Here is a 56560-nt window from a genome sequence, read left to right on the forward strand (position 1 = left end):
CTTTCGACCATGGAGCCCGTATTGCGCGGCGTTTTCGAGGAATTTGCCGACGGTAAGCCTGTTACGCAGGAATTCCCGCGGATCACCTATGACGACGCCATGCGTAAATATGGTTCGGACAAGCCTGACTTACGCAACCCGATCGAAATGCAGGCGGTGACCGAGCATTTCGCCGGTTCCGGCTTCAAGGTTTTCGCCAACATGATCGCCAACGATCCGAAGGTCGAGGTTTGGGCTATCCCGGCTAAAACCGGTGGTTCGCGCGCTTTCTGCGACCGGATGAATTCCTGGGCGCAAAGCGAGGGTCAGCCGGGCCTCGGCTATATCTTCTGGCGCAAGGAAGGTGAAAACCTTGAAGGGGCAGGGCCTCTTGCCAAGAATATCGGTCCGGAACGCACGGAAGCGCTGCGCGTGCAGCTCGGTCTCGATGACGGCGATGCGGCCTTCTTCGTTGCTGGCGATCCCAAGAAGTTTGTGTCCTTTGCTGGTGCCGCCCGCACACGCGCCGGCGAAGAACTGAACCTCGTCGACCGCGATCAGTTCAAGCTGTGCTGGATTATCGACTTCCCGTTCTTCGAGTGGCTCGAAGACGAGAAGAAGATTGATTTCGCCCACAATCCGTTCTCCATGCCGCAGGGTGGAATGGAGGCGCTGGAAAACCAGGACCCGCTGACGATCAAGGCTTTCCAGTACGATATGGTCTGCAACGGCTTTGAGATCGCCTCGGGCGGCATCCGCAACCATCTGCCGGAAACCATGGTCAAGGCTTTTGAGGCTGTCGGCCATTCGCGAGAGGCGGTTGAGGAACGTTTTGGCGCCCTCTACCGTGCCTTCCAGTATGGCGCGCCTCCGCACGGCGGCATGGCGGCTGGCATCGATCGTATCGTTATGCTGCTTGTCGGCGCTAAGAACCTGCGCGAGATCACGATGTTCCCGATGAACCAGCAGGCGCATGATCTGCTGATGAATGCCCCGTCGGACGTATCGCAGGCTCAGCTGCGCGATCTGAACATTCGGCTCAATCCGGTGAAGAAAGAGCTTTAAAAACCTCTTCTAACTGACTCCAGTAAAACAAAAAGCCCGGCAACGATGCCGGGCTTTTTCATTTGATTAGTTTTGATCACTGGTTTGCGTTGACCGTGACGCCGAGGGTTTTGATCAGCGATTTCGGATCGGCCATCCCGCCGGCAGCGATAATCGCAAAGGGTACCGGCTTTGCCGGAGCGGCCTTGACCTCGATGTTTTTCGGATCATCGAGATAGGCATTGACGGCAGCCGCGAGCGATTGGGCAAACTCGGCATTGCCGAGCTGCGCCGCCGCCATTGGCAAGACCATCTTGGCCTGACCTATGAGATCGCTGCGTTTGGCGTGCTGTTGCTCCGCCACGTAGTCGAGTGCCTTGTAGGTTACCGACGCGTCATCAAACCGTATGGAGGCGCCAGTAAAGCTCAGCTGCTGCATCAAGCCCAGCATTGCCATGCCCTGCGCGTCATCGGGCTTGCCCTTCATGTCCTTCGTCGCTTCCTGCATGCCCTTGATGAAATCGAGGGTATAGCCAGAAATGTCGAGCTTGATGCCAAGCGTGCCAGCATTGTCGGCGATGAAATCCATTTTCTCGATGTTCAAACGCCCATCCGATACGTTCCAGGTTCCCGCGGCATCGATCTTTCCAGCAATAGTCTCATAACCAAGAGCTTTCAGCGTGTTCTTGGTCTTTGGGTCTTGGACATCGGAAAGGTCCGCTTTGAAGCTCGCAACGTTGCTCGTGAACGCAACAGGCGACGTTTCTGTCAGCGGCGATACCGTAGCTGTCAATCCATCGGCCACAAAGACGTCCTTGCCTTTGGCGTTCACGGTCACGTGCCTGACTTCGGCCTTCTCGTATTGAAGAATCTTGGCCAACGGTTCGGTCGCGCCTTCGGCCGGAAGCGAGATGCCTTCCATCTTGATGCCCTCGACGCTGATCTTGCTGTCGGGCTCACCTTCCGGGCTGAAATTGATATCCGGCATTGTCATTGCGCCGATCTTGAATCCCCCGCCTGATACATCGGTGACATCGCTCAGCGTGATATCGCCGACTTTGAACGCATCCTTGATACCGGCGGTCGAAACTTTGGTATCCTGAAGGATCACAGTCGAGTCGTGCGTCTCGACATTGCTGTACTCCATTGTACCGCCTTGTTCGGCGTAAGCCGCCTTAAGCCGCGCGGCGACAGCGTTACCATCGACCGCATAGGCCGAACCCGCAAATAAAACGGAGAGAGCCGAGGCTGCTGCAAGAACGCGCAAACTCGACTTCACAGGATGGATTGGAGGCATGTTTTGATCCCTGTTGTTTTCAACCATAATGCATCAGGAGCGGTAAGACTGTGATGCAATTTGGGCGCTACAAAGTCAGATTTGAGGTGTGGACGCAAGCTCTCCGCAATTGAACATTGCAATGATCACCACCAGCCTGTGATCTTGGCGAATCATCGCTTGCCCGCGATTCAGTGAGTTGATAGTCCATTGACATGGGAAAAAGCCTGATTCCGCCAGACAATGGCGATGATAATGTGGAACCGGTCGATCTGAAGGCGGCGCTGGAAGAGCGCTATCTTGCCTATGCTTTATCGACGATTATGCACCGCGCCCTGCCCGATGTGCGCGACGGATTGAAGCCGGTTCACCGCCGCATCATGCATGCCATGCGCCTCTTGCGTCTTTCGCCCGATCAGTCCTATGCAAAATGCGCGCGTATTGTCGGCGAGGTCATGGGTAAATTCCATCCGCATGGCGACCAGTCGATTTATGATGCGCTGGTGCGGCTGTCGCAGGATTTTGCCGTCCGTTATCCAGTTGTCGACGGGCAGGGCAATTTCGGCAATATCGACGGCGATAATCCAGCGGCGATGCGTTACACCGAAGCGCGAATGACCGATGTCGCCATGCTGCTGCTCGAAGGCATCACCGAGGACGCAGTCGATTTCCGCCCGACTTACAACGAGGAAGACGAGGAACCGATCGTCCTTCCCGGCGCATTTCCCAATCTGCTTGCCAATGGCTCATCGGGCATTGCAGTTGGCATGGCCACCTCGATCCCGCCGCACAATGTGTCGGAGCTCTGTGCGGCAGCGCTGCACCTGATCAAGCATCCGGATGCGACGGTCGAAGAGCTGATGTCGCAGACCGAGGATGAGGACCCGCTAAAGACCAAAGTTCGCGGTCCGGATTTCCCGACCGGCGGCATTATGGTCGAGACACCGGAGGCCATTCTCGATGCCTACAAAACCGGACGCGGCGGGTTTCGCTTGCGCGCACGCTGGCAGGTCGAGGATCAGGGGCGCGGCACCTGGAATATCGTCGTCACCGAAATTCCGTATCAGGTGCAGAAATCACGGCTGATCGAGAAGATTGCCGAACTGCTCATCGCCAAAAAACTGCCGCTGCTGGACGACGTGCGTGATGAGTCCACGGAGGACGTGCGACTCGTACTGGAGCCCAAGAGCCGCGGCGTCAATCCCGAAATACTCATGGAATCCCTGTTCAAGCTCACCGAGCTTGAAACGCGCTTTCCATTGAACATGAATGTACTTTCCAACGGCAAGGTACCGAACGTCCTGTCGTTGCGCGATGTGCTGAAGCAATGGCTGGAACACCGGAAGGACGTCCTCATAAGGCGTTCCCGCCATCGTCTTGGCGAGATCGAGCGCCGGCTGGAAATCCTTGGCGGCATGCTGATCGCCTACCTCAATATCGATGAGGTCATTCGCATCATCCGCGAGGAAGATGAGCCGAAGCAGGAAATGATCCGCCGCTTCGAACTCACCGACAACCAGGCAGAAGCCATCCTCAACATGCGTTTGCGTTCGTTGCGCAAGCTTGAGGAATTCGAGATACGCAAGGAATTCGACGGCCTGACAGGTGAGAAGAAGCAGATCGAGGAACTGCTGGGATCCGACGCCAAGCAATGGCAGACGATTTCCTGGCAGATCGCCGAGATGCAGAAAAAGTACGGCGCGGATACGCCGCTTGGCAAACGCCGGACCACTTTCGCCGATGCACCGCAGCATGATTTGACAGACATGCATCACGCCATGATCGAGAAGGAGCCGGTAACGGTCGTCGTCTCCGAAAAAGGCTGGTTGCGCGCCATGAAGGGGCATCTGGCGGACTTCTCGACGCTGACCTTCAAGGAGGGTGACAAGCTCAAGCTCGCCTTCCACGCCGAGACGACAGACCGCATCCTCGTCCTGACGACCGGCGGCAAGTTCTATACCATCGGCGCGAACAGCTTGCCGGGCGGGCGGGGTCACGGTGAGCCAATCCGGATCATCGTCGACATGGAAAACGACCAGGATATCGTGACCGCCTTCGTGCACAATCCGGAGCGAAAGCTGCTCCTTTCGTCACATGTGGGCAACGGCTTCCTTGTGCCCGAGGCCGAGGTGATCGCCAATACGCGCAAGGGCAAGCAGGTAATGAACGTCAAGGCGCCCGATGAAGCGCGCCATTGCATCCCGATCAGCGGCGACAGCGTTGCGATTGTCGGCGAAAACCGCAAGATGCTGGTGTTTCCCATTACCGATATTCCGGAACTTGCACGCGGCAAGGGTGTCCGTTTGCAACGCTATAAGGATGGCGGTGTCGCTGATATCCGCGTTTTCACGATGGATCAGGGGCTGACATGGCAGGACGCGTCTGGCCGCAGTTTCACTCGCGGTAAGCTCGAATTGTTGGAGTGGGCGGGGCCCCGCGCGACTGCAGGGCGTATGGTGCCAAAGGGTTTCCCGCGCTCCGGCAAGTTTTCTTGAAGCTTTGGTCTGCTACTTAAGTTCTCTATCGTGACTGATCCGGGTTGTCTATTGTCGCGCGACATGAGACAATTCTATGATAAAATCGTTCCGTAGTCGTGCGCTGAAACGCCTGTATGAGCAGGACGATGCCAGCCGTCTACCGCAGGATATCGTGCCGCGGATTGCATCCATTCTGGCGGCACTCGATTCGGCAGGCACAACACAAGACATGGATAGGCCATCGCTGAAACTGCATTCTTTGAAGGGCAATCGCCAAGGTCGGTGGGCGGTGACTGTGAGAGCAAACTGGCGTATTACCTTCTCGATGTCCGACGGAAATGCCTTCGATGTCGACTTTGAAGACTACCATTAGGAGGTCATGATAATGGTTATGAAAAACCCGCCTCATCCCGGTGCTCTCCTTAAAGACGATATCGACGCCTTGAAACTTCCTGTCAGTGCTGTTGCGCAGGCTTTGGGTATTACCAGATCACAGCTTTACCGCGTCCTATCCGGACAAAGTGCGATATCGGCAGAAATGGCGTTGCGACTGGAATATGTCATAGGCGGTACGGCGGATCACTGGCTGAGCATGCAATCTGCCCACGATGTCGCGCAGGTGCGCAAGAAGGCCGATGAAATCACCCGAGGTCTACACCGCCTAGCATCTTCTGCCTGAAAATTTCGCCGAGAATGAAACGAGAATGATCATTCTCGTATTGATCTTTCCTTATCATCCATGTAAATGAGAGAGAACGTTCTCTCTCATTTGGTGTTTCATGGTTGATCAGGCCCTGCCAAAGCAGGCTGCAAACATTTCTGACAATGCCGCCGACGACGAACCGCGTTGCTTCGTCGCCAAGCTCTTCGGCAAGCGCGCGCGCAATCGCGAAGTGCAGGAAGAACGCATCCTCACCGCCGCTATGAATTGTTTCATCCGTTCCGGTTTTCGTGGCGCGTCCATGAACGAGATCTGCTCGGAAGCCGGCATGAGCCCCGGAGCGCTCTATCGTTATTTCCCTTCTAAGGAAGCGATCATCGAGAAGATTGCCGCGACTCATCGCCAGCAAAGTGCGGAAATTCTCGCACGGATGTCGCAGTCAAATAATATCGTTGATGCCATCACGAATGTTGGCCTCGATCACGTGCGCAAGATGTCGATGAATGACGAAGGGCCAGGGCCTCGCGATTCCAGCGCCCGTCTTTTCGTCGAGGTGCGCGCCGAATCCATGCGAAACGAAAGCGTTGCCGCCATCTGTGAACTCCACGAAGGACTGATGCGCGAAGAGCTTCTCGCAGCATTTTCCGCAGCGAAGGAACGCGGCGAGATCGATCCTGTCACCGATCTGGATCTCACTGTGGCAGCAGTGGCTGCCATGGGCGAGGGGATAATCATGCGTAATTTTCCCGCGCAAGGCGTGCCGCTTGAGGCGTTGGAGCCGGTATTCCGCGCGCTCGCCGTCGGCTTACTGCGACCGACAACGCCTCTGGCAAACAAATGAATATTGCTCTCACCCAGGGTCTTCCAATGAGCCAGAATAGCAAAAAAGTCCTGATTTCCCTGGCTCTTGCCCTGGGCCTCTCATCGTTCTTGACGACCGGCGGATTTGCCGAAGAGAAAACGGCGGCAGCAATCCACGAAGCCAAGCCGCCGGTCATCAACGTCATTCCTGCCGGCGTTAATGAAATGGTCGCAACGCTCACCGTGACCGGCACGATTGTGCCTCGTCAGGAGGTGGCAGTTGGCACCGATGTCGCGGGTTTGCTTGTTCTGGAGCTCAATGCCGATCAGGGCGACGTGGTGAAAGAGGGCGATATCCTTGCGCGCCTCGATAAATCCTCGCTCGAAATTCAGCTGGCTCAGATCGAAGCGCAACGCGCCCAGGCCGATGCATCGATTGCCCAATCCGAGGCGCAGATCGTCGACGCGGAGATTGCTGTCCGCCAGGCGCAGGAAGCACTGGAGAGGGCGCGTGCCCTGTCAATGAAGGGCATCAACTCCAAAATGGAATTGGACAACGCCACCAACGCGCATGACAGCGCCAATGCGCGTCTCAACACGGCCCGGCAGGCTCTGTCAGCCACCAAGTCGCAATTGCAGCTCGTTGCCGCGCAAAAGCGCGATGTCCTGCTGCGGCTGGAGAAAGCCGATGTGAGGGCGCCGGCAAGCGGTGTAGTGTTGAGCCGCAATGCACTTCTCGGTGGAATTGTCTCTTTCAACGCCGGCCCGCTGTTCCGCATAGCGCGTGATCGCGATTTCGAGCTGGCGGCCAATATCCCAGAGGTCGATCTGCCGCGCTTGCAAGAAAACATGCCGGTTTCCGTCCGGGTGTCCGGCCTGGACGACCCGGTCGCCGGCCGTGTCCGCCTCATATCGCCGGAGATCACCGCAAGCTCGCGTCTCGGTTCGGTCAAAATCGCGCTCGACAGGAATGCATCGATCCGGCCCGGCAACTTTGCCCGCGCGGTAATTGAGCTGACCCGCCGCGAAGGCGTCAGCGTTCCGCTTTCCGCCGTGGTCTACCATGGCACTTCAGCGCTCGTACAGGTGGTCAAGGATGGTGTCATCGACAGCCGCAAGGTTGAGCTTGGCATTCGCAATGATCGTGCTGTCGAGGTGTTGCAGGGTCTCGGCGAGGGCGAAGATGTCGTGGCGCGTGCCGGTACGTTCGTAGCCAATGGTGACCGCGTCACGCCTGTCCGGGTAACCGACGAGGCGACGGGGGCCATCAAATGAACTGGAACATTTCCGCCTGGTCCATCCGCAACCCCGTTCCGTCGATCCTGCTATTCGTCGTGCTGGTGGTGCTTGGCCTGATGGCCTTTGCCAAACTGCCTATCACACGCTTTCCCAATATCGATGTGCCTTTGATCTCGGTCTCCGTCACCGATCCGGGCGTGGCGCCAACAGAACTTGAAACGCAGATCGCCAAGCGGGTCGAAGATTCGGTGGCGAATATCACCGGCGTCAAGAACGTCACGACCAACTTGACCGAGGGCAATTCCACGACGCTCGTGGAGTTCCGGCTCGAGGTCGATACACAAAAGGCATTGAACGACGTCAAGGACGCAGTTTCGCGTATCCGCGATGACCTTCCCGCAACGATCAAGGAACCGATAATCAATTCTGTCGACGTGGAGGGTTCTGCGATCCTGACTTACGGCGTCTCGGCGCCAACCATGACGTCGGAAGAGCTTTCCTGGTTCGTCGATGACAAGATTCTCCGCGATATCCAGGGCCTGAAGGGCGTTGGGCGTGTCGAGCGCTATGGCGGTGTTACCCGCGAAATCCGTGTGGCGCTGGATCCCGATCGATTGACCGCGCTTGGTGTGACGGCTGCCGATGTCAATCGTGCGCTGAAGTCGATGAATGCCGACCTGACCGGAGGGCGCGGCGATCTCGGCACCACCCAGCAGACGATCCGCACGCTTGGCGCATCGCGCACTCTTGATGATTTACGAGCGGTGGAAATCCCTATTGCCGGCGGGCGTTCCGTGCGGCTCGATCAGCTCGGAGCGATCACCGACGCCTATGAAGAGCCAAAGTCCTTTGCGCGTGTGAACAATCAGACGGTGGTATCGCTCGGCGTATTCCGCGCCAAGGGTGCGAGCGATGCCGATGTCTATGCGCTCGTGCAAGCCCGAATGGATCAGCTGCAGCAGAAATATCCCGACGCCCGTTTCAGCATCATCGATAATTCGGTGAACTACACCTACGGCAACTATGAATCCGCCATGAGTTCATTGGTTGAAGGCGCATTGTTGTCTATCGTGGTGGTCTTCCTGTTCTTGCGTAATATCCGCGCTACCCTGATTGCAGCCATCGCCTTGCCACTGTCGGCAATCCCGACCTTCTGGGCCATCGACATGCTGGGATTTTCGCTCAATCTGATCAGCTTGCTTGGTATCACGCTGGTGACGGGTATCCTTGTCGATGATGCCATCGTCGAGATCGAGAATATCGTCCGGCACATGCGATCCGGCAAATCGCCATACCGTGCGTCGCTCGAAGCCGCTGATGAAATTGGTCTCGCCGTTATCGCCATTTCGGTGACCATTATCGCCGTCTTCGCGCCGGTCAGCTTCATGAGCGGCATCGCCGGGCAATACTTCAAGCAATTCGGCCTGACAGTTGCTGTCGCAGTGTTCTTTTCGCTGCTCGTCGCCCGTCTGATAACGCCGATGATGACGGCCTATCTTCTGCGCGATGGCAAGAGCCTGCATCACGGCGAGCAGGAGACCGGCTGGATAAAGGCCTATACCCGTTTTCTCACCGTCACTCTGCGTTATCGATGGCTGACGCTGCTCAGTGGCGTGGCCATATTTGCCATCGCCATCTGGGCCATGGGCTTTCTGCCAGCCGGCTTCGTGCCGCCGCAGGATGAAGCGCGTGTCGCGGTCAGTCTCGAACTGCCGCCAGGTGCACCCATCGATGAGACGCGCCGGGTAACCGACGAAGCCGCATCGCTGGTACGCGAAATTCCCGAAGTCCAGCAAACCTATATAACCGGCGGCGCCTCGCCGACCGGCTCTCTCGACACCCGCCGCGCAACGATGATCGTCAAGCTCAGCCACAAAAGCGAGCGTGAACGCACGCAGAAGCAGGTCGAGGTCGATATTTTCAACAAACTATCGCAAGTACCTGATTTGCGGGCGAATTTCGTCAATGATCGCGGCGAGCGGGAATTCGCTGTCGGCGTCATCGGGAGCAACGGCGACAAGGTCAACGAACAGGCTCGCTCGCTTCAGAGCGCGATGACTGCGACTGGCAACTTTCAGGCGGTCTCCTCCACGGCGGCGCTTGATCGACCGGAAATCATCGTGACGCCGCGCATGGACAAGCTGGCGGAGCTGGGCATCTCCACGACAGCACTGTCGGACGCGTTGCGTGTGGCAACGCAAGGGGATCTCGATCCGAATCTTGCCAAATACACCGTCGGCGATCGCCAGATACCGATCCGCGTTCAGCTGACCGAAGAATCCCGCCGCGATCTGTCGATTCTCAGTACGCTGACCGTGACCACACCATCGGGAGTCGTGGTCCCGCTGGAATCCATTGCCCAGATCAGTTTCGGGCAGGGACCATCCTCGATCGAGCGTTTCAATCGCGAACGCCGTATCGTTGTCGGCGCCAATATGGCGAACGGAAAGGAGATCGGCGAGGGGCTCGCCATCGTCAAGAACCTGCCGGAGGCGAAATCCATGCCGGAAGGCGTGCGTATTCAGGAAACCGGCGACGCCGAAGTCATGGGCGAGGTTTTTGCCGGGTTCCGCGATGCCATGATCATGGGCCTGATGCTGGTGTTCGTCGTGCTTATCCTGCTGTTCGGCAGTATTTTCCACGCCTTCACCATTTTGATGTCATTGCCGCTGTCGATCGCCGGTGTTGCCGTCGCGCTGCTCTTGACCAATAATTCGGTCTCCATGGCGGTCGTCATCGGTATTTTGATGCTGATGGGTATCGTCACCAAAAACGCTATCATGCTCGTCGATTTCGCCATTGAAGAGGTGAAACATGGCATACCGCGTAACGAAGCGATCATCGACGCAGGCCGCAAGCGTATCCGCCCGATTGTCATGACCACGATTGCCATGTCGGCCGGGATGCTGCCCGCAGCCATGGCTTTCGGTGATGGCGGCGAATTCCGTGCGCCGATGGCGATTGCGGTGATTGGCGGCCTCTTGATCTCGACCGTTCTGTCACTGGTGTTCGTGCCCTCTTTCTACACGATCATGGACGATGTCAGCCGCTGGACAGCGCGTGTATTCCATTGGTCGTTCCGTCCGAACAAGCCGGATGAGCCGGGGATTGTCGTTAGACCCGGCATTCACACCGTTCCGCTGCTTCCTTCGAAGCCTGCTATTGAGGCGGCAGAGTAGGTAAGATCAGATCGGATGGCGGACCAGGCCTGCCATCCGTGACCTCTTGCGCACGTGATACATCTGCCAAAGCGAATGACCTACGAGTGACGCGATGATGATGATCCCGCCCACAAGGGTCGGATCGCTTGGCCTTTCAGCAAAGACCAGCCAGACCCAGATCGGCGTCAACACGGTTTCCAGCAAATAGAACATGGCAACTTCAGGTCCCGAAAGAAACCGTGGGCCAGCGGCGAGGCAAAGGAAGGCGAGGGTCGTTACGACCGCGCCGTTGAAAATGATCCAGCCGGGTACTGCTACGGTGTAACCATTCTGCGAGACCATGAAGGCAGCGACAATCAACGGCAATATCGTGCCGATGATCGCAGCAAAGCCCATATCCTTGCCCGAAGAGCGGCTGACCGTGATCGCTGTGGAGAGAATGAAGGTGGACAGCAGCGCCACCAGATCGCCGAACACATGACCGGAGGATAGCCCCTCGCGCACAATGATTCCGACGCCGATCAGCATGAAGAACATGGCGATGAACGTGACAGTCTTCGGCCGTTCTTTCAGGAATACCCAGGACAACAACGCTGAAAACACGGTGTTGAACGCCAGGATGAAGACAAGATTAGCCGTCTTCGTATTATAGACCGCGATCATGAAGCAGATCGAGGCGAGGCCATAGAGACCTGCGACCAAAAACCCGACGCGGCCCGGAACAATCGTACGCGCCCGGCCTGTCGCAAGACTCCACACCGCCCAGATGACAAAAGCGCTGATGAATGTCGTGCCGCTGCGCAAAAGCAGCGTCGACCATGTTTCGCCTTCACCGAGCCGGAGCAGAGGAATATCGGCTGACAGGATCAATCCGCCGAGGCCAGTGATAAGCAGGCCCTTGCGGTGATCGAGATGAAGTTGAGACATGCGGCGGCGTTTCCCGTATTTTTGTTATGCCGCGTGGTCTAGCTGGAAGGACAATCTTCGTCCAGAGGCCGCCGGACCCTAAAACGAAGTTCAGCGATACAAGACGTGTTCAAACGGCCAGGATGTTTTGAGCCAGCTGGAAACCGCCTCGTACAGCGGCGTGTCGAGATAGGCGTGGTCGGCGGTGACCCAGGACCTCACGACCGTTAACGCCGGGTCTTGCTTTGAGGGATAGATGTAGACGCAGCCGATCACCTGCGAACCTTCCAGCACCGTATAGGTAAAGCCGGTGCGGTTGGTAAAATCGCGAGCGTGCTCTTCGAGATCGCCAAGATTGGCTTCGAGGCTCATGCCTTGCAGTGGCGGCCAGTCGCTGAAACCCGGCGTTGCAAGGATGTGGGGAATGCTCGAGGACCACGCCTGGTGATCCGACAGATTGTGCTGCGGCCCGAGGGGCTCGAGCCGGAAACCTTGCCCGTCAAGTCCGATTGGGGGCACAAAATTGGCTGGTACAAAGCTCATCGGGTCGATCTAATCCTGTCGTTCCCAGCCCTTTGTGCCGAGATGTTCCTGAGGCTTGTAGCGAATTTTATATTGCATCTTGCGCGAACCCTCGACCCAATAGCCGAGATAGACATGTGGCAAACCGGCAGCCGCAGCGCGCTGTATATGATCGAGGATCATGAATGTGCCGAGCGAGCGGCTCGCATGCTCAGGGTTGAAGAAGGAATAGACCATCGACAGCCCATCCCCCATCACGTCCGTCAGGGCGACGGCGATGAGTTCGCCTTCGCCCTTCTTGGTAATGAAGGAATCCGGTCCGCGCCGCCTGTATTCGATGATTTGTGTCGGCACATGCGTATCCTCGACCATCATCGCATAGTCGAGCACCGTCATCTCCGACATGCCGCCCTTGTTGTGGCGCGCATCGAGATAATGCCGGAACAGCGAATATTGTTCGGTAGACGGCTCGGCGTGGTGGATATTCCCGATCAAATCGCGGTTGCGGTTCCAGACCCGGCGCATCGACTTGTCCTGCTTGAACTCGCCCGCCAGGATACGTACCGATACGCAGGCTCTGCAGTTCTCGCAGGCCGGGCGATAGGCGATGTTCTGCGAGCGGCGGAAGCCGCCCTGCGTCAGCAGCTCATTGAGTTCTGCGGCGCGCCCGCCTACGAGATGCGTGAAGACCTTGCGCTCAAGCTGACCCTCCAGGTAAGGACAGGGCGAAGGCGCTGTCAGGAAGAACTGCGGTGATTGCTGCGGCTGATGGGTCATCCAAGGTCCTGAGACGGTCGTAACACCTATAGAATCCTATGACCGCCTGAAACGTCAATTCAATTATATTGTATTCAGATGTGTATGTCTTGGGAGAGTTAGGTTCAGTAGCTGTTATCTGACCGAACCGCCGCCGCAGCGCGCGCCATTCCATGAATGGCTGGGTGCATCATACTTGTCATTGACCGAGCCGCCCCAGCTTCCGTTGAAGCCGTCAAAATCACTGGAGAAATCGAGGTAGAGAAGCCCGGTCCCATATTTGTCAGTCCAGACTAGGGCGCGAGACGTGCCACTTCCAAGGTCCTTCTCCACCAGGCTGCCTTCGACGCGGCCGTCCGGCTCATCGAGTTCATAGGTGCCGGAGAGATGGCCATCCCTGGCGACATTCAGGGTGGTCTCCACATCACGATAATCTCCGCTGGAAATCATCTCGCCGCAAAACCGTCCTGACGGAGACGCCGCCATGCTGTTCACGGTGCAGAAACCATAGAAAAGCGCCGCAAATGCGAACGCGAAAGAGCGCAAGTTCATGATAATACAAAACCAAATGAAGAAGGGCTCCAGATCAGGAGCCCCGAGGAGTTAGTTGTATGCGCGAACGACCACTGTGCCGAGCAAAAGGTCGTGGACAGTGCGTTTGCGATCGAGAAACAGTGTTGCCAGCAGAATGAGCGGCGTCAGGACCACATTCAGCCCCCAGAACAGGACGGTATGAACGATCGCAAGCAAGCCATCGACCTTCTGCCCGTCAAGCCGTTCCAGCTTCAAGCCCATCATCTGCATGCCTTTGGTCGCCTGGCGCGATCCGCCCAGCGTCGTCGCGACGTAGGCAAGGGCGACAACAGGGAACATGATGCCATACAATATCCAGCCGAGACCAAGCGTTGCCACACCGATGATGGCAATTAGGATGGCAACGGGAATGCACAGGAAGAAAACGATCACATAATCGATCAGGAACGCGAAGATGCGGCTCGTGCGCACACCCTGATACAGCCGCCAATCATCGAGGCGGTTGGTGACAATTTCGCCATCAAGGGTCTTCGTGTTCATTTCATTTCCTGTTTCACAAGACGGACATATCGCCGTTTGCGTTGAAATTGGGAATTCGAGAACAAAATATCAAGAAGATTTCAATAACCGGCTTTCAAACGTTCCGCCACAGTCGGTGCAAAATAAGTCAGGATGCCGTCGCAGCCGGCCCGCTTGAAGGCCAGGAGCGTTTCCATCATGACCCGCTCCTCGTCGATCCAGCCATTGGCGCCAGCAGCCTTGATCATCGTATATTCACCTGACACCTGATAGGCGAAGGTCGGCACGGCGAATGTGTCTTTTAGCCGGCGGATGATATCGAGATAGGGCAGGCCAGGCTTGACCATGAGCGAATCCGCGCCCTCGGCCAGATCTTGCTCGGCCTCGCGTACCGCCTCATCGCTGTTTGCCGGATCGATATAATAGGTCTTCTTGTCGCCCTTCAAACGTCCCGACGTTCCGATCGCCTCGCGGTAAGGGCCATAGAAAGCCGAGGCGAATTTCGTGGCATAGGCCATGATCGCCACGTCCTGAAAGCCGTTCTGGTCCAGCGCATCGCGGATGGCGCCAATACGCCCGTCCATCATGTCCGACGGCGCAATGATATCGGCACCCGCTGCTGCCTGCAGCACGGCGCCTCGGGTGATCTGCTCGACGGTCTCGTCATTGACGATGATACCATCGCGCAGGATGCCATCATGGCCGTGGCTCGTGAAAGGATCGAGCGCAACGTCGGTGATCATGCCGATTTCCGGCACCGCGCTCTTGATCGCCCGCGTCGCACGGTTGATGAGATTATCGGGATCGAGAATGCCGGAACCCGCATCGTCGCGCAGGTCCGCATCGATATTGGCAAACGTGGCGATAGCGGGGATGCCGAGCTTGGCCGCGCGCTCCGCCTCTCGCACCGCCATATCGACGGAAAAACGCTGAACACCCGGCATGGCGTTGATGTCCTCGCGCCGGTTCGTGCCCTCGCACAGGAAAATCGGCCAGATCAGATCATCGACTGTCAGCTGGTTCTCCTGAACCAGACGTCGCGACCAATCGGCCTTGCGCATGCGTCGCAGGCGGCGGCCTTTCGTGATTTCATCGACTGTTCTTGCCGCACGTGTTTGAAACGTTGGATGTTTGTTCATGATTGCTCAGCCGAACGTTGGCATTTCCTCGTTGTTTGGAATCGTTTTAACAGGGAACGTCCTGTTGACCAAGATGCCCGGCCTTAGATGTGATCCATTGACGCGGTGTGCCAGAGTTTCCTAACCTCTGTTACGAAGGTTCGGAGGGGAGCATGGAGATCGATTTCGGCGGCGAGGGGGAAGTCGTATTCGAGCGCCGCGGCAAGGCTGGTCTCATTCGCCTGACGCGGCCGAAAGCCTTGAACGCGCTGACGCGCAACATGGTCGGCGCGATACATCGTGCACTTGTCGCGTGGTCGACCGATTCCGATGTCCATTGCGTCCTTGTCGAGGGCGAGGGGCGGGCCTTTTGCGCTGGCGGCGATATTCTTGCGGTCTATCACGCCGGCCGGACCGGTCGGCCCTTCTATGAATTCTTTGCCGAAGAATACCGCCTCAACGCCTATATCAGGCACTTTCCGAAACCCTATATCTCGCTGATCGATGGTATCTGCATGGGTGGCGGCGTTGGAATTTCCGTCCACGGCTCGTATCGGGTCGTCACAGAAAATATCGTGTTCGCAATGCCGGAGGTTGGCATCGGCTTTTTTCCCGACGTTGGAGGAAGTGCCTTTCTTCCGCATCTTCCGGAACATTTCGGCACTTATCTTGCGCTGACGGGCAATCGCATCCGCCAGGGTGATTGCCTTCAAAGCGGTATTGCCACCCACGCCATCAAGGCGGAAAACAAGGAGAAGCTGCGGCGCAGCCTGATCAGAACCGGCAATCCCGAAACGGCACTACGCGGCAAGACCATCAACCCGGACTATGAAACGCCCGAAAAAACCCGCGATATGATCGGCGTGCTGTTCGATTCGAAAACACTGGGCGGTTGCGTGATCCGCCTGGCTGCGGCCGGCGTAAATGGCAGCGAGGAGGCGCAAAAGCTCCTCGATCTCATCAAGACCCGTTCGCCGACGAGCCTGCATGTGACGTTCCGGCAGATCGAAGACGGCCGGGATCTCGACATGGATCAATGTATGCAGATGGAGTACCGCATTCTATGCCGCATGCTCGAGAACCATGATTTTTATGAGGGTATACGTGCGCTACTTGTGGACAAGGACAATATGCCCGTGTGGCAGCCCGCGAAAATTGACGATATAACGCCCGAAATGGTCGATGCCTATTTCGCATCACTGGGCGAGCGGGAACTACAACTGACATGAATAGACATACATGAGCGATAGGCCGACTCATCTGCCATTCGACGCGACAATGGCCCAACTCGGCTTCGTGTGGTTCCTGCGGCTTGTCTCCATTTATTGCCTCGTCGCAGGCGTCGGCTATTGGGCGCAGCTCAGCGGCTACTATGAAGGCATGCTCTGGCGCTTCGACCTGATGCCATGGCAATGGAAGGTCGCGACCGTCTCGCTTGCCATGCTCTATCCCGTGGCGTCGACCGGGTTGTGGATGATGGTCTCCTGGGGCCCGGTCATATGGTTTGTGGCCGCATTGGGCGAAACGCTGATGTTCACGGTTTTCTCCAATTACTTTTTCTACAGGCCGCAGATCGCCATCGTCCATGGCTGCGTGGCGCTACTTTATATTCTCTTCCGGATTGTGCTTTTCGTGCAGAAGCGCCAGCACGCAAAGCCCATCAGGTAAGTCTTCATTAAGATTGAAATTGATTCATTCGCGGTAACGCACTGTTAAGTCTGTGTTTTAAGTCGAATTTTATGCGTATTCGATAGTGTCTCCTCAACGGTGAGAAAAATACACCGAAACAACAGTGAGGCAGGTACTATGAACAACACACAGAGAAAGTCTGGTGAGAACCAGCGTTCAACACCTAGTGATACAGCATTGCGTACACTATATCTTGAAGCACTTCAGTTGGTCGAACGGTTACATCGTCGTCTGCTTGATGTGGTCAAGGATGAATTCGACCGCAATGGTCGCAGCGACATCAACGCCATCCAGGCATTGCTGCTTTTCAACATCGGCAATGCGGAACTGACCGCCGGCGAACTACGCAGCCGCGGTTATTATCTGGGCTCGAACGTTTCCTACAATCTGAAGAAACTCGTCGAACTCGGCTTCATCTCCCATGAACGTTCACGCACCGACCGCCGTTCGGTCCGGGTCAGCCTGACCGAAAAGGGAACCGAAGTCGCGGAACTGGTTGCGGGTCTCTACGAACGCCATGTCGCATCGATCGAGCATGTCGGTGGCATCAAGGCAGAAGAATTCCAGTCGATGAACAAGGCACTGCAGCGCCTCGACCGCTTCTGGAACGATAGCATCGCCTACCGCATGTAAGCGCATGCGGCTCCACAGCAAAAGCCCGGCTTCGTGCGGAACGAAGGCGGGCTTTGTTTGTTTTGTCTATTACCAGCGATGTCGCCGTTTGAACCACGACAAGTCGGGCGTTACTTTTGGCTTTGGTGCTACAATTTGTTGCCGCGCCATTGTGTACTCAATAGCTTGTTTTCCGTCACAAATGGCTCTCAAATTCTTGGTGAATAGGGTGACGTCTCCAAAATAATTCGGGTAGGCCTCAACCAGTCGGTCGATCTTACTCACTTCAACCAGAACGGCATTAATATTGTCGTTACCTGTTTCAACGCGCTGTTCAACTGCCCCCAACGAAGCGGAACTGGCAAGCGGGCTTGAATAACCTTCTACTCTTACCGAATGATCGGTGTTATCGTATTTAATCAGGTAAAAGTTGGGCCGATCTTCGCCGTGGACAAAATTGCTGAAATAGCTGGTAGCATTCTTCAGATCGTCAAGAAACTTGATGGCGCCAAGTTTACCATTCAAGACTCGAATCTCAGCTATGCGATGATCTCGTGACGGCAACTCCGTAATCGGATGACATCCCTCAGTAAATGCGAACTCCAAGGAAACTAATTGGAAGAGCCTTAGCCAATCCCGGTTGCCCTGTCCTGCCTTCATATCCTCATTTCTGTACAAACCGACAGCCTCTACGGCAGTCGCCCATGAGTGCTGAAGCCGAGTTCGAATTTGTAGTTCTATCCGCCGTCCAGAAAACGCAGATCTTTGGGTCCCACCGCTGAATGAGAAAACCATATGGTGACTTCGATAGCCGTCATCCTTCGGCTCGTCGATATAGGGATATTCTTTCTTAAGCTCGTGTGGAATTTCGCGGCATGCTGCTATTAGCTGCCGAACCCCATCAATGTCGTCAAGTACTGCACGGCAACCGGCAATGTCATTAATCTGTTCCAAATTCACGCTGTAGCGGCGCAATTTATTTCTTATGGAAGACATGCGTTTAGGCCGAGCGGCGGTAAATCCACCGATGTGCCCTTGTCGCATCCGTTGGACTACGGAACCGCGTACACTTCTCATTGGATAGACATGCGAATCTCGCCAGCTATTCGCTATGGCGAAAGTTTCCAGCGCTGCGTCTCGGTTTTCATCAGTCCAAAGGATGTCGCCCGCCAGCAATTCACCAGCGCGGCGAACCGCTCTCATAGGATAGGCTAGGTGTGGATATTCAGTCATTGAATCCATGAAATCGATTTCAGCGGTTTCGTCCGATATGAGCGAATCAACCACGGTGCAATTATTCATATCATGAATATCTCTTGGATCACAAAGTAAAACAGGGGATAATATTCCTACAAACCAGTTATGGCGTCAATTCAACTTTAGTCTTGCCGCGTGAGAGGATGTTTTTTGATTAAATGCTTTAGCGATGGTCGTTTGATATCCGAGCTTGCGCCTGCCCCGCAGTCATTAATCCGCCATATTGCCGTGGAAATGCCACAACACATATTCAGTGAAGTTCCATAGACAGCCGGAGAGGGCTGGTCGGCATTTGAACCATCACAATTGCGCGATCAGTGCGAATGTTGCTGTTTGTTAAGAGTGTTCCTGATAATTTTCGCGACCGGAGCTGTTTTTCTTTGTAAGCGGCGGGTTGACGGCAGATTTCCAGTTGGGTTGGACAAAATATGAAGAAATTTGGATCATCAGCACTTGATCGCCGCGCCTTTTTGACTGGTGTGGCAACTGCTGGTCTTGCCGCAGTAACAACATCGGCCTTTGCACAGCAGACGGATATTGGCGAAATTCTTGCCGCTCCGCGTCGCGGTAACTGGGATGACCAGTTTGATGCCCGCTCGACGACCCGTGCTAAAGTCGCCGGCTTCCAGCCGATCGCAAGCCGGGAGACGGTTTCCTTCACCGAGAGTGCGATCAATACATACAATCAGATTGTCAGCGGCGGCGGCTGGCCCACAGTGCAGCCGACAGTAAAGTTGCAGCTCGGCGTTGTTGATCCTTCCGTTCCTGCCATGCGCAAGCGCCTGATGATTTCCGGTGATCTTGCCGAAACAGCCGGCTTATCGAATTCTTTCGACACGTATGTCGATGCCGCAGTGAAGCGTTTTCAGTCGCGTCACGGTCTCCCGGCCGATGGCGTCATGGGGCAATACTCGCTCGCTGCAATGAATGTTCCGGCCGATATTCGCCTTGGCCAGTTGCACACCAACCTCGAACGCCTGCGCAAGCTCTCCAGCGATGATCAGGGCCCGCGTTATGTCATGGTCAACATTCCGGCTGCGCAGATCGAAGCCGTCGAGGCTGGCCGTGTCGCTCAACGCCACACAGCCATCGTCGGCAAGATCGATCGCCAGACGCCAATTCTCGACTCCAAGATTCAGGAAGTCATCCTCAATCCTTACTGGACGGCGCCAAAGTCGATTATCCAGAAGGATATCATTCCGCTGATGCGCAAGGATCCGACCTATCTGACGCGCAACAAGATCAGGCTGTTCAACGAGCAGACACGCGAGGAAATTGCGCCGGAGACTGTAGATTGGAACACTGACGATGCGGTCAAGCTGATGTTCCGCCAGGACCCGGGCAAGATCAACGCCATGTCCTCGACGAAGATCAACTTCCCGAATCAATATGCGGTTTATATGCACGACACGCCGCAACAGGGCATTTTCAACAAGCTTATGCGCTTCGACTCTTCGGGCTGCGTGCGTGTCCAGAATGTTCGCGACCTGAACGTCTGGCTGTTGCGCGACACGCCGGGCTGGGATCGCCAGACGATGGAAGCGACGATCAAGACCGGCGTCAATACGCCGATCGCAGTCACCAATCCGGTGCCTTTGCATTTTGTTTATGTGAGCGCTTGGTCGACGGGCGACGGTGTCGTCCACCTGCGTGACGACATCTACGAGATGGACGGACAGGCCGCCCTGTCGATCGGAACGAACACCTGATCGGTGCAGCCCACATGCCTGACAAACAGACCGCCTTCGGGCGGTCTTTTTGTTAGGGCGGTTTCGGGCTATTGCTTTTCGCGTACCGGCCATTGGCCTTGGGTATTTAAGTATGATAATGCGCCGCAATTACCTATGAATTCCCCACCGGCAAATGAGGGTCCTGTCACCATGTCGAATGCAGATACATTTTTCAACGCATCGCTCGAAGAAATCGATCCGGAGATTTTCAGCTCCATCCGCAAGGAACTTGGCCGTCAGCGCCATGAGATCGAGCTGATTGCATCGGAAAACATCGTGTCGCGCGCGGTGCTCGAAGCACAGGGCTCGATCATGACCAACAAATACGCCGAGGGCTATCCGGGCAAGCGCTATTATGGCGGCTGCCAGTTCGTTGACATTGCCGAGGAATTGGCGATCGAGCGTGCCAAGCAGCTGTTTGGCTGCGAATTTGCCAATGTCCAGCCCAATTCCGGCAGCCAGATGAACCAGGCGGTTTTCCTCGCCCTCCTGCAGCCGGGCGATACGTTCATGGGTCTCGATCTCAATTCAGGTGGTCACCTTACCCACGGCTCGCCCGTCAACATGTCCGGCAAATGGTTCAAGGTCGTGTCCTATGGCGTACGTCAGGACGATCACCTCCTCGACATGGATGCGATCGAGAGGCAAGCGCATGAGACCAGGCCGAAATTGATCCTTGCCGGCGGCACCGCCTATTCGCGCATCTGGGATTGGAAGCGTTTTCGCGAAATCGCAGATAGCGTCGGCGCTTATCTTATGGTCGATATGGCGCATATCGCTGGTCTCGTTGCAGCTGGCGTACACCCGTCTCCCGTCCCGCATGCGCATGTCGTCACCACGACGACACACAAGTCGTTGCGCGGTCCGCGCGGCGGCATGATCCTCAGCAATGATCCTGAAATCGCCAAGAAGATGAATTCGGCCGTTTTTCCCGGGCTTCAGGGTGGCCCGCTCATGCATGTCATCGCTGCGAAGGCCGTTGCATTCGGCGAAGCGTTGAAGCCGGAATTCAAGACCTATGCCCAGAATGTCGCCGCCAATGCGAAGACACTGGCCGAAACATTGAAGAAGAACGGCCTCGATATCGTCTCTGGCGGCACCGATAATCATTTGATGCTGGTCGATTTGCGCCCGAAGAATGCAACCGGCAAACGTGCCGAAGCAGCTCTCGGACGGGCCAACATCACCTGCAACAAAAACGGCATCCCGTTCGATCCGGAGAAGCCTTTCGTTACGTCCGGCGTCCGCCTCGGTACACCGGCCGGAACGACACGTGGCTTCGGTGCGGCAGAATTCACCGAAATCGGCAATCTGATTTCGGAAGTTCTGGACGGCCTCAAGGTGGCCAATTCCGACGAGGGGAACGCTGCCGTTGAAAAGGCGGTTCAGCAGAAGGTCGTTACGCTGACGGACCGCTTCCCGCTCTATCCATACCTTGGATAATACACTGGCAACAATCTCCCCGGCACCGGGGAGATTGTTGCCATACGTCTATTGGTTAACAGTTCGTATCGTAGGAACGCTTTAATCTCGCAGCGAAAGACCCTATCTTTGCAGCGATTTTAGAATCGCGTTCAGAGAGCTCATCGATGCGTTGTCCCTATTGCCAGTCCGAAGATACTCAGGTGAAAGATTCCCGCCCCGCGGAAGATGGTGCCGTAATCAGGCGCCGGCGCGTCTGTCCCGATTGCGGCGGACGCTTCACCACCTTCGAACGCGTGCAACTGCGTGACCTTTCCGTCGTCAAGAAAAGCGGCCGCAAGGTTGCTTTCGATCGCGACAAGCTGATGCGTTCGGTTGAAATCGCATTGCGCAAGCGGCAGGTCGATCCCGAGCGAGTGGAGCGCGCCGTATCCGGTATCGTTCGTCAGCTGGAAAGCTCTGGCGAGCCGGAGGTCAGCTCCGATGAGATTGGCCGGCTGGTGATGGACGCGCTGAAGGGCATCGACGACATTGCCTATATCCGCTTTGCTTCGGTTTATCGCAATTTCCGCGAAGCCAAGGACTTTCACGATGTCATCGATGAGATTACAGCCGGTGACATCGCAGCCGAGCCTGTCAAGGACGAATGAGCCCGATGACAGCTTCTTCGCTTGATCGCCGCTACATGGCAGCGGCCATTCGCTTGTCACGCAGCCATCAGGGGCTGACCGGAACAAATCCCTCCGTCGCGACACTGATCGTCAAGGACGGCGTGATCGTGGGACGCGGCGTTACCGCCATAGGTGGACGGCCGCATGCGGAAACACAGGCTCTGCTCGAAGCTGGCGAGAAAGCCCGCGGCGCCACGGCCTATGTGACATTGGAGCCGTGTGCCCACCACGGCAGGACTCCCCCTTGCGCCAATGCGCTGGCGACGGCTGGCGTGATCCGCGTAGTCTCGGCTGCAAGCGATCCCGATGAACGCGTGGCTGGTAAGGGCTATGCCATCCTGCGCACTGCCGGCATCGAAGTCGAGGAAAATGTGCTCCGGGCAGAAGCTGCCGACTACCTCGCCGGTTACCTGATTCGATCCTCCAAGAAACGTCCGGAAGTGACTCTAAAGCTTGCGCTTTCGAGCGACGGCTTCATCGGCAGCAAGGGGCGCGGGCAGGTTGCGATCACCGGTCCGGTATCGCGCGCGCAGGTTCATCTCATGCGCGCCGAGTCCGATGCGATCCTTGTCGGTATCGGAACGGTTCTTGCCGATGATCCTCTGCTGACCTGTCGCTTGCCGGGCCTGGAGGCCCGTTCTCCTACCCGCATCGTGCTCGATAGCCGGCTTCGTTTACCGCTTGATAGCGCCTTGGTCAGAACTGCTGGCACTGTTCCAGTTTGGATCGCCGCCAATGCAGAAGCCGATCCAGCCAAACGGCAAGCATTGGAAGCTGCTGGTTGCCGCATCCTCGCGACCGAAACCGATTGCGGTGCGACCGCACTGCCGGAGTTGCTGGACGATCTTGCGGCACAGGGCGTCGCAACGTTGATGGTTGAAGGTGGTGCAACCGTCGCCGGCTCGTTCCTGCAGGAAGATTTGGTGGATCGCCTGGCCCTGTTCGAAGGTCCGTCTGCAATTGGTAGTGAAGGCGGGGTTGTAGTGCCTGCACTGCGCTCCCATATGGCTCGTGGTTTCAACCTGTCACATGAATATCGCTTCGGTGAAGATCGCTACAGCGAATATGTCAGACCTCTCTAGGGAATCGCGGATGTTTACGGGAATTGTAACGGATGTTGGCAGGATAGGTCAGGTGAAGCCGCTCAACGAGGGCGTGCTGCTGCGTGTCGAGACCAACTACGACCCGGAAACGATCGAGATCGGTGCATCCATTTCATGCTCCGGCGTTTGCCTCACCGTAACAACCCTTCCCGAAAGAGGCTCCAATGCGCGCTGGTTTGAGGCCGAAGCCTGGGAAGAAGCGCTGCGGCTTACCACCATTTCCGGCTGGAAGACCGGAACACGCATCAATCTCGAGCGCTCGCTGAAACTCGGTGACGAGATGGGCGGCCATCTCGTATCCGGCCATATCGACGCGATGGCGGAAATCATCAAGCGTGAGGACGAGGGCGATGCGGTTCGTTTCACCCTGCATGTGCCCGGGCAACTTGCGCGGTTCATCGCACAAAAAGGTTCCGTCGCGCTTGATGGTACGTCGCTCACGGTCAACGGTGTAAATGGCAACGAGTTCGATGTTCTCCTCATTCGTCATTCGCTGGAAGTGACCACTTGGGGCGATCGCAAGGTTGGCGACAAGGTCAATATCGAAATAGATCAGATGGCGCGATACGCTGCACGGCTTGCAGAATATCCGAAATCAGCCTAGGACCTGAACCAACAACTAAAGAGACCTTTTGAAATTCACCTTGACAGGTTAGCTGATGCGGTTTTCGAGAACCGGAGCGCAGTGAACTTTTTGGGTTCATGAGCACCGGAGCGCAGACAATCGCTTCAGATGACCATCGGGGTGGATTTATTCCCTTCGGAGCTATCATGTCGAAAAAAAAGACGCACGCGCCACATCTGTTGATCGTGGAAGCGCGATTCTATGAAGATTTGTCTGATGCCTTGCTAAATGGTGCAAAATTGGCCCTCGACGAAGCCAATGCCACCTATGATGTCGTTACCGTTCCCGGCGCACTCGAGGTGCCAGCTGTCATTTCCTTTGCGCTTGATGGTGCGGAGGATGGCGGGACCGAGTATGATGGTTATGTAGCGCTTGGCACGGTCATCCGCGGCGAGACATATCATTTTGATATCGTCGCCAATGAATCCTGCCGCGCGCTGATGGACCTTGCTGTCGAGGAAAGCATCGCCATCGGTAATGGCATCCTGACTGTCGAGAATGAAGAACAGGCATGGGTGCGCGCACGGCGTGAAGACAAGGACAAGGGTGGCTTTGCGGCACGCGCAGCATTGACCATGATTGCCCTCAAGGACAAGCTCGGAGCCTGATCGATGCCTTCTCGAAAAGACGAGCAAAGCCCCCTCGTGAAGACCGCGAATAAGCGTGGCGTTGCTCGGCTGGCTGCAGTTCAAGCCCTCTATCAGATGGACGTAGCGGGTACAGGCGTGCTTGAGGTCGTGGCTGAATACGAGGAACACCGTCTCGGCAAGGAAGTCGATGGCAAGCAGTATCTTGATGCCGACCCGCAATGGTTTCGCGCCATTGTTTCAGGCGTCGTTGCCGATCAGACTACCCTGGATCCGATGATCCGTCAGGCTCTCACTGAAGACTGGCCGCTGTCACGTCTTGATTCGACGCTGCGTGCGATCTTGCGGGCCGGCATATGGGAACTGAAGAACAAGGCTGATGTCCCGACGGCTGTCATCGTGTCGGAATATGTCGACATCGCCAAGGCGTTTTATTCGGAAGAAGAACCCAAGCTGGTCAATGCTGTTCTGGATCGACTGGCTTTTGAACTTCGCGGTGAGAGCAAGGGCGTTAAAGGGCCACGCCGCTAATGGCGGTCGCGCGGATTTTCCTTAGCGTTCCTGTCGATTATATAGAGACCAACAAGCCCAAAGATCAGAGCCGAGATAGGCATCGCAAGAAGCCAAAGCGTTTGAAACGTGGTCATGATCTCATCCTTTTAAGGACAACGCTCGCGATATAATGTAGGGCGAAAGCACCCAGAATACAGATGGTGCTGGTAAACAGCAACAGCGGCCTCGGACTTGTCGAGCCATTGAAACTTGAAATCAACGGGGCCAACCCTCCTACTGCAAAAACGGCTACTCCCAACCCGTTCAAAAATGTTGCAAACAATTTGATACGTTCGTTGTAAATAACCTGCACAGGCAGACCTTTATCGCTATCCGCCTCCATTTATGCCGTTCGACTCCCGTTCTGCCTAGCCCTACTTTCGTCTTGCGTTTCGCTAAGATGCGAAAGACCTTGACGTTTTCACATTTGCTTCGCTACTCCTTACACATACGGTCGCGTTTCTGCCGGCCTGGCGGATTTCTTTGTGTGCCGTACCGAACGTGACCCGGGGAGGGGTTTTTCCGGTCAAAATCTGAGGGAGTGGCATGACAATACTGTTTTTGGTCATTGCCTGCGGTTTGCTGTCTATTGTCTACGCGTTTCTAGCCACCAAATCGGTGCTCGCGGCGGACCAGGGCAATGCGCGCATGCAAGAAATCGCCGGTGCAATTCGTGAAGGCGCACAGGCATATCTCACACGTCAGTACACCACGATCGCCATCGTCGGCGTCGTCGTCTTCCTTGCAGTCTGGTTTCTGCTTACCGGAACGGCTGCGATCGGCTTTCTGATTGGCGCAGTGCTGTCAGGGCTTGCCGGTTTCATCGGCATGCACGTTTCTGTCCGTGCCAATGTCCGTACGGCACAGGCCGCATCTCGCAGTCTGGCCGCGGGGCTTGAAATCGCTTTCAAGTCAGGCGCGATTACCGGCATGCTGGTCGCGGGTTTGGCCTTGCTCGGCGTGTCCGTCTATTACTGGATTCTGACTGGACCAATGGGTTATGCGCCCGCCGATCGCACTGTGATCGACGCGCTTGTCTCACTCGGTTTCGGCGCCTCCCTCATTTCCATTTTCGCGCGTCTTGGCGGTGGTATTTTTACCAAGGGTGCTGACGTCGGTGGTGATCTCGTTGGCAAGGTCGAGGCTGGCATCCCTGAGGACGACCCCCGCAACCCTGCGACGATCGCCGATAATGTCGGCGACAATGTCGGTGATTGCGCCGGCATGGCGGCCGATTTGTTCGAGACTTACGCGGTGACGATTGTCGCAACCATGGTTCTCGGTGCAATCTTTTTTGCCGCAACGCCTGTCCTCAGTGCGGTCATGCTCTACCCATTGGCCATCTGCGGCGCTTGCATCGTCACCTCTATCGCCGGCACGTTTTTCGTCAAGCTCGGCGCCAATAATTCAATCATGGGCGCTCTCTACAAGGGCCTTATCGTGACCGGGCTTCTGTCGATCTTCGGCCTTGCGGCGGCAACTTCCGCAACTGTCGGCTGGGGTGAGATAGGTACAGTCGATGGTCAGTTGATAACCGGAAGGAACCTGTTCTTCTGCGGAATACTCGGTCTGGTGGTGACGGCGCTGATCGTGGTCATCACGGAGTATTATACTGGCACCAATAAGCGCCCGGTCAATTCAATCGCGCAGGCCTCGGTTACCGGTCACGGAACCAACGTGATCCAGGGACTTGCGGTCTCGCTTGAATCGACCGCCTTGCCAGCTCTTGTCATTGTCGGTGGCATCATCTGGACCTATCAGCTCGCGGGTTTGTTCGGCACGGGCATCGCAGTCACCGCGATGCTCGGTATCGCCGGTATGATCGTGGCGCTCGACGCCTTCGGACCTGTCACTGACAATGCCGGTGGTATTGCCGAAATGGCGGGTCTCGATCCGGAAGTGCGCAAGTCTACCGATGCGCTCGATGCGGTGGGTAACACGACAAAGGCGGTCACCAAGGGCTATGCGATCGGTTCTGCCGGTCTCGGCGCATTGGTGCTGTTTGCCGCTTATTCGAACGACCTGAAGTTCTTCATAGCGGAGGCTGATAAGGCCGGCGCGACGGCGTTTTCCTACTTCAAAGGAATTGGCGCCGTCAACTTTGAGCTGTCCAACCCCTACGTGGTTGCTGGTCTCATCTTCGGTGGCCTCATTCCCTACCTCTTCGGCGGTATTGCAATGACGGCAGTCGGTCGTGCCGCGGGCTCTGTTGTTGAGGAGGTGCGCCGCCAGTTCCGCGAAAAACCGGGCATCATGCAGGGCACCGAACGGCCGGACTATGCGAGGGCGGTGGACATTCTCACCCGCGCTGCGATCAAGGAAATGGTTGTTCCCTCGCTCCTGCCTGTATTGGCACCACTTGTTGTCTATTTCGGCGTGTTGCTGATTTCCGGCTCCAAGGCTTCCGCCTTCGCTGCGCTCGGTGCCTCGCTCCTCGGCGTTATCATCAATGGCATCTTCGTCGCCATTTCGATGACGTCAGGCGGTGGTGCCTGGGACAACGCAAAGAAGTCCTTCGAAGACGGCTTCGTCGACAAGGACGGAACGCGCCACATGAAGGGTTCGGAAGCGCACAAGGCGTCGGTAACGGGCGATACCGTTGGCGATCCTTACAAGGACACGGCGGGTCCCGCTGTCAATCCGGCGATCAAGATCACCAACATCGTTGCCTTGCTGCTTTTGGCCGTGCTCGCGCACTGATTGCTGATACTCGCCCAACAAAAAACCCGCGAAACATGTTTCGCGGGTTTTGTTTTTTTAAGGGTTATCCGGAGCGCCTCCGGTGGGCGTGCCTGAGGCAGAGGGTACTGATGGGGTCTTGCCAACACCTTGCAGCAACTGGCCAAGGAACGAAAGATCCTTGCCGCCTGTCGGCGTGGTACGGGAAATGAAGTCGAATACCTTGCCGTCCTGCAATCCATAATTGGAGACGCTGGAAACTTTGCTGTCCTTGTCGAAATAGACGGCCAGAATGCGGCGTTCCGTGACCTTGGGCTGCATGAAGGCGACGCTGCGATGAGCTTTTTGCGAGATGTAGTAGAAAACCTCATTGTCGAATGTCGCCGTCGTTGACGGACTGCCCAGCGACAGGATCACCTGTTCGCGGCTGGAGCCCACAGGAACGAACTCCAGCGCCTTGTCGTCAATGACATAGCCCTGTGTCAGTGTCTCTGATGGATTGAGGTTGGCAGTATTGCAGCCAGCGAGCCCCGTAGCCAATAAAAAGGTTCCGGCGAGAAGGTATTCCCTTGAACAACCGGTCTTGAAAATCCGCTGCAGCAACGACATCTCCATTTCAATCTGGGCGCAAGTCTTTCGCTGCCCGCAGAACTTCGGTAAACCACCTTGAAGTCCGATGCAACACGCGACTCGTGATGCATGGGAGACTCAAGTTAGGGCCTAACTACATGATTCTCAGTCTATTCAGCCGCAAGGCCAAAGCAAATGAGGCGATTACCATTGCCCTCTACGATGCGATCGTGGCAGCGGCGCGGCAGCCGTTCTTTTATTCGGACCTGGATGTACCGGATTCGCCGCTGGGCCGGTATGAAATGCTCTCTTTGCATGTTTATCTGTTTGTCCGACGTATTAAAGGCAGAAGCCCGGCACTGAAAGCCATCGGCCAAGAGGTGACGGACGAATTTTTCAGGGATGTCGATCATTCCTTGCGCGAGCTCGGCATCGGGGATTCGGGTGTGCCCAAGCGCATGAAGAAACTGGCGCGGATGTTTTACGGCCGTATCGAATCCTACGACAAGGCGCTTGAAAGCAATGATCACCCGGCATTGATTGCCGCGCTTGCGCGTAATGTTCGGCCTGACAGCGATGGCTGGTCAGGCGCGGCTGCGCTGGCAGATTATGTAGGGCGGGCGGTCCAGTTGCTGGAGAGCCAGCCTGACGAAGTACTCGCAAGCGGGAAAGTGATATTTCCTGAAGCAGGCGCTCTTGAAACATCGCGGAATTGAAAGGGGGAAAGCAATATGACGACCAGAAAAACCGATGGAGCCTTAAGCTTTCCTGTTTCCATCAACCGCCTGCCGCAAAAGGGGGTGACAATAAAGATCGATGCCGATCAACGTGAGCGTGATGCCCTGCGCGACTTTCACGAATTGGAGGACGTCAAATCGTTCAAGGCCGATCTGCAGATCGTGCCTTGGAAAAAGGACGGCATTCGCGTTCGGGGTACGGTCAAAGCAGAGATCGTCCAGTCATGTATCGTAACGCTGGAACCGATCGATGCGACGGTCAACGCGGAGATCGATACGCTCTTCGTGCCGGAAAATTCCCGGCTTGCCCGTTTGCCGCTCGATGAAAATGGCGAACTCATCATCGACGCCGAGGGGCCCGATGCACCGGAGACGTTTTCCGGCGACAGGCTCGATGCAGGCGCTATCGCAGAGGAGTTTTTTGAACTTGCGATCGATCCCTATCCACGCAAGCAGGAAATCGAAGACGCGCCACCGGTCGTGGCGAGTTTTGGCGAAGCGGACGAGGCGGAAAAACCTGCCAATCCGTTCGCTGGTCTGAAGGATTGGAAACAGAAGACTTGATTGGTGCCATGTCCTCGGCATAAGTAATGCCGCCCGGATAGGCGCATCCGTACTGAACAGGACAGGACAATCGAGAGTGATCAGAATTTCCATTGATGCCATGGGCGGTGATTTCGGTCCATCGATCGTCATTCCCGGCATGGCAACGGCGCTGGAGCGCCATCCTGATATCAGGTTCGTGATTTTTGGACGAGAAGAAGAGGTCCAGCCGCATCTGGCAAAACATCAGGCATTGTCCAACGCCTCGACGTTCCACCATTGCGATGTGTCCGTGCGCATGGACGAGAAGCCGAGCCAGGCTTTGCGCAATGGCCGCTGGAAATCGTCGATGTGGCGTTCGATCGAGGCCGTAAAGACAGGCGAGGCAGATGTCTGCGTTTCCGCGGGCAATACCGGCGCGCTCATGGCGATGTCGAAGTTCTGCCTGCGTACGATGGCAAATGTCGAGCGGCCCGCCATCGCTGGCATATGGCCGACTTTGCGCGGTGAAAGCATTGTACTCGACATAGGCGCTACGATCGGAGCAGATGCGCAGCAACTCGTGGACTACGCTGTGATGGGAGCCGCCATGGCGCGCTCCCTTTTTGACATCGAGCGCCCCACGATTGGCCTTCTGAATGTCGGCGTGGAAGAGATCAAGGGGCAGGATGACGTCAAGGACGCGGCGCGTATCCTACGCGAAATTCCGCTGCCCAGCCTCGAATATTACGGCTTCGTCGAGGGTGACGACATCGGCAAGGGCACGGTGGATGTCGTTGTCACGGAAGGGTTCACCGGGAATATCGCGCTCAAGGCAGCAGAAGGTACAGCCAAGCAATATACACAGTATCTGCGCGAGGCCATGAGCCGCACATTGATGGCGAAGATTGGATATATTTTCGCCAGGGGTGCGTTCAACCGTCTGCGCGAGAAGCTTGACCCGCGCAAGACCAATGGCGGCGTGTTCCTTGGCCTTAATGGTGTCGTCATCAAGAGCCATGGTGGCACGGACGCGCTGGGCTTTGCCTCCGCCATCGATGTTGGTTATGACATGGCTCACAACAAGCTTCTCGACAAGATCGCTGCGGATCTCACGCATTTTCACAAGGGTCCGGTCGGCGTCGCCTTCAAAGACGAAGCTGACAACGACACAGAAGCCGAAATACAACAGGAAGTTAAATGATCAGATCAGTTGTTAAAGGTATAGGGGCGGCCAAGCCGGCACGCCTGGTCAAGAATGCTGATCTGGAAGGCATTGTCGAGACAAGCGACGAATGGATCGTTCAGCGCACCGGTATCCGCCAGCGTTATATCGCTGGTGAGGGCGAGACGACGGCTTCGCTCGGCGAGGCAGCAGCACGGGCCGCGCTGGATAATGCCGGTCTCACGCCGGACGATATCGATCTGATCATCCTGGCAACTTCGACGCCGGACAACACATTTCCCGCGTCGGCGGTCGATATTCAGGCACGCCTTGGCATGACGCACGGCTTTGCGTTCGATATGCAGGCGGTGTGTTCCGGCTTCGTCTATGCGATGACCACAGCCGATCTCTATATTCGTGGCGGCATGGCCAAACGCGTTCTGGTCATTGGATCGGAGACGTTTTCCCGTATCCTCGACTGGAAAGACCGCACGACATGCGTGTTGTTCGGCGATGGTGCGGGTGCTGTTGTTCTTGAAGCGGGTGAGGGCCGTGGCCTGACCTCGGATCGCGGCGTGCTCACCGCCAATCTGCGTTCCGATGGGTCGCACAAACAGAAACTATATGTAGATGGTGGACCATCCACGACGCAGACGGTGGGGTATCTCCGGATGGAGGGTCGGGAGGTATTCAAGCACGCTGTTGGCATGGTCACCGACGTGATTGAAGCGGCGTTTTCCGAGGCAGGAATTACTGCTGCCGACATTGATTGGTTCGTTCCGCACCAGGCCAACAAGCGCATCATCGACGCCACCGCGAAGAAGCTCGACCTGCCTGCAGGGAAGGTTGTCATCACTGTGGACCAACACGGAAATACATCAGCCGCTTCAGTACCCTTAGCTCTTGCGGCCGCTGTCGCCGATGGCCGGATCAAGCAAGGCGATCTCGTCCTCCTCGAAGCCATGGGTGGGGGGTTTACGTGGGGTGCAGTTCTGCTACGGTGGTAGCAGGCAGGTTAAGCATTGAATTAGTTCACGAACTTTCTCAACGTGCTTGCCCGATCCGGTTTCATTCTGTAACTTCCGCTGTCACCTGGTAGTTTTGCAACAAACGAGAGCTTTGAGATCGTATGGGGGGTAAGACCATTACGCGCGCTGATCTGGCTGAAGCGGTCTATCGCAAGGTAGGGCTTTCGCGAACTGAATCAGCTTCGCTTGTCGAGACAATTCTCGATGAAGTGTGTGACGCAATTGTTCGTGGCGAGACCGTCAAATTGTCGTCTTTCGCCACGTTCCAGGTAAGAGATAAAAACGAACGCATTGGTCGCAATCCCAAGACGGGTGAAGAGGTTCCAATCCTGCCGCGCCGGGTAATGACGTTCAAGGCGTCGAACGTGCTGAAGCAGCGAATTTTGCGCTCGCACCAGACGCGCAAGAAAAAAACAGCCTGAACATGGCTGAATTTGCGTTCTGCACGCTCCGGATGCAAGATTGCTGTGGTGTAGTTTAGCGCCGCGCTTGAAAAATGGTCGATAAACCGCTGAAATAGAGGTCGAATCAGAATTTCTCCTGAGAGGGTGAAATCATGGACAAGAGTCCCGACGCATTTAGAACCATCAGCGAAGTTGCAGAAGATCTCGATCTGCCCCAGCACGTCCTGCGCTTCTGGGAAACGCGCTTCACGCACATCAAACCGATGAAACGTGGCGGCGGTCGTCGATATTACCGCCCGCTGGACGTGGATCTGCTGAAGGGGATTCGCCATCTGCTCTATGATCAGGGCTATACGATCAAGGGCGTGCAGCGGCTCCTACGCGAAAACGGCACGCAGTTCATCATAGCGCTCGGCAGCGGCGATACAGCAGCAGCCGAAGCGATCAGCCAGCAAAAGCAGGCCTCGGCCCGTCAGGAAGAAGCCCTTGCCGCCGAGCAGGACCGCGTCGATGCCGACGAGGAAGCTGCCGTCATGGGAACGTCGAAATCTGCGCCCCAAGGCAGGCGTCTCTTCGGACTTATCAAGGGTGACGACGAGGGCCCGGTTGCCGCCGATGGCAAACGGCTCTCCAAAGACAATCGTACGCTTCTTCAGGAAACGCTGTTTGATCTGCTTGAATGCAAGCGTCTGCTTGATCAGGTCCGCTGAATTCATAGAGTCCCAAAAAAAAGCCCAGCTTCTACCGGAGCAGAAGCTGGGACTCGGGGTTGGCTGTGGGGTTGCAGCCTAGCTGGTTGGGGGACCAGTTTTGTAGAAACGCGGATGTGTCGCAAAGGTTCCGCAAAAAATAATTTTTTTTCTAGCGGGCCGGCATGCCGAATTTTTAGCGAGCTAGCATCCCGATAATCACGCCGAGGCCGGCGATGATCATCAGCGTCGAAACCGAATTTTGCGTTGGCGTATTGGCAATTTTCTGAGCCCGATGACCCAGAGCGCTGGCAGCGCGCGCCCCGCGCTCCTTGATTTCATCGAAAGTCGAGCTTTCGTCATCGTCCGACAGATTATCGAGGAATTCGATACCGCGGTCGGACAGGGTTTTGGTAATCGCCGCCAGATCGCGCTTCAAATCGGCGATCTCACTGCGCAGTCTTTCCTTGTCCGTCTCGCCCTGCATGGCTTCGGTCATGTCGTCCATGGTAAGTCATCCTTGTATCAACGGCGTGAGAAAAGCCCGAGTAGCAAAGCTGCAGCCGCAATGATCGCGACCGTCGCCACAGGATTCTCCTTGGCGGTATCGGCAGCGTAACGAGCCTGCCTTGATGCGGAGCGCTTCATCTCGTCAAATCGTTCAGATCCCAAATCGGAAAGACTGGCCGAAATCTTGGAAATCTCTTTGCGCAACGCCGCGATCTGCGCCTCGACGTCGCCCTGGATATCATCTGCATTTCTGGAAAACATTGCCATTTTGAAGCTCCTGTTCATCACAGGGCTATAACGGGTCGCCAACGCTTATGTTCCGCGCTATTGCGAGACAGCTGCGGAATTGATCGGCGCGTTGCCTTCCCAAAGCGGCAACCCTATTGATTTTGCTACTTCGGGGTCCGCCGTATAAACCGGATATCCCTGACGCAGCAGCGTCAACAATATTTCGCTATCCATCTCGACATGGAGGCGGGACAAATTTTCCTGGTTATAGACATGTCCGGTCGATTGCGGATTGATTCCGCTGATGATCACGGCGGTGGCACCGTTCAATAACGCGAAAAGTACTGCGATCACCCCGTTCGAGCATTTGGAAATTGCATCCAGTTCGAGCACCTTCAGCCCGCAGATTTTTTCCACCAGCGCAATGCGCTGATAACGGTTGACGATCTGAACCCTGTCATAGTGGTAGTCAAACGCTTGCAGGTGCTCGTTCAGGCTCGCCAGGCCCTTGCGCCACAACAGCACGTAAAGCATGCCCGTGCGCTCGCCCTTGAGCACGCGACGGACCTCGACCGCGTTCGTGTTCGTGCCATCGAGCTGCCTGTACTGCATGAGCGTGACGTCGGGCACTTCTATGCCCCATTGCCGGGTCACTGCCTGCGAACCATTGATGGTGATCACACGAAATGTTTCGTCAAAATCGATGGGCTTATGAGAAACCGGAGCCGAGCCGACAACCACGACTGGTCCGGCAAAGGGAATGGCCAGCACTGGAGGCTTTGGGCGGCGCAGTATGTATTTGAGTCTCCGGAACAGGAGCAGCTTGGTTTCCGCAAACGAAGCGGTCATTCGGTAGTTCTCCAGTCCGAAACAATTCTACAACGGCCGAATACGGACCTTGTATTGGCCGACTTTCGGTGAGGTTCCGAAAATCTGCAGTTCTTCATCTTCAAACCGGAAAACGGATGACGCAAGTCTGAATTCCGTATGCACATGGACAGGATTCAACTCACCCTTCTCGGTAAAGCGCACCACTGAAACCTCGTCGTCGCGAAAGCTGATGTGGACGCGCGTGCGCTCGTCGACCGTCCTGTCGCTGCTGAACAGGATGTCGGCGTCAAAACGGCACCGGCCGCCACGATCCCTGTTAATGCCCGAATAGTCCACAAAGTTGGCCAAGGCGTCGAGATTCGCATCTTGATCGATATGGTCTGTTTCCGGTGGTTCCATTGTATTTCCTCGGAGGCCGGAGCCAAACGTCTTAAAGCCCCGACGCAAATTCGTTAGGGGTGCAAAACCGCCATTCGCAGCCCTTCATGGCGAATTTTCGTTCAGGCTCTTAGAACTTGAACGAAAGGTCGGCCTTAAAGCCATTGTCCAGTGCTTTGCTGCCGAACTGACCATTATAGGACAGACCAAGCGTCGCGCTATGCGTGATCTTGAGATCAAGACCGGCCTCGACTGCGAACGCGTCCTTGTCGATTGGCACGCCCAATATCGTGAAAGCGTCGCTCCCAATGAAGGCAAGGCGGGACTGCGGCGTTACATCGTCAAATGCATGCCGCCAGCCCAGCATGCCGCGCGCCGTTGCCGACATGCTTCCCATCGTGAAATCGGTGGACGCCCGCAGGCCCAACGTGGTGAAGGTCGTATCGGTCGTTTCACTCGATGCGGATAGTGCCGCTGCGCCACCGGATTCGGAGAAGGAGTCGCTCCGGAAATTAACATAAGCGAGGTTGGCGAAAGGTTCGAACGCGACGCGGCTGGTATCGATGCGGTAACCGAATTCACCGAAGACCTGGGCTGTCCCGGCGTCGTAGTCGGCGCTCAGATCCTCGGAAAAGCCCGGGAATTCCACCGAGCGATGGGTGTCGATATTGCTCCACGTATAGGCTGCACCGGCACGGAAGCCGAGATTGCCCCACTGCGTGCCGCCATAAATGCCGAGGTGATAATTGTCGCTATCCCCCGACGAGGAGCGATCATCGACATCGAACGATGTGCGGCTATATCCGGCAAGCATACCGAGACGCCAGTTTTCCCAGACAAGTGCGTCGGCTCCAATGACAAAGCCGCCGGTCGTGCGGTCAAGGGATGCGGCATTGCCATCGCTGTCGGTCGAACCCCAATTGCCGAAGCCTGTACCCCATACGCCGAATTTGTCGGTTGTTGCAGGAGCAAGTTCCGGGCCGCCTTCGCCATAGGCCATGATCGGCAGAGCAGCGGTAGCCACGCCGCCAAAGGAACTGCGAACCCTGTTGATCGCAGCATCGCGGATGAAACGGCTGTCCTCGATCAACGCTGTCTTCGTCGAAGCGTAAATCTCGCCCGACAATGAATCGAATGCTTCGCGTGCTGTGGCGGCATCGAGCACAAGAAGGCTGTTGTACAGAGCCAGCGAGCTGCCGCTCTGAACCAGCGTATCAAGAGCGCCAGCCGTCGCCAGCTGGTTGCGGGTCTGCGCGACCGATACGAAAGGACCCTGGTTCGGTGGTGTCTGCTGGACCGCAATGGTTAAATCCACTGCATTGGCGGTGTTCAGAATCGTCGCGCTCAAAAATGCTGAGTTGCTCAGCACGTTCGGATCGAATGCTCCGCTGACGCCGCCCTGTGCCGTCAAGATCCTGTAGACCTGTCCAGTCTGGTAGCTCGTCTGCGGGTCAAGTGCCGTGACTGCGACCGAACCACCCTGCAGAGTAGCAACGCCGGAAGCTGCGATCAGATCGGATGCGCCCGAGCCGGCGAGTTCAACACTATAGATCGAGCCGGCAGCAAGAGTTATGTCTCCGGCGACATTCAGCGTACCGATCGAGTTGCCCGGAGCAATTGTAGCACCGGAGGCCACAACCGTACTGCCGACCGTACCGATACCGCCGAGCGTCCCACCGCTCAAAACATTGACGGCACCGATGGTGCCGTTGACGGAAAGCGTTCCCTGATTGACGGTCGTGCCGCCAGTGTATGTATTCGCACCAGAAAGCGTCAGGGTTCCCGTACCGGTCTTGGTCAGTGATGCGCCGGTGCCGCCATTGGTACCGCCGTCCTGGATCACGCCGGAATATGTTGTCGACAGATTGTTCGAGCCGACGGTGAAATCGATGGAACCGAGCCGCAATTCGCCGCTGCCCTCGATGGAGCCAGCGGTATTTGCAGCAGCGGCGTTGCGCGAAAAATCAACGAAACCGGTGCCGATTGTAATCAGTCGTGCACTGGCGGCCGTGCTGGTATCTTCGAAGAACGTGCCGCCGCCGACATTGTTGGTGATTGTGGCGCTTCCGGCGCTACTACTAGCGAGGAACTGTGTTCGACCATCACTTATGTTGATGATCGATGCGTTGCCCGCCGTGCTGGTCGTGTCAAATATCGTTGTCGAATTCTGGACGGCCGGTAGAGTGGAGGAGCCGCTGTTGGTGATCGTGGCTGTCCCGGCAGACGTGCCTGCGCCGTCGAACCGAATTTGGCTGCCATCCGCATTGGAAATTATGGCCGCGCCCGCCGTGCTGTTATCCAGAAACTGAATCAACCCGGTAAAGGAATTGAGACTGATCTGAGCATTGCCGCCGGTCGCGTTCTGCTGGAATATGATTGTTGCTGTTCCGCTTAGGTTAGCATTCCCCGCCGTGCTGTTATCCTGAAACCGGACATCACCGCCAGGCAGCAAAAACGTCGCGTTCCCGGCCGTGCTGGTATCGCTGAACAGCGTGACACTTGGCTGGCCGGCGCTAATATCGTTGGTAATAGTGGCATTACCGGCGGTGCTGTTGTTCATGAAGGTCGTGCCGCCGCCCTGGCTGTTTCTGATGGTGGCACTGCCAGCGTTCCCACCATTGAAAACTGTGTTCCCCGTGGTGTTGTTGGTAATATTCAGTGATTGAGCATTGAACCCATTGGTCAACTGCAGCTCCGCAGAAGCACCACCGCCGGGATCACCGACGACCACAGGACCGGTGCCAAGCCTGCCAGTTCCCCTTGCTTCAACTATGCCAGACAATACGGTCGTCCCGCCGGTATAGGTATTGTTGCCCAAGAGAAAGAGAGTAGCTGGGCCGTTCTGCGTTACGCCGCCGATACCAGTAATATTTGCGGATATCCCCGTGCCGCCCGACGAAGTATTCGTCAAACCTGCAGCAGTGAGAAAGTTCACGGTGCCGCTTTCCATCGAGTAGGTCGTGGTGCCGCTGACGACCCAGCTGCCCACCGAGTGAGTGACGCCGCCAAGATTTACCGTCGGCTGCAATAAACCAGTATCATCAAACGTGGCGCTCTCTCCGGCAGTGTCCGGTACATTGTTCGGCGTCCAGTTTGTCGCGGTACCATAATCCGGTCCCGCCCCATTCCACGTCTGCGCGTTCGCTTCGCCGAAAATCGAGAGGGAGACCGTGGCAGCCATGCCGAGAATCGAGACTACGGTCAGCGCAGTCGATGCGCGCAAAGCTTTGCGTAGAGTCATGCCGATACCTATCCCACCTTTTCTTCGGACGCAGCTGTCGAGGATCCCCCCTCTGCCGTGCCGGCTTTTTAGAAAATGCATAAAACGGTCATTAGTCGTGCGAGTCAAAGCTCTACTATAAGTCGAAAGGTTTAGTTTTCGAATACAATCGGGCCGAGCATTCATCTTTGGGGAAAGGTGTTGCGGAATTGTTACTTAATGGCTGGGGCCGACGAAGATGCACCGCAATCGGGGCGCGATGTACCCTTGCTACGTGGACCGCTTCATCGGCGGCTGCTTCCAGGTTCCATCGAGCGCTTCCGGCTTGGGCCAGTAGAGACGCATTGCTATAACGAATGGGCCTTTGGGCGCAGGCAGCCAGTTCGGCTCCTTGTCTTTGCCCGGGCTTTCGTTCTGGATGTAGAATGTCAGCCCGCCATCGGTGTCCTTGACAAATTGCGGCAGCATCGGCGAATTGAGCAAGTAGCGATTGATCGGATTGGCGACAAGCAGGCTCTGTGGCAGTTCATACATCGTAAGTGACCAGAAGGCGTGGACCGGCGGCAGTTCCCCCGCTTCGAAATGCACGGTGTACTTACTCGCGCCGTCGAGCTTCATCCCCTCGGTATCGACCGCATAGACCGGGTACATCGCTTCCTGCTTCGAATTGCCGTAGATGCCGAGCACGGCGGCCCCCATGCGGTAGAGGTAATTGTTCTTCAAATATTCCCGCGTGCCGAACAGTTCTCCGAAGGTTATCTTGCCCGCATCAATCTGCTTGCGCAGATCGTCAAGTTCGGCCCAAGCGTCGGCCATGCCCTGTTCAATGGCCACCTTCATTTCTGGCGAGCTGACGTTGATCGTTTTCCCCGCGCCGACCCCAATCTTGGCGAACCGCGCCATGAGGTCGGTTTCGGACGGATCGGTCGGGCAGAATTGCAGGAGGAAGTTCACGATATTGAAGAACTCGGGCGATGTCCTCTCGTCGCCAGGAGACAACGGTTTGATGAAATCAATGGCGGGCGCAGCCGCAGGTGCTGTCTGATCGAGGAATTTGGATAGAGGTTCTGCTTTGTATTCTGCCTGAATTTTCTTGACGTTATCGAGGTCGTCCGGATTGAAAAGCTGCGTGCGATAGGCCGCAAGCACAAGTTCCGTCTCCGAACGGATAACCTCCTTCACGCCCTTTGGTGTTTCACCCTTCCAGCCTGGCCCGGCGATGAGGAAACTACCGCCATCATTGCCGGTCGCACGGCTACCAATGTAAGCGAAATTGAATGTGTATGCGTCGATGAACTGGATGCTGAAATAGCGATCCTTCTCGATGGGCGGCACGGTGAGTACTATCGGTTCGGCACGCAGGTCCAAGCCGATGAAGGAGTAGGGCGTATCGGAGTTGGCTGACTGGATGGCCGTATCGGCTGGCGTATAGACACGCGCAATGTTGACCAAATGGTTCCAAGGTCCCTTGTATTCTGGACTTTTGGTATCGACGAAATAGGCGTGCTCGATGCGGTAGTCGTCCACCATGGGGAAACCGTATATGTAGGCTTCCTTGGCGATGCCGCGCGCTTCCTCCGGGGGTATGCTGGTCTGGGCTAGTGCCGATGTGAAGCGCAAAGCCGGAATCAGGGCAATGCCGCAAGCAAAGCCTCGGCGTGTGATACTTGTCACGAGTTGATCCTTCCCCGTTGATTTAAGTCGCAATTGTCGCGGCGTTCAAACGCCGTCTCAGTCAAAAGAAGGTCTCGACGTGAGGAAAAGAACAAGTACGTAACGGTTAATTCACGGATCAAAGATTGAAAATGCGCGTTTAGAATTTGGCGCTTCCTTCAAATGCGGATATCAAACTCAATTGCGAACCTCATCACGTAGCAAGCAAAACCATGATTGAAACAGACCGTCTGCTCCTGCGTCCGCTCGTCATCGGCGATTTTGAAAGCTACAAGACCGTGTGGGTGAACAGGCCGATGACGGACGGTTCTCCCGGCCACCCCCAGCTGAGCGAGGAAGATATCTGGTATCGGTTGCTGCGTTGGATCGGACACTGGGCGACGTTTGACTTCGGCCCTTTTGCCATTGTCGACCGCATCTCTGGCGCGGTGATCGGCGAGGTCGGGCTGGCGCACTTTCATCGAGGTCACGGCGTTCCCTACGATGGTTTTCCAGAGGCCATGTGGCGGGTTGAATATTCCCGCCACGGCCGGGGTATAGCAACCGAGGCGATGCAAACCGTATTTGTCTGGTTCGACGCCAGGAAAATTTCAACCCGGACAGTTTGCATGATCGATACGTGGAACGATACGTCAAAAAGCGTCGCCGCACGCCTGGACTTCAAAATGTTCAAAGCCACGACATATCGCGGCAATCCTGTGGAACTATTCGAGAGAGTCTCAAATTCCCTCCGGCAGAATGACTCTGAATAGACAAAACTTGCTCTAGGCATCTTTCGGCAGCACTGAGCGAACCCTTGTGATGAAGACATGGAAGTCCTGCATGAAAGTGCGAAGGAAATCGGCGGTTGTGTCGTTCGTGACCTCGCCGTCATCTGTTATCAGCCCCGGTGTGAACTGGATGTAGGCTTCCGGGGCATTCATCTGTGGAGAGTTGCAGAAACTAAGCACGCTGCGCAAATTCTGCTGGGCGATTGCTGTGCCTATCGCGCCCGGCGACGTGCCGATCACCGCTGATGGTTTGCGTGTGAACGAGTTGGTGCCATAGGGGCGGCTCGCCCAGTCGATTGCGTTTTTCAGCCCGCCGGGTATGGATCGATTGTATTCGGGCGTGACGAACAGCACGGCGTCGACGGCTGCGATTGCCGCCTTGAATGCCTTGCCAGCCGGAGGGTAGTCGGCGTCATAGTCGTAGCTGTAGAGCGGCAGGTCCTTGAAGGATATCTCCGACATTTTGAGTTCCGGCGGGGCGAGCCGCACCAACGCGTTGGCGAGCTTGCGATTGATCGAGCCCTTGGCGAGGCTGCCGATGAAATAGCCTACTTTATGCGTGGTCATGGCGTTCTCCAATATCTCGCATGATAAAGGACGTATCATACGCAGGAATCATAGAAGGGTCTCTTGTCCAGTAACTAATCGCCGACGAAAGTGACCGTCTCGGTGAGCGGGGCGCGGCCCGTACGGGGAGAACTTACCGCGGGGTCCTCGTATCCGATCGACATGCCGCAGAAGAGGATGAGCCCGTCCGGGGGTGACAGGACCCCCGCGACCGTCTCGCGAACCTGCGACCACGCCATCTGCGTGCAACTGTGCAGTCCTTCGGCGCGGAGCAGCAGCATGATGGTCTGTAGATACATGCCGACGTCGGCCCATTGGGGACGGCCCAGGTCGCGGTCGATGTAGCAGAACAGGGCGACTGGCGCACCGAAACAGTTCCAGTTGGCGATTGCCGCCCGCTGGCGCGCCTCCCAGTCTTCGCGCGCGATGCCGAGCGCGCTGTAGCGCTCCTTGCCGAAGGCGGATCGGCGCTCCGCGTACGGAGACTTCAGCTCGGACGGGTACATCTTGTACTGCCGCTTGTCCCAGGGGTCGCCGTGGGCCACGCGCTCGACGGCGGTCGTCTTGAGTTCGGCCAGCGGCGCGCCGGTCATCACGTAGGTGTTCCACGGCTGGATGTTCGATCCGGACGGCGCCCAAGCTGCGGCGGACAGCACGCGCTCCAGCACCTCCCTCGACACAGGCTCGTCGGTGAATCCGCGCACCGCCCGTCGGCTTGTGACTGCTTCATATACGTCCATGATCGCCTCCATACCGCCGGCCATTCGTTTCGATCTGCCGAGGTATGAGATACTGTCCATGCTCATGGTCGTCTCCTCCTGACTGTTCCGTTTCTGATGTGGTTCATTATCTCCATTCGCAATGGAGACGTAATCACACCGTGGTCTAGGAGACGTATATCCAACGTATATAGGGATCGATGCGTTCGAGGGGCGTGGGCGAGGGTCAAGGCAAATAGTCTCACCGCATAACAAGTTAAAAATAAAGTGGAAATCCCGTAAACTGGTGTAAATTGCCCGCGCTGGTTGTGATGGCATGCCAAACTCTACAACCCGCCATCTGGGGAGAATTGGGGGCGATGTGCCTTCTCTTCTCCCTCTTTGTTTCGAGCGGAGGGGAAGTGTGATTGGACCCATGGGCGAGGGTGGGCGACACTACCGCTGCTGCCTGAACTCAACTACCCCAATGCCCATTGGCAGCAATAGGCCGGAGCCGACGAAGCATTTCCACAGTCCCCTGTGAAGCATTGCTTTGGCGCTTCGGCCATTTTTTTGGAATAGCTCTCCCGGCGATTGCCCGAATTTCGCGATTACGCCTTTCGGTGGATGGCCATAAAGCCATTTATACGGCACGCCAAATCGGGTGTAACTTGACCCCGCTGACCGCTGTTAGCACCCCGGTCTTGGGACAAATGTTTCCTCCGCTAAAGCGGCCAGTTGGGGGGAGAGAGAGGAGAAGAGACAGCCGCGTGGGGGCTCGTTGTCTTGCTCTCCTCCTTCTTCTCACCCCAGATGAGGGCTAGCGATATTCAGTTTATTCTACGGCTCCAGCCAAAACTGCCCCCCAGACGTAACATACGCCATAACGCTGTCGTGTCGTTTTCCTTGGGGTGTTCAAGCCGCTTCAGGAGCATTTCCAGCTTGCGGATTTCGCACATTTCATCTGCAATTAATGACCTGCTGAAAGCGACTTCATCCCCGGCAGTAGTTATCGATCCGGTTCGCAATTCAAACAGTCTCCATTGTGCTTTCTCGACATTACTATAGTGCAAATCAATCAGCGTCTTGTAGGACGCAATCTTCTCCTCGTGATTGGGCAACGTTCTGTCCCTCCGTTCCTCCAGCCAAACCATAGCATATTTCATCTGGACTTCCGACCGGCAGGGCATAATCACTATGGGCGAAAACGGGGCAGATTGTCTTTTTATGGCGGCGACCAAGCTGCCATATTCTTATTTTATGGTTTTTCACGCACCGCCTGGTAGGCAATTCTTTGGAGGTGGTGACGAATGATGTTATTGTACAGCAGGTACGGACATCCTATTTGGAACCTATGGTTGAAAGCACCAAGATATGGCGGACAGACGGACTGAACGCGGAGTTCCTTCGCGGTCGTTTTATCGATTTTTCATACGCCATGCACACCCACGACAAAATCTGCCTTTCGCTTATCACAGACGGCGCAATCCGAATTCGCATGCGGGGTCAAGAGTTTACGGCTCGCAAAGGTGACCTTTATGCTATTGATGCGGACGTTCCGCACGCTGGTTCACCTGTTGATGGCGAGGGTTGGAGTTTAAGGACACTGTATGTCGACTTCGATGCTGTGAATGAATGGGTGTGTGACAATCCTTATCACAGCCAAACGCGATCGATTTCCGGGCCAATCATCCGAGATCCCCTACTGACCGACATGTTTAGTGGTTTGCACGTTCACGCGGAGCGAGCAGCGCTCCATTGGTACGAGGTCAGGCCGCAGCGGAGTTTGCAGACTATTTTTTATCGAGACATGTCAAAGAGCGGCTACGGGAATCCCCGGGAGGAACCGAGTCGAAAGCAGTCCGGAGGGCGAGAGAGTTCCTAATGCAAAGGCTCGATGAACAGGTGAGCCTTCAAGATATCGCAGCGGTTTCAGAATTAACACCCTACAGGATCTATCGGGCTTTTCAGAAAGAAGTCGGCATGACGCCGCACGAGTTCCAACGTCAAGCCAGGATTTCATTGGCTACATCAAAGATTCGGAACGGCGAGTCGCTTGCGGGCATAGCCGCGGAAGCGGGTTTCACCGATCAGGCGCATTTCACCCGAAGTTTTTACAGGCAACTTGGCGTAACGCCAGGCGTCTATAGGGACGCTCATATTGAAGGTCCGTGAGTTATTTAAGAAACCCGAACTTTCCAACAATCTTTCCCACAACCTTGCGAGAGCCGTAAAGTCCTACCCCAACATATGAAAGTTCCTTTGTTTCCACCAATGCCACGGCGCTTCCAAAAGCCGAATAGTCATTGGTTTGCTGTCCCTGAATAGGGAAGTCAACGACGCTGATCTCGCGCGATGTTGCCTTTTCCCTCAATGCTTTGAGCTCCTCAGCGGTTGCGCCAAGAACAGAGATACCAATGGGAATGAGGCCTGGATGTGCCAACCCGCTTCCGTCGATTAGGTCAACGCCAGCGAGTTCGGGATGAATCTTGCCCATCGTCAACGCGATAACGGCTGCTGCATTCGCCGCCCGTCCGACCGGTAGGCTTTGATCAACGACGATAGCGCAACGACCGGGTTCGATCTCGGAAACTAAGTCACTTAGCATTTCTTTTCATCCTTTCTTGAAAGAGCATCTATCGATGATGGAGAGATGTTGCGGGAGAACGCCCGCAAATTGGATGTTGTTTCTCTGTCATGCAGCGAAGTTTAATTCCCTGCATCCGTACTGTATTGTATCCTGTTGCAGCGCTGGTGATCGAGATGAACTGAACACCATTCTGCGGCCTCGGGCCGTGAGGCTGAAGTGAATGTTTCGGTCACATCACATGCTCAGAGATCCAAAGGGCCCCGATATCTTTTAATGAAAGTCAGGATCGTTCTCGAGTTTGACTGGCCGGCCGTGCGAGGTCTCGCGCATGGTTCGCCCTGTGGGGCCTTTTTCTTATCGGTAGTTCCGTTGCAGCCCTTGCCTCCGATAGCGCCATAGGGTAATTGCTCGCCTGTCGATTTGAGGTTTCCCCCAGAGACTTCGCAAACAATCGGCGTGACTGTTACCCTCAGCGTTATCCCGGCAGAAAACAAGCCGGATATTCTGAGGATTGAATGTCTTGCTAAGTCATTGATTTAGCAAGATTATCGGAGTGTAGCGCAGCCCGGTAGCGCACTTGACTGGGGGTCAAGGGGTCGTCGGTTCGAATCCGGCCACTCCGACCAGTATAGCCGCAATATCGGCTATACGCCTGCTCCGGGAGCAGACGAGAACAATTCCAGCAAAAGTGGGAACCGGTTTTGCGTCCGGAATTGCGTAAAAACGGAAATGCTCTAAACAGCGCATCCGGTTTGATGTTTTTCGATCAATCGTGTTTCGAAGCGAGTTCAGCGGCCACTTCCAGCACTTGATCTTCCCTGATGCCGACCGTGAAATCCTCGATATCGTCGATCGTTTCGCCGTCAGGGATACGGATGGGATTGTGCGTGCCGACGAGAACAGTCTTTATCCGCCGCGGCAGCGCCGGGAGCAAAAACCTTTTGACGCATTCGATCAGAACGGCCCGCTTGTCCGGCGCGAGCTTTCCGAGTTTTTCCCGCAACAGGTGACCGAACATATTGCCGTCGGCGAAGCCGAAGGGGCTCGCGAGATCAAATGCATGCAACCTGTATTCGATCCGGGTCATGACCGTTCCTCGTGTTGGCAGAGCTTATATGTAAACCTGTACGGTTGGCAGCAATAGGGCGGGACGGCCATGGCACCATTTATTTTGGCGGAACTGGTAAATAGAACCGGCAACGTTATTCCGATGCACGCAATGCTGTACTATTCGTGAGACAGGTCATTATATTGCGTTCATAATATACCAAAACGTCTGTCCGGGGGCAAACGCATGAGTACTGCCGTGTTTCAAGCCATGACCGCAAAAATGCGCATCCTGCTTGCATTGAGCTGCGTTGTTTTCCTGAGCCTTGCCGGAGTTTCGCAGGCGCAGACTGCGGCTACCCAGCCGCCGCCCAAAAAAGTCGAAGAGCTTTTGAAGCTTCTGGATGATCCAGAAATCAAAGCATGGATCGCCGCCAAGGGTGCTCCGCCTGCGGCGGCGGAAGAGGTTTCCGTTGCTGCATCGGCAAGCGACTTCATGCAATGGTCGAACGCCATTCGGGCGCACTTGCGCGGCATCGTACAAGCCATTCCGGCAGTTCCCGGCGAATTTGCTGGGGCACGCTCCACGATCATGACCGAAATCAACGGTCGACGTCCGGGGGCGATTTTGCTGCTCTTTGCTGCATTTGCTGCACTCGGCTTCGGGGCCGAATTTGTCTTTCGGCGTATTCTCGCCCGGGCACGCCGGAAAATGGCGGTGCCGGCGGCAACTGAGGCAGATACGCCCAAACGGCATCACGTGATCGGCCGATCGATTTTTGCCGCTATGGCACCGCTGGTGGTCTTTGCTTTGGCCAGTATCGGTGCCTTCCACGCCTTTACGTGGCCGCCGCTCCTGGCCATGCTTGTCCTGCCCATGCTTGTTGCCCTGATAGCCTGGCGCGTGATCATGCGATTGGCCGCCATTTCGCTCGGAACCGACCGCAAACAAATAAACGGCGGCGAGATCGTGGCGCGTCTCATTCCGATGGATGATGTGCAGGCCGCGTTCTGGTATCGCCGTGTTGCCTGGTTCACGGGCATCTTCTTCACAGGTTGGGCGGCGGCGGGATGGATGACCGCGCTGAATTTCACCCCCAACGTCAGGAGCCTGATTGTTTACACACTCGGCTTCGGCCTTTTGGCGGTGGCGCTGGAAACCGTCTGGAACCGCCCGGAAGCCCCCGTTGCATCCCGGGCCTACCGCGCCAAGGAGTGGCTGCTCACACTCTATCTATGCGTACTTTGGTTGTTATGGGTTGCCGGCATGAGCCTGGCTTTTTGGGTCGGCATCTATGTCATCATCCTGCCTCCGATTTTGAAGACAACCAGCACAATCGTAAAGTCGTTCTTCGCCGGCCCCGATGATGCGCCAAGAGCCAGGAATCCGGTCTTCGAAGTCCTCCTGGAGCGGGGAGCAAGGGTGATCGTCATCATACTTGCAGTCGCCTGGCTCGGCGCGGTCATTCGCTTTCGCACAAGCGGATTGATGGAGGACGAGGCCGCGAGCCGCATGATTCGCGGCGTGCTGGGTGGCGTGGTGATCCTGCTCGCCGCAGATCTGATCTGGCATATGCTCAAGGGTCTCATCAACATGCGTATCGAACGAGCCCGCATCGAAGGCGGCGATGAAGCTGCACTGGCCCGCAGCGGGCGGCTTATGACCTTGCTGCCGATTCTGCGCAATTTTCTTGCCGTGCTCATCGCCGCGATTGCCGTGATGATGGTTCTGTCCGGTCTCGGCGTGGCAATCGGTCCATTGATCGCGGGCGCCGGCATTTTCGGCGTCGCCATCGGCTTCGGCTCGCAGGCCCTGGTCAGGGACATTATCAGCGGCATCTTCTACATGACCGACGACGCGTTTCGGGTGGGAGAATACATCCAGAGCGGCAGCTACAAGGGTACAGTCGAATCCTTCAGTATCCGCTCCGTCAAATTGCGGCACCATCGCGGCCCGATCTTCACCGTACCGTTCGGCACGTTAGGTGCCGTGCAGAACATGAGCCGTGACTGGGTCATCGACAAATTCCTTATTTCGGTCAGCTACGACACGGATATCGCCAAGGTCAAAAAGCTGGTGAAAGTCGTCGGCGCGGAACTGCTGCAGGATCCGGAATTCGGCCCGCAGATCATCGAGACGGTCAAGATGAAGGGCGTCGAGGCTTTCGGCGATTACGGTATCAATCTGAGCTTCGCCATGATGACAAAACCGGGGCATCAGTCCACGATCCGCCGCCGCGCCTATGCCATGATCAGGGAAGCGTTCGGAGCCAATGGCATCGGCTTTGCGTCACCAACAGTACAAGTTGCCGGTAATGAGGATCATTCGGCGGCAAATGTCGCCGCGGCAGCCACAAATGATGCGATAGCACGCAAAAAGGCTGCCGAAGCAGCTAAGCTGCAGGAGAATTGAGATCACGACCCCAGGGTCGGAACCTGTTAATCTGGCCCTGGCCCTAGCGCTTCGCGCGGCTCTTGCGTCGTATGAGAACCGCCTTCACCGCAAACCTCGCCATGGACTCCACATCCCGATTGCCGATGATGAAGGCAGCGCGCACAAAACGTGCCAGCGTGTTGATTTCGTCGTCTGATATGTCCTGGTCATCCAGCTGCCGGATGGCCGAATCCAGAGAGCGCTGCATGAGTTCGGCATCAGCGTCCGAATAGTTGTTCTTGTTGTTTTTAAAACGCATCATATGCTGGTCAATTCGTTCTTCTATCAGGAACTGGCAAACGACCATTTCTTTGGTGGCGGACCTCTAATGCGGCACATCCCCAGATGATGCCGATCAGCAGCCAGAAATGCCGCCAATGATCTGTGTCGATGACATTGCCGATGGCCACATGCGCTATATAAACAAGATAGGCGCAGAGCAGAAAGGGTTGCCAGGGGCGCTCCCGAAACAGGATGCGCAGTCCGAGGCCCAGCGTCAACATGGTAAGGGTCAGATAGCTGATAAATCCGATCCAGCCATAGTCCAGCGCCGCTTTCAGCCAGATATTATGCGTGTCTTCGCCGAAGATCGGTCCAAACTCCAGCGGGCCTATACCGAGCGGATGATCAACCGACATGAGCAGGCCGTACCAGTGGCGGGCAAAGCGTCCGAATTGCGCATCGTCATAATCCTGCACCAGCTGCGCTCGTGCCGTGAAAAGGTCGGCAACGCTCGGGATTTGCAATGCGACGACTACTGCGAGCAGCACAAACACGACGGCAAGGCCTGCAAGCAGGATGATCCTCGTCCGGAACAGCGGATTAGGGTTTCTGATGAACAGAAGCAGTGCCAGGCCGGCAATGATCAGGGCGGCCATTCCCCAGGCCGCACGGGAGAAAGACAGGAAGATGCCAAGCGTCAGGATGAGGATCGGGATCAGGCGCAATGGCAGGGCCCGAAGGTCGCCCACAAGGACGCCGTGCACCAGCCAGGCAAGTGGCAGCATGAGGAACGGTCCGAAAACATTCGGGTCCTGGAAGGCACCCATCGCGCGACCATAGCGCGTGAACAGTTCTGCTCCGGGAAAGGCATCGAAATAGCCAAGGATCCCGAGCAGCGATGTACCGATCGCAGCGAGGATATAGGCCTTGAAGATGACACGCAGGACGCGATGGTCGGCATCGATGATCGCAGCGAAGAAAACCGCCGTAAAGCCGAGAAAGAGCGAAACGGCGATGTACATTGGCGCCGCTTTGAGGTCGGGCATCTGCGCGAGGGAAACAAGGCCGCCGAGATTGAAGACCACCAGAATGGCGAGGAGGGCGGCGACCGTGCGCGACAATCTCAGACCGAACAGGGCCCAGACAGCGATAAGGCCAGCCATATAGAGCTCGTATGGTGCAGGTTCATCGATGACGAAGCCGCTGAGGAACACCCCGAAGCCAACGGCAAAAGTTGAAATCAATTTGATCAGAGCGCGGTTTTTTGCGGCGTTGTCTACGCTGGCCTGCCGGTTCTGATCAATTGCCGCGCTCAATAGGCATTATCCGTGTTGAGAAGTCGCACGGGAGTGAGGAACAGGATTTTCAGGTCGAACCACAACGACCAGTTCTCGATGTAGTAAAGATCGAATTCCGTGCGCATCTTGATCTTGTCGTCCGTGTCGACTTCGCCGCGCCATCCATTGATCTGTGCCCAGCCGGTCACGCCCGGTTTCACCCGATGCCGCGCGAAATAGCCGTCGACAACCTCGTTATAAAGGAGATTGCGGGTATGCGCCGCGATCGCGTGCGGCCGGGGCCCGACGAGTGACAGCGTTCCCATCAATGAATTGAAGAACTGCGGGAGTTCGTCGATCGAGGTCTTGCGTATAAAGCGGCCGACGCGGGTCACACGCGGGTCGTTCTTTACCACTGCATTGCGCGCTGTCGGGTCGCACATCTCGGTGAACATGGAGCGAAACTTCCAGACTTCGATGATCTCGTTGTTGAAGCCATGCCGGAGTTGCTTGAAGATCACCGGGCCCTTGCTTTCGAGCTTGATGGCAATGACAGTCGCCAGGATGACCGGACTGAACACGATCAAGCCGAATAGGCTGAAGAATATGTCGAAGGCGCGTTTTGCCACCGAATCCCAGTCGTTGATCGGCTTGTCGAACAGGTCGATCATGGCGACAGACCCGATATAGGAATAGGCGCGCGGGCGGAACTGCAGATGGTTGTTGTGCGCCGACAGGCGGATATCGACGGGCAAAACCCAGAGCTTCTTCAGGAGCGACAGCACCCGCGCTTCCGCGGTGATCGGCAGGGAGACGATCAGCATATCGATTTGGGCGATACGCGCGAACTCGATCAATTCGGAAATATTACCGAGCTTTGGATAACCTGCGACGATCGGCGGTGACCGCTTGGCATCGCGATCATCAAAAACGCCGCAAATGCGAATGTCGTTATAGGGCTGTTGTTCAATCGACCGGATAAGGTCCTCCGCCGGCTTGCCGCCGCCAACGATAACCGCGCGCCGTTCCATCTTGCCGTTGCGGGCCCAACGCCGGATCAGGCGCGACATGACTATGCGGAATACCAGGAAAAGGATCAGTCCCGACCCGTACCAGGTGCCAAACCACACACGCGAATAGTCCTCCGAGGTCTTGAGGAAAAACGCCGCCAGCGACATCATCGCGAAAGCGCCGGACCATACGAGGATGAGTTTTCCGAACTTGCTGAAGGGGTCGCGCATGACGGCAAGCTGATAACTGTCGGTGAGCTCCAGGAGCATGATCGTGACCACTGCCGTCGCGAGGATCGCAAGCGAATACTGCAGGAACGTGTAAGCCGACGGGCCCACGTAAATGATGAAGACAGCAATGCCCGCCAGCACGATGATCAAAAACTCGATGATCCGCATGATGCCGCTGATCATTACCGGCGAATTGGTGTCCTTGGCATATTGCGAGGCGATCTGATAGGCGACCGGGCTCAGCACCGGCTTCTTTCCGGAGGTGCGCGGCGTGTCGGGCGTAAGGTTGCGAACAACCTCGCGCGAAAGCTTCGATTCCGCTTTTCTGTCTGTCATGATTCACCTGAAAGCCCGAATTGCCCGTCAATAGCACATATGCGCTAAGAAAGGCTTGAGGAATCTAGAGTTCCAGCGCTGCGAAATACTCGGCTTCCAGCCGCGTAGCCATTGCCTCGATACCGAACTTTTGCTTGAGAGCTTCGATACTTGGAAGCGTCTGCCTGTAGCCTGGGATATCGCCGATGACATAGGTCATTTTGCTAGCCAGATCATTGGCGTCCGGCTGCACCAGGGCAGGGGAATCATCGCCGAGGATTTCCGGAATGCCGCCGACGCGACTGGCTATAACCGGCATCCCGGCAGCGAGAGCCTCGATCACGATATAGGGCAGGGCTTCGGCGCGGGAAGGGATCACGACCACTTTGGCCAGCCTGAATGCTTCATGCGCCTTCATCGGCATGAGAAAACGGATATTTGCACCGGCTTGTTTGACGAGGCTGGCTCGATCCTTCCCATCTCCAACCATGACTGCCGTCAGTTTCTGGCCGCTTTGACTGTTCGCTTTCGCAAGGGCGCCGATGAAGATATCTGGGCCCTTCAATACGCGCATCTCGCCGATAAAAAGGAAATCGGCGGCGTCATGCAATGCCACGATCGGTTCGAATTCACTGTCTGCCAAGCCGTTATAAATCAGCGCGAAACCGCACCGCGGCTCACCGACTTTCTTCGTATAGACGTTCTGTTCGAATGCGGAGACGAAAATGATCCTGTCGGTCATCTTCTCCATGGCGCGTTCGACCCGGAAAATCACACAGCCCTGCAGGCTGTTGGGATCGTAGTGCAAACTGCCGCCATGCGGAGAATAAAACCGGGCAACGCGTGAACCGGATACCCGCAGCCATGAGCCGAAGAGCCGCGCATAGGTGCCGCCTTTGGCGCCGTGCCCATGCAGGACATCCGGCTGCAATTTCTTGATGATCCTGTATGTCCGCAGCGCCGCCATTGCATCGCCTGGGCCGATCTGGCGCTGCATGGCAATGCGTTCGAGACCGAGCTCAAGCCTGTCGCGCAGCCCTGCAAGCAAGGCTTCCTCGAAGTCACCGCCGGTCGATGCGTCGCAGATCACGCCGACCTTGTGACCGGCTTTCACTTGCGCTTCGATGAGATCGCGCACGTGGCGAAATATTCCGCCAACAGGCGCGCGAAAACAGTGAACGATGCGAAGAGATGGTTTGTCGGCCATCCCCGTGATCAGAAAAACCGCTCGCGCACATAGATTGTGTCGCCGGGCAGCACCTGATCGGAAATGGTAACGCGGCCGGTCAGGCTTTCGCCGTTGAACTGGCGCGTGATATCGACATCGTTCTGTTGGGCGCGCGGGGTAAAGCCGCCAGCCGCGGCAATGGCTTTCTGCGCCGTCATGCCCGGAACGTAGGAGTATTGCCCGGCCGCACCGACTTCACCCATGATGAAGACGGGACGGTAGCGATCGATCTCGACTGCCACGTCCGGATCGCGCAGATAACCTTTGCGCAGCTTGGCGGCGACTTCCTTTTCGATCTGCTGGATGGTCTTGCCGCGCGCAGGGACGCTGCCGATCAGCGGGACGGAGATATATCCAGCCTGGTCGACGCTATAGGTGTTGGTAATGCCTTCCTGCTCGAACACAGTCAGCCGGATGCGGTCGCCCGCGTCCAGCATGTAAGGCTTGTTGATGGCTTCGTTGAACGCTGCCGGGGCCGGGCGGTAACTGGCGCATCCACCCAGCGTCATGGAAACAACGCCGATGGCCACCAGAAAGATCTGCTTGCTGAACACGTCACGAACCCTAACAAACGTTGCGGAGAAGTTTTCTCGATTCTGTGCGGGATTATCAGTTCATTAGGGTTAATGGCTGGTAAAGTTTAGCAGCGACAGGCAGGTAACTGCACGCTGTGGTTGAATACTGCAACTTCTTAACTCGCTGGTTACCATGCGTCTTTACCATTATACCATTCGTATTGGAGTGTTCTGGAATGCCCGCGAGCTCTGTCGGAAACGATGTGGACATTGATATAGGCGCGTTGTTTGCCAGCTTGTGGCGCAACAAGCTGCGAATACTCGTCGGCTCGCTGCTTTTGACGGCGCTGGCATTCCTGCTCATGTCTTTGGTCTCGCCAAAATATCGCGCCGAGACCCGCATCCTCATCGAAACGGGGGAATCGGTTTTCACCCGGCCGGCAAACCAGCAGGCGGACGACCGGCCGGTGCTGGACCAGGAGGGCATCAAGAGCCAGGTCGAACTCATAGGTTCGTCCGATCTGTTGAAACGCGTTATCGTCAAACTCGACCTCGCCAAGAACCCCGAACTTTCCGCTGGGGCTGAACCCTCGGCGCTGTCGCGTCTGTTTGGCGCTGTTGGCATCGGCAACAACCCGGATGAAGAGACGCGCGACGACTATATTCTCCAGTCCGTACGCGATCGCTTGCTCGTTTACAATGTCGCGGCTTCGCGCGTCATTGTCATTCAGTTCTCCTCCAAGGATCCGGCGCTTGCCGCATCGGTCGCCAACGCCATCGCGGACGAATACGTCGCCACGCAGCAATCGGCGAAATCCCGGGCAAACACCGATGCAGCTGGCTGGTTGCAGCCGGAGATCGCCGACCTCAGCCAGCGCGTCAAGGATGCCGAGGCGAAGGTAGCGGCGTACCGGGGTTCCTCAGACCTCCTGATCGGCCAGAATAATGCTGTTCTCGCCACCCAGCAGCTTTCGGAGCTCTCTACGGAACTGTCGCGTGTACGGGCAAACAGGGCGGCGAGCGAGGCAAGCGCCCAGAGTGTCCGCGCTGCGCTGGCCAAGGGTGCGCCTGTCGAAACGCTGCCAGCTGTCATGGCGTCGCCCCTGATCCAGCGCCTGCGCGAGCGTCAGGTACAGCTCAACAACAATATTGCCGATCTTTCCGCATCCCTGCTCAGTGGCCATCCTCGCATCCGGGCACTGCGTTCGCAGCTCGCCGATCTCAACAACCAGATCCGTCTCGAGGCGCGCAAGGTTCTTGGCAGCCTCGAAGCCGAAGCTGAAACCGCCCGTTTGCGTGAGAGCCAATTGACCAGCTCGCTCAATGAGTTGAAGGAGCAATCTTCGAAAGCAGGCGAAGAAGAGGTGGAGTTGCGCGCGCTGGAGCGTGAAGCCACCGCCCAGCGGCAATTGCTCGAATCATACCTGACGCGTTATCGTGAAGCATCGTCCCGCACGGACCGCGGCTATCTGCCCGCGGATGCGCGTATCTTCTCCCGCGCCGACAGGCCGATCGAGCCGTACTTCCCGAAGAAGATCCCGATGACGATTGCCGCATTTGTTGCGTCGCTGCTGCTCCTCAGCATCATCACTCTGCTGCGGGCCCTGTTCAGCGGACAGGCGCTTCGTCCGGCCAGTCCACAGGCAGTCGTCGCGGAAGAAACAACAGCCCCCGCGACCGTTCGCAGTATCCCTGAACAGGTTCCTCCTGTTGTTGTCGAACCTGCTCAGCCGACGGCACAACCCGTCGCACCACTTGCTGCCGATATCCGTGAAATTCCCGAAGAGCACGCGTTGCCCGAAGTGAAAGAACAGCCGCCGGAATTGGACACACCGGCCGTGGAGGCTCCAGCGGAAGCGCCGGCAATCCCCACCGGTCATTCGGGCATTGCCAATGTCGCGACGCGTTTGATGGCGAGCGGCGCAGCGCGCGCCGTGGTGGTCTCGCCGGAAGGCGACGAAGCCTCGGCCTTGACCATCCTGCTCGTGCGCGAATTGGCTGATCGGGGTGTGCGGGTCATCCTCGTAGATATGACGGGCTCGGGTGAAATCGGCCGTTCCATGCTGGACGACAAGAATCTTCCGGGCATCACCAATCTTCTGGTTTCAGAAAAGCATTTCAGCGACGTCATCCATCCGGATCACTATTCGCAAGCCGAGATCATCCCGCTCGGCAATCACGACCCGGCGAAAGCGATGCAGTCCGTTGGCCGTTTGCCGATGATTCTCAATGCTTTGCAGTCGGCCTATGATCTAGTCGTTGTCGATGCAGGTCCGGCGACTGTTGTCGAGCTGAAGCATTTGCTGGCCGACGGAACGGAGCTCATTCTCGGCGTTGTCGACCCTGACGACCCTGATGTGGCTGCTACTGCCAAGGCTGTTTACGACGCGAAGCTGCTTGAGCCCGAACTTCTGACGCCTTTCGAGAAAGAGCATCTGCGTCTCGATTCTGGCCGGATTGTACGTTCGGCCTAACGTTTGCCGAAGAGACGCGAACGGGCCTTTTTCACCGCGGCCCAGACGGTTTCGTTTTTCTTGATGCGGCGCACCAGCTTGCCGCGCGCATCGAGGTATCCTGCGAACATTCGCCCCTTCGCCGTAAGGCTGACATCGGTGTCGTAGCTCGGCACTTCGATATCGGACCAGCTGCGTTTATACGGTTCGTCGCCGATGCCAAAACTGTAGACGGCGAGATCCGTCTTGCAACTGTCCTGAATGTCTTCGAAAAACAGAAACTCGCCGGGGCTGGCGCTGACCAGTTCATCCTCTGTGATGCCGATGAAATCGATGAACGTCTGTTTTCTCGCATAAGACTTGCCGAGAACCGCGCGATACTGGCCGGCTACTTCAAGCGCTTTGAGTTGGAAGCCTGGCATTGCCGATTGAACTTCGTGGGCGAACAGCTGCTGGAAGAATTCCATGGTTCCCGCCGGTTCATAGGTGTTCTTGATACCAGCCTTGGCGAGCCGCGCTGCCTTGCACTCGAAATAGTTGTTGAGCATCGCGTTGGTCTCGACGGGAGTGGTTGCCGTCACGATGCGATATCCGCCTGCCTCCTCGAACCGGCGCGTGTTCTGACGATGCTTCTTCTTTTTGCGTTTGGCATTGTGCCGGCCAACCACGGTTTCAAAATCCCGGTCCAACGTAATACCCAGGCTGATATTGGCATTCTCGCGACTTTGCAGCTGCATCAACGGATTGGCCTTGCCGTCAAGCTCGCCCAACTGTCGTACAAGCGAGACAACATCGATACCCGGACGGACCTTGTGCAGCGCTTTAAAGAGAATAATGAGATCGGCTGCCGTAATGTGCGCGTCAGTCGCCAGTGCAGGAAAATTGCAATTGGCGTGCGGTCCGCCGGGAAACGCGGCAATCCGGACGGGACCTCTTTTCACAATCTCCAGCGGCATAAGGAAAACCGGCCTTTCAGCTTCAAAGAGCGCCGCGACAAGACAGTCTGCATTGACGCATGACTGCCAGAATGAAAACCAGTTGGCGGTTTGTGCTGGGCCCGCAAGAAAATCCTCGCCCAGTTCATTCCACAATGCTTTGGCTTCAAGCGGTGCAATTATTTTTGCTTGTCGTGAAGTGACGGACATTCTTGCGTTCCATTGGAGGAGATGCGAAAGGCGGCGAGGTTTTGTTGATCAACCATATATAAACGTTTAAGTCGCAAGAGTTGATGAACAGAATCCCTTCGATATCTTCAAATAACGCGAATTGGTGAAGGAATGGTCCACGCGGCCGACTTGATACGAAAAGCCGTGATGAGACTGGCTTG

General features: G+C 56.3%; 56 protein-coding genes and 1 tRNA gene (2 of these 57 running past the window's edge). 31 read left to right on the plus strand and 26 right to left on the minus strand.

The genetic code is table 11. From position 1 onward, the window contains the following. A protein-coding gene (gene aspS, locus LB462_RS02915) for an aspartate--tRNA ligase (protein WP_224506036.1) crosses the window boundary here: on the plus strand, window positions 1–1044 show its 3' portion. It extends 747 nt beyond the left edge of the window; only the last 1044 of its 1791 coding nucleotides appear in the window; the start codon falls outside the window, past its left edge; the stop codon is at window positions 1042–1044. 76 nt (window positions 1045–1120) lie between these two features. On the opposite strand, the gene LB462_RS02920 is transcribed toward aspS, so the two are convergent. Next, complete coding sequence (locus LB462_RS02920) at window positions 1121–2320, minus strand: aq_1923 C-terminal domain (RefSeq protein ID WP_224505877.1); 1200 nt, start codon at window positions 2318–2320, stop codon at window positions 1121–1123. A gap of 194 nt (window positions 2321–2514) precedes the next feature. Between LB462_RS02920 and parC the strand changes: the two genes are divergently transcribed. The 6 genes from parC to LB462_RS02950 all read left to right on the plus strand — a co-directional run bounded on the left by parC (window position 2515) and on the right by LB462_RS02950 (window position 10656). Continuing rightward, window positions 2515–4794: a DNA topoisomerase IV subunit A gene (gene parC / locus LB462_RS02925; protein ID WP_224505878.1), complete on the plus strand. Its 2280-nt coding sequence runs from the start codon at window positions 2515–2517 to the stop codon at window positions 4792–4794. A 76-nt stretch (window positions 4795–4870) separates the two neighbouring features. Beyond that, window positions 4871–5149, plus strand: a complete 279-nt coding sequence (locus LB462_RS02930; RefSeq protein ID WP_224505879.1) for a type II toxin-antitoxin system RelE/ParE family toxin — start codon at window positions 4871–4873, stop codon at window positions 5147–5149. 12 nt (window positions 5150–5161) lie between these two features. Beyond that, the gene (locus LB462_RS02935; RefSeq protein WP_224505880.1) at window positions 5162–5455 is read left to right on the plus strand and encodes a HigA family addiction module antitoxin; all 294 of its coding nucleotides are present in this window, start codon (window positions 5162–5164) and stop codon (window positions 5453–5455) included. A 100-nt stretch (window positions 5456–5555) separates the two neighbouring features. Further along, a complete protein-coding gene (locus tag LB462_RS02940) occupies window positions 5556–6278 on the plus strand; it encodes a TetR/AcrR family transcriptional regulator (RefSeq protein ID WP_224505881.1) in 723 nt (240 codons plus the stop codon). A gap of 26 nt (window positions 6279–6304) precedes the next feature. Next, window positions 6305–7513, plus strand: coding sequence for an efflux RND transporter periplasmic adaptor subunit (locus LB462_RS02945; RefSeq protein WP_224505882.1), 1209 nt, complete (start codon window positions 6305–6307; stop codon window positions 7511–7513). Continuing rightward, window positions 7510–10656 (plus strand): efflux RND transporter permease subunit, encoded by a 3147-nt coding sequence (locus tag LB462_RS02950; protein ID WP_224505883.1) that lies wholly within the window; start codon window positions 7510–7512, stop codon window positions 10654–10656. The genes LB462_RS02945 and LB462_RS02950 overlap by 4 nt, the downstream gene beginning before the upstream one ends. 6 nt (window positions 10657–10662) lie before the next feature. Here the strand turns inward: LB462_RS02950 and LB462_RS02955 are convergent, their stop codons facing one another. From LB462_RS02955 to hemB, 6 genes are all read right to left on the minus strand, one after another. Next, window positions 10663–11565, minus strand: a complete 903-nt coding sequence (locus tag LB462_RS02955; protein WP_224505884.1) for a DMT family transporter — start codon at window positions 11563–11565, stop codon at window positions 10663–10665. A 90-nt stretch (window positions 11566–11655) separates the two neighbouring features. After that, complete coding sequence (locus LB462_RS02960) at window positions 11656–12087, minus strand: hypothetical protein (RefSeq protein WP_224505885.1); 432 nt, start codon at window positions 12085–12087, stop codon at window positions 11656–11658. A gap of 9 nt (window positions 12088–12096) precedes the next feature. Then, window positions 12097–12843, minus strand: coding sequence for an arginyltransferase (locus LB462_RS02965; protein ID WP_112551303.1), 747 nt, complete (start codon window positions 12841–12843; stop codon window positions 12097–12099). Window positions 12844–12957: 114 nt separating this feature from the next. After that, complete coding sequence (locus LB462_RS02970) at window positions 12958–13374, minus strand: hypothetical protein (protein WP_224505886.1); 417 nt, start codon at window positions 13372–13374, stop codon at window positions 12958–12960. A gap of 51 nt (window positions 13375–13425) precedes the next feature. Continuing rightward, on the minus strand, window positions 13426–13896 hold the full coding sequence (locus tag LB462_RS02975; protein ID WP_224505887.1) for an RDD family protein: 471 nt from the start codon (window positions 13894–13896) through the stop codon (window positions 13426–13428). An 80-nt stretch (window positions 13897–13976) separates the two neighbouring features. After that, window positions 13977–15014 (minus strand): porphobilinogen synthase, encoded by a 1038-nt coding sequence (gene hemB, locus LB462_RS02980; protein ID WP_224505888.1) that lies wholly within the window; start codon window positions 15012–15014, stop codon window positions 13977–13979. Window positions 15015–15166: 152 nt separating this feature from the next. Here hemB and LB462_RS02985 point away from each other — a divergent pair, with 152 nt between their 5' ends. From LB462_RS02985 to ldtR, 3 genes are all read left to right on the plus strand, one after another. Continuing rightward, complete coding sequence (locus LB462_RS02985) at window positions 15167–16222, plus strand: enoyl-CoA hydratase/isomerase family protein (protein WP_224505889.1); 1056 nt, start codon at window positions 15167–15169, stop codon at window positions 16220–16222. 10 nt (window positions 16223–16232) lie between these two features. Next, window positions 16233–16661 (plus strand): DUF6163 family protein, encoded by a 429-nt coding sequence (locus tag LB462_RS02990; RefSeq protein WP_112530829.1) that lies wholly within the window; start codon window positions 16233–16235, stop codon window positions 16659–16661. Window positions 16662–16799: 138 nt separating this feature from the next. Continuing rightward, a complete protein-coding gene (ldtR, locus tag LB462_RS02995; protein WP_114429215.1) occupies window positions 16800–17315 on the plus strand; it encodes a transcriptional regulator LdtR in 516 nt (171 codons plus the stop codon). Window positions 17316–17384: 69 nt separating this feature from the next. Here ldtR and LB462_RS03000 read toward each other — a convergent pair whose 3' ends face one another. Further along, complete coding sequence (locus LB462_RS03000) at window positions 17385–18581, minus strand: RelA/SpoT domain-containing protein (protein WP_224505890.1); 1197 nt, start codon at window positions 18579–18581, stop codon at window positions 17385–17387. Between the two features lie 398 nt (window positions 18582–18979). On the opposite strand from LB462_RS03000, the gene LB462_RS03005 reads away from it, so the two are divergent. The 8 genes from LB462_RS03005 (at window position 18980) to LB462_RS03040 (ending at window position 27941) form a co-directional block, all read left to right on the plus strand. Then, window positions 18980–20260: a L,D-transpeptidase family protein gene (locus LB462_RS03005; protein WP_224505891.1), complete on the plus strand. Its 1281-nt coding sequence runs from the start codon at window positions 18980–18982 to the stop codon at window positions 20258–20260. Window positions 20261–20431: 171 nt separating this feature from the next. Then, window positions 20432–21724 (plus strand): serine hydroxymethyltransferase, encoded by a 1293-nt coding sequence (gene glyA / locus LB462_RS03010; RefSeq protein WP_224505892.1) that lies wholly within the window; start codon window positions 20432–20434, stop codon window positions 21722–21724. Between the two features lie 146 nt (window positions 21725–21870). After that, a complete protein-coding gene (gene nrdR / locus LB462_RS03015) occupies window positions 21871–22353 on the plus strand; it encodes a transcriptional regulator NrdR (protein ID WP_112551308.1) in 483 nt (160 codons plus the stop codon). 5 nt (window positions 22354–22358) lie between these two features. Continuing rightward, complete coding sequence (gene ribD / locus LB462_RS03020; RefSeq protein ID WP_370637036.1) at window positions 22359–23456, plus strand: bifunctional diaminohydroxyphosphoribosylaminopyrimidine deaminase/5-amino-6-(5-phosphoribosylamino)uracil reductase RibD; 1098 nt, start codon at window positions 22359–22361, stop codon at window positions 23454–23456. 10 nt (window positions 23457–23466) lie between these two features. After that, window positions 23467–24081 (plus strand): riboflavin synthase, encoded by a 615-nt coding sequence (locus LB462_RS03025; protein ID WP_224505894.1) that lies wholly within the window; start codon window positions 23467–23469, stop codon window positions 24079–24081. 167 nt (window positions 24082–24248) lie between these two features. After that, window positions 24249–24710 carry a 6,7-dimethyl-8-ribityllumazine synthase gene (locus tag LB462_RS03030; RefSeq protein ID WP_112530968.1) on the plus strand — a complete coding sequence of 154 codons (462 nt, stop codon included), beginning with the start codon at window positions 24249–24251 and terminating at the stop codon, window positions 24708–24710. A gap of 3 nt (window positions 24711–24713) precedes the next feature. Further along, window positions 24714–25220, plus strand: a complete 507-nt coding sequence (nusB, locus tag LB462_RS03035) for a transcription antitermination factor NusB (RefSeq protein ID WP_224505895.1) — start codon at window positions 24714–24716, stop codon at window positions 25218–25220. Between the two features lie 567 nt (window positions 25221–25787). Then, on the plus strand, window positions 25788–27941 hold the full coding sequence (locus LB462_RS03040) for a sodium-translocating pyrophosphatase (protein ID WP_224505896.1): 2154 nt from the start codon (window positions 25788–25790) through the stop codon (window positions 27939–27941). A gap of 57 nt (window positions 27942–27998) precedes the next feature. On the opposite strand, the gene LB462_RS03045 is transcribed toward LB462_RS03040, so the two are convergent. Then, window positions 27999–28523, minus strand: coding sequence for an outer membrane protein assembly factor BamE (locus LB462_RS03045; protein WP_370637037.1), 525 nt, complete (start codon window positions 28521–28523; stop codon window positions 27999–28001). A gap of 125 nt (window positions 28524–28648) precedes the next feature. Here LB462_RS03045 and LB462_RS03050 point away from each other — a divergent pair, with 125 nt between their 5' ends. From LB462_RS03050 to LB462_RS03075, 6 genes are all read left to right on the plus strand, one after another. After that, on the plus strand, window positions 28649–29206 hold the full coding sequence (locus LB462_RS03050) for a ubiquinol-cytochrome C chaperone family protein (protein ID WP_224505897.1): 558 nt from the start codon (window positions 28649–28651) through the stop codon (window positions 29204–29206). Between the two features lie 15 nt (window positions 29207–29221). Next, complete coding sequence (locus LB462_RS03055) at window positions 29222–29791, plus strand: YceD family protein (RefSeq protein WP_224505898.1); 570 nt, start codon at window positions 29222–29224, stop codon at window positions 29789–29791. A gap of 76 nt (window positions 29792–29867) precedes the next feature. Then, the gene (gene plsX / locus LB462_RS03060; RefSeq protein ID WP_224505899.1) at window positions 29868–30953 is read left to right on the plus strand and encodes a phosphate acyltransferase PlsX; all 1086 of its coding nucleotides are present in this window, start codon (window positions 29868–29870) and stop codon (window positions 30951–30953) included. Further along, the gene (locus LB462_RS03065) at window positions 30950–31921 is read left to right on the plus strand and encodes a beta-ketoacyl-ACP synthase III (protein WP_112551315.1); all 972 of its coding nucleotides are present in this window, start codon (window positions 30950–30952) and stop codon (window positions 31919–31921) included. The genes plsX and LB462_RS03065 overlap by 4 nt, the downstream gene beginning before the upstream one ends. Before the next feature lie 122 nt (window positions 31922–32043). After that, entirely contained in the window at window positions 32044–32364 is a 321-nt protein-coding gene (locus LB462_RS03070; protein WP_106716952.1) for an integration host factor subunit alpha, read from the plus strand. A gap of 134 nt (window positions 32365–32498) precedes the next feature. Next, complete coding sequence (locus tag LB462_RS03075; RefSeq protein WP_112530843.1) at window positions 32499–33056, plus strand: MerR family transcriptional regulator; 558 nt, start codon at window positions 32499–32501, stop codon at window positions 33054–33056. A 175-nt stretch (window positions 33057–33231) separates the two neighbouring features. Here LB462_RS03075 and LB462_RS03080 read toward each other — a convergent pair whose 3' ends face one another. The 6 genes from LB462_RS03080 to LB462_RS03105 form a co-directional block, all read right to left on the minus strand. After that, complete coding sequence (locus LB462_RS03080; protein ID WP_224505900.1) at window positions 33232–33543, minus strand: hypothetical protein; 312 nt, start codon at window positions 33541–33543, stop codon at window positions 33232–33234. A 17-nt stretch (window positions 33544–33560) separates the two neighbouring features. Further along, on the minus strand, window positions 33561–33812 hold the full coding sequence (locus tag LB462_RS03085; protein WP_112551317.1) for a hypothetical protein: 252 nt from the start codon (window positions 33810–33812) through the stop codon (window positions 33561–33563). 57 nt (window positions 33813–33869) lie between these two features. Beyond that, window positions 33870–34622 carry a membrane-anchored protein gene (locus LB462_RS03090; protein ID WP_224505901.1) on the minus strand — a complete coding sequence of 251 codons (753 nt, stop codon included), beginning with the start codon at window positions 34620–34622 and terminating at the stop codon, window positions 33870–33872. A gap of 27 nt (window positions 34623–34649) precedes the next feature. Next, window positions 34650–35003, minus strand: coding sequence for a hypothetical protein (locus LB462_RS03095; protein WP_224505902.1), 354 nt, complete (start codon window positions 35001–35003; stop codon window positions 34650–34652). A 109-nt stretch (window positions 35004–35112) separates the two neighbouring features. Continuing rightward, window positions 35113–38223: an autotransporter outer membrane beta-barrel domain-containing protein gene (locus LB462_RS03100; RefSeq protein ID WP_224505903.1), complete on the minus strand. Its 3111-nt coding sequence runs from the start codon at window positions 38221–38223 to the stop codon at window positions 35113–35115. 249 nt (window positions 38224–38472) lie between these two features. Next, on the minus strand, window positions 38473–39834 hold the full coding sequence (locus LB462_RS03105; protein ID WP_370637055.1) for a DUF1254 domain-containing protein: 1362 nt from the start codon (window positions 39832–39834) through the stop codon (window positions 38473–38475). A 254-nt stretch (window positions 39835–40088) separates the two neighbouring features. Here LB462_RS03105 and LB462_RS03110 point away from each other — a divergent pair, with 254 nt between their 5' ends. Then, complete coding sequence (locus LB462_RS03110) at window positions 40089–40628, plus strand: GNAT family N-acetyltransferase (protein WP_224505904.1); 540 nt, start codon at window positions 40089–40091, stop codon at window positions 40626–40628. 12 nt (window positions 40629–40640) lie between these two features. Here the strand turns inward: LB462_RS03110 and LB462_RS03115 are convergent, their stop codons facing one another. The 3 genes from LB462_RS03115 to LB462_RS03125 all read right to left on the minus strand — a co-directional run bounded on the left by LB462_RS03115 (window position 40641) and on the right by LB462_RS03125 (window position 43077). Continuing rightward, entirely contained in the window at window positions 40641–41213 is a 573-nt protein-coding gene (locus LB462_RS03115; RefSeq protein WP_224505905.1) for an NADPH-dependent FMN reductase, read from the minus strand. A gap of 74 nt (window positions 41214–41287) precedes the next feature. Then, window positions 41288–41953, minus strand: coding sequence for a nitroreductase (locus LB462_RS03120; RefSeq protein ID WP_224506038.1), 666 nt, complete (start codon window positions 41951–41953; stop codon window positions 41288–41290). Window positions 41954–42741: 788 nt separating this feature from the next. Then, window positions 42742–43077, minus strand: a complete 336-nt coding sequence (locus tag LB462_RS03125) for a hypothetical protein (RefSeq protein ID WP_224505906.1) — start codon at window positions 43075–43077, stop codon at window positions 42742–42744. Window positions 43078–43265: 188 nt separating this feature from the next. Here LB462_RS03125 and LB462_RS31370 point away from each other — a divergent pair, with 188 nt between their 5' ends. Then, entirely contained in the window at window positions 43266–43796 is a 531-nt protein-coding gene (locus tag LB462_RS31370; protein ID WP_224506039.1) for an AraC family ligand binding domain-containing protein, read from the plus strand. 98 nt (window positions 43797–43894) lie between these two features. Next, window positions 43895–44086, plus strand: a complete 192-nt coding sequence (locus tag LB462_RS31375; protein WP_370637056.1) for a helix-turn-helix domain-containing protein — start codon at window positions 43895–43897, stop codon at window positions 44084–44086. A 1-nt stretch (window position 44087) separates the two neighbouring features. Here the strand turns inward: LB462_RS31375 and LB462_RS03140 are convergent, their stop codons facing one another. After that, complete coding sequence (locus LB462_RS03140; RefSeq protein ID WP_224505908.1) at window positions 44088–44519, minus strand: DUF2000 domain-containing protein; 432 nt, start codon at window positions 44517–44519, stop codon at window positions 44088–44090. 531 nt (window positions 44520–45050) lie between these two features. Between LB462_RS03140 and LB462_RS03145 the strand changes: the two genes are divergently transcribed. Beyond that, window positions 45051–45127: transfer RNA gene (locus tag LB462_RS03145), tRNA-Pro, on the plus strand. A 140-nt stretch (window positions 45128–45267) separates the two neighbouring features. Here LB462_RS03145 and LB462_RS03150 read toward each other — a convergent pair. Next, the gene (locus LB462_RS03150) at window positions 45268–45588 is read right to left on the minus strand and encodes a hypothetical protein (protein WP_112530852.1); all 321 of its coding nucleotides are present in this window, start codon (window positions 45586–45588) and stop codon (window positions 45268–45270) included. Between the two features lie 207 nt (window positions 45589–45795). Here LB462_RS03150 and LB462_RS03155 point away from each other — a divergent pair, with 207 nt between their 5' ends. Continuing rightward, window positions 45796–47961: a mechanosensitive ion channel family protein gene (locus LB462_RS03155; protein WP_224505909.1), complete on the plus strand. Its 2166-nt coding sequence runs from the start codon at window positions 45796–45798 to the stop codon at window positions 47959–47961. Window positions 47962–48004: 43 nt separating this feature from the next. Here the strand turns inward: LB462_RS03155 and LB462_RS03160 are convergent, their stop codons facing one another. The 5 genes from LB462_RS03160 to LB462_RS03180 form a co-directional block, all read right to left on the minus strand. Then, entirely contained in the window at window positions 48005–48244 is a 240-nt protein-coding gene (locus LB462_RS03160; RefSeq protein WP_224505910.1) for a hypothetical protein, read from the minus strand. A gap of 7 nt (window positions 48245–48251) precedes the next feature. Beyond that, entirely contained in the window at window positions 48252–49520 is a 1269-nt protein-coding gene (locus LB462_RS03165) for an O-antigen ligase family protein (RefSeq protein ID WP_224505911.1), read from the minus strand. Then, complete coding sequence (locus tag LB462_RS03170) at window positions 49517–51058, minus strand: undecaprenyl-phosphate glucose phosphotransferase (RefSeq protein WP_224505912.1); 1542 nt, start codon at window positions 51056–51058, stop codon at window positions 49517–49519. Before LB462_RS03170 ends, LB462_RS03165 begins: the two co-directional genes overlap by 4 nt. 64 nt (window positions 51059–51122) lie before the next feature. Further along, window positions 51123–52244 (minus strand): glycosyltransferase family 4 protein, encoded by a 1122-nt coding sequence (locus LB462_RS03175; protein WP_224505913.1) that lies wholly within the window; start codon window positions 52242–52244, stop codon window positions 51123–51125. An 8-nt stretch (window positions 52245–52252) separates the two neighbouring features. Continuing rightward, window positions 52253–52774: a polysaccharide biosynthesis/export family protein gene (locus LB462_RS03180; RefSeq protein ID WP_162701976.1), complete on the minus strand. Its 522-nt coding sequence runs from the start codon at window positions 52772–52774 to the stop codon at window positions 52253–52255. A 269-nt stretch (window positions 52775–53043) separates the two neighbouring features. On the opposite strand from LB462_RS03180, the gene LB462_RS03185 reads away from it, so the two are divergent. Beyond that, window positions 53044–55254, plus strand: coding sequence for a GumC family protein (locus LB462_RS03185; RefSeq protein ID WP_370637038.1), 2211 nt, complete (start codon window positions 53044–53046; stop codon window positions 55252–55254). On the opposite strand, the gene LB462_RS03190 is transcribed toward LB462_RS03185, so the two are convergent. After that, on the minus strand, window positions 55251–56378 hold the full coding sequence (locus LB462_RS03190) for a GNAT family N-acetyltransferase (protein WP_224505915.1): 1128 nt from the start codon (window positions 56376–56378) through the stop codon (window positions 55251–55253). The two genes, LB462_RS03185 and LB462_RS03190, sit on opposite strands and share 4 nt — an antisense overlap. Window positions 56379–56546: 168 nt before the next feature. On the opposite strand from LB462_RS03190, the gene LB462_RS03195 reads away from it, so the two are divergent. Then, a protein-coding gene (locus LB462_RS03195; protein ID WP_224505916.1) for a polysaccharide deacetylase family protein crosses the window boundary here: on the plus strand, window positions 56547–56560 show its 5' portion. The gene runs 1003 nt beyond the window's last position; only the first 14 of its 1017 coding nucleotides appear in the window; it begins with the start codon at window positions 56547–56549; the stop codon falls past the right edge of the window.

It is taken from the genome of Phyllobacterium chamaecytisi (assembly GCF_020164455.1).
Lineage (GTDB): Bacteria > Pseudomonadota > Alphaproteobacteria > Rhizobiales > Rhizobiaceae > Phyllobacterium > Phyllobacterium chamaecytisi.

What these genes read in the sequence shown, in the direction of transcription:
- LB462_RS02945 (WP_224505882.1), top strand. Translation starts at nt 6,305, where the DNA reads ATGAGCCAGAATAGCAAAAAAGTCCTGATTTCCCTGGCTCTTGCCCTG.
- ldtR (WP_114429215.1), top strand. Translation starts at nt 16,800, where the DNA reads ATGAACAACACACAGAGAAAGTCTGGTGAGAACCAGCGTTCAACACCT.
- LB462_RS03075 (WP_112530843.1), top strand. Translation starts at nt 32,499, where the DNA reads ATGGACAAGAGTCCCGACGCATTTAGAACCATCAGCGAAGTTGCAGAA.
- LB462_RS31375 (WP_370637056.1), top strand. Translation starts at nt 43,895, where the DNA reads ATGACGCCGCACGAGTTCCAACGTCAAGCCAGGATTTCATTGGCTACA.
- parC (WP_224505878.1), top strand. Translation starts at nt 2,515, where the DNA reads ATGGGAAAAAGCCTGATTCCGCCAGACAATGGCGATGATAATGTGGAA.
- LB462_RS03055 (WP_224505898.1), top strand. Translation starts at nt 29,222, where the DNA reads ATGACGACCAGAAAAACCGATGGAGCCTTAAGCTTTCCTGTTTCCATC.
- LB462_RS03160 (WP_224505910.1), bottom strand. Translation starts at nt 48,244, where the DNA reads ATGATGCGTTTTAAAAACAACAAGAACAACTATTCGGACGCTGATGCC.
- LB462_RS02940 (WP_224505881.1), top strand. Translation starts at nt 5,556, where the DNA reads ATGGTTGATCAGGCCCTGCCAAAGCAGGCTGCAAACATTTCTGACAAT.
- LB462_RS02930 (WP_224505879.1), top strand. Translation starts at nt 4,871, where the DNA reads ATGATAAAATCGTTCCGTAGTCGTGCGCTGAAACGCCTGTATGAGCAG.
- LB462_RS03005 (WP_224505891.1), top strand. Translation starts at nt 18,980, where the DNA reads ATGAAGAAATTTGGATCATCAGCACTTGATCGCCGCGCCTTTTTGACT.
- LB462_RS03050 (WP_224505897.1), top strand. Translation starts at nt 28,649, where the DNA reads ATGATTCTCAGTCTATTCAGCCGCAAGGCCAAAGCAAATGAGGCGATT.
- LB462_RS03115 (WP_224505905.1), bottom strand. Translation starts at nt 41,213, where the DNA reads ATGACCACGCATAAAGTAGGCTATTTCATCGGCAGCCTCGCCAAGGGC.
- LB462_RS03095 (WP_224505902.1), bottom strand. Translation starts at nt 35,003, where the DNA reads ATGGAACCACCGGAAACAGACCATATCGATCAAGATGCGAATCTCGAC.
- LB462_RS03175 (WP_224505913.1), bottom strand. Translation starts at nt 52,244, where the DNA reads ATGGCCGACAAACCATCTCTTCGCATCGTTCACTGTTTTCGCGCGCCT.
- LB462_RS03070 (WP_106716952.1), top strand. Translation starts at nt 32,044, where the DNA reads ATGGGGGGTAAGACCATTACGCGCGCTGATCTGGCTGAAGCGGTCTAT.
- nrdR (WP_112551308.1), top strand. Translation starts at nt 21,871, where the DNA reads ATGCGTTGTCCCTATTGCCAGTCCGAAGATACTCAGGTGAAAGATTCC.
- LB462_RS02960 (WP_224505885.1), bottom strand. Translation starts at nt 12,087, where the DNA reads ATGAGCTTTGTACCAGCCAATTTTGTGCCCCCAATCGGACTTGACGGG.
- LB462_RS02990 (WP_112530829.1), top strand. Translation starts at nt 16,233, where the DNA reads ATGAGCGATAGGCCGACTCATCTGCCATTCGACGCGACAATGGCCCAA.
- LB462_RS03190 (WP_224505915.1), bottom strand. Translation starts at nt 56,378, where the DNA reads ATGTCCGTCACTTCACGACAAGCAAAAATAATTGCACCGCTTGAAGCC.
- LB462_RS03140 (WP_224505908.1), bottom strand. Translation starts at nt 44,519, where the DNA reads ATGCTAAGTGACTTAGTTTCCGAGATCGAACCCGGTCGTTGCGCTATC.
- LB462_RS03110 (WP_224505904.1), top strand. Translation starts at nt 40,089, where the DNA reads ATGATTGAAACAGACCGTCTGCTCCTGCGTCCGCTCGTCATCGGCGAT.
- LB462_RS03180 (WP_162701976.1), bottom strand. Translation starts at nt 52,774, where the DNA reads ATGACGCTGGGTGGATGCGCCAGTTACCGCCCGGCCCCGGCAGCGTTC.
- LB462_RS02955 (WP_224505884.1), bottom strand. Translation starts at nt 11,565, where the DNA reads ATGTCTCAACTTCATCTCGATCACCGCAAGGGCCTGCTTATCACTGGC.
- LB462_RS03100 (WP_224505903.1), bottom strand. Translation starts at nt 38,223, where the DNA reads ATGACTCTACGCAAAGCTTTGCGCGCATCGACTGCGCTGACCGTAGTC.
- LB462_RS03030 (WP_112530968.1), top strand. Translation starts at nt 24,249, where the DNA reads ATGTCGAAAAAAAAGACGCACGCGCCACATCTGTTGATCGTGGAAGCG.
- LB462_RS03080 (WP_224505900.1), bottom strand. Translation starts at nt 33,543, where the DNA reads ATGGACGACATGACCGAAGCCATGCAGGGCGAGACGGACAAGGAAAGA.
- LB462_RS03040 (WP_224505896.1), top strand. Translation starts at nt 25,788, where the DNA reads ATGACAATACTGTTTTTGGTCATTGCCTGCGGTTTGCTGTCTATTGTC.
- LB462_RS03085 (WP_112551317.1), bottom strand. Translation starts at nt 33,812, where the DNA reads ATGGCAATGTTTTCCAGAAATGCAGATGATATCCAGGGCGACGTCGAG.
- LB462_RS03025 (WP_224505894.1), top strand. Translation starts at nt 23,467, where the DNA reads ATGTTTACGGGAATTGTAACGGATGTTGGCAGGATAGGTCAGGTGAAG.
- LB462_RS02985 (WP_224505889.1), top strand. Translation starts at nt 15,167, where the DNA reads ATGGAGATCGATTTCGGCGGCGAGGGGGAAGTCGTATTCGAGCGCCGC.
- LB462_RS03090 (WP_224505901.1), bottom strand. Translation starts at nt 34,622, where the DNA reads ATGACCGCTTCGTTTGCGGAAACCAAGCTGCTCCTGTTCCGGAGACTC.
- LB462_RS03170 (WP_224505912.1), bottom strand. Translation starts at nt 51,058, where the DNA reads ATGACAGACAGAAAAGCGGAATCGAAGCTTTCGCGCGAGGTTGTTCGC.
- LB462_RS03065 (WP_112551315.1), top strand. Translation starts at nt 30,950, where the DNA reads ATGATCAGATCAGTTGTTAAAGGTATAGGGGCGGCCAAGCCGGCACGC.
- LB462_RS03150 (WP_112530852.1), bottom strand. Translation starts at nt 45,588, where the DNA reads ATGACCCGGATCGAATACAGGTTGCATGCATTTGATCTCGCGAGCCCC.
- hemB (WP_224505888.1), bottom strand. Translation starts at nt 15,014, where the DNA reads ATGAACAAACATCCAACGTTTCAAACACGTGCGGCAAGAACAGTCGAT.
- LB462_RS02970 (WP_224505886.1), bottom strand. Translation starts at nt 13,374, where the DNA reads ATGAACTTGCGCTCTTTCGCGTTCGCATTTGCGGCGCTTTTCTATGGT.
- LB462_RS03120 (WP_224506038.1), bottom strand. Translation starts at nt 41,953, where the DNA reads ATGGACGTATATGAAGCAGTCACAAGCCGACGGGCGGTGCGCGGATTC.
- LB462_RS02965 (WP_112551303.1), bottom strand. Translation starts at nt 12,843, where the DNA reads ATGACCCATCAGCCGCAGCAATCACCGCAGTTCTTCCTGACAGCGCCT.
- LB462_RS02935 (WP_224505880.1), top strand. Translation starts at nt 5,162, where the DNA reads ATGGTTATGAAAAACCCGCCTCATCCCGGTGCTCTCCTTAAAGACGAT.
- LB462_RS03155 (WP_224505909.1), top strand. Translation starts at nt 45,796, where the DNA reads ATGAGTACTGCCGTGTTTCAAGCCATGACCGCAAAAATGCGCATCCTG.
- LB462_RS02975 (WP_224505887.1), bottom strand. Translation starts at nt 13,896, where the DNA reads ATGAACACGAAGACCCTTGATGGCGAAATTGTCACCAACCGCCTCGAT.
- ribD (WP_370637036.1), top strand. Translation starts at nt 22,359, where the DNA reads ATGACAGCTTCTTCGCTTGATCGCCGCTACATGGCAGCGGCCATTCGC.
- nusB (WP_224505895.1), top strand. Translation starts at nt 24,714, where the DNA reads ATGCCTTCTCGAAAAGACGAGCAAAGCCCCCTCGTGAAGACCGCGAAT.
- glyA (WP_224505892.1), top strand. Translation starts at nt 20,432, where the DNA reads ATGTCGAATGCAGATACATTTTTCAACGCATCGCTCGAAGAAATCGAT.
- LB462_RS02920 (WP_224505877.1), bottom strand. Translation starts at nt 2,320, where the DNA reads ATGCCTCCAATCCATCCTGTGAAGTCGAGTTTGCGCGTTCTTGCAGCA.
- LB462_RS03125 (WP_224505906.1), bottom strand. Translation starts at nt 43,077, where the DNA reads ATGAAATATGCTATGGTTTGGCTGGAGGAACGGAGGGACAGAACGTTG.
- LB462_RS02950 (WP_224505883.1), top strand. Translation starts at nt 7,510, where the DNA reads ATGAACTGGAACATTTCCGCCTGGTCCATCCGCAACCCCGTTCCGTCG.
- LB462_RS31370 (WP_224506039.1), top strand. Translation starts at nt 43,266, where the DNA reads ATGGTTGAAAGCACCAAGATATGGCGGACAGACGGACTGAACGCGGAG.